53 protein-coding genes, 2 tRNA genes and 1 pseudogene (1 of these 56 cut by a window edge) are annotated in these 56,332 nt (G+C 65.5%); 34 read left to right on the forward strand and 22 right to left on the reverse strand.

All coding sequences use genetic code 11. The features are described 5' to 3' along the window. Positions 1-49: 49 nt before the first annotated feature. The 3 genes from LIX00_RS15020 (at position 50) to LIX00_RS15030 (ending at position 2,020) form a co-directional block, all read left to right on the forward strand. Positions 50-367 carry a DUF7116 family protein gene (locus LIX00_RS15020; RefSeq protein WP_227354002.1) on the forward strand — a complete coding sequence of 106 codons (318 nt, stop codon included), beginning with the start codon at positions 50-52 and terminating at the stop codon, positions 365-367. A 281-nt stretch (positions 368-648) separates the two neighbouring features. After that, entirely contained in the window at positions 649-1,137 is a 489-nt protein-coding gene (locus LIX00_RS15025; RefSeq protein WP_227354003.1) for a DUF309 domain-containing protein, read from the forward strand. Positions 1,138-1,213: 76 nt separating this feature from the next. Further along, on the forward strand, positions 1,214-2,020 hold the full coding sequence (locus LIX00_RS15030) for a M14 family metallopeptidase (protein WP_227354004.1): 807 nt from the start codon (positions 1,214-1,216) through the stop codon (positions 2,018-2,020). A gap of 9 nt (positions 2,021-2,029) precedes the next feature. On the opposite strand, the gene LIX00_RS15035 is transcribed toward LIX00_RS15030, so the two are convergent. Together LIX00_RS15035 and LIX00_RS15040 are read right to left on the reverse strand one after the other, a co-directional pair. Continuing rightward, complete coding sequence (locus LIX00_RS15035) at positions 2,030-2,479, reverse strand: UPF0179 family protein (RefSeq protein ID WP_227354005.1); 450 nt, start codon at positions 2,477-2,479, stop codon at positions 2,030-2,032. A 25-nt stretch (positions 2,480-2,504) separates the two neighbouring features. Next, positions 2,505-2,891 (reverse strand): DUF5820 family protein, encoded by a 387-nt coding sequence (locus tag LIX00_RS15040; RefSeq protein WP_227354006.1) that lies wholly within the window; start codon positions 2,889-2,891, stop codon positions 2,505-2,507. A 533-nt stretch (positions 2,892-3,424) separates the two neighbouring features. Here LIX00_RS15040 and LIX00_RS15045 point away from each other — a divergent pair. The 4 genes from LIX00_RS15045 to LIX00_RS15060 are packed head-to-tail and all read left to right on the forward strand — an operon-like array spanning position 3,425 to position 11,063. Beyond that, positions 3,425-5,497 (forward strand): PrkA family serine protein kinase, encoded by a 2,073-nt coding sequence (locus LIX00_RS15045; protein WP_227354007.1) that lies wholly within the window; start codon positions 3,425-3,427, stop codon positions 5,495-5,497. A 3-nt stretch (positions 5,498-5,500) separates the two neighbouring features. After that, positions 5,501-7,786 carry a PrkA family serine protein kinase gene (locus LIX00_RS15050; RefSeq protein WP_227354008.1) on the forward strand — a complete coding sequence of 762 codons (2,286 nt, stop codon included), beginning with the start codon at positions 5,501-5,503 and terminating at the stop codon, positions 7,784-7,786. Continuing rightward, positions 7,777-9,084, forward strand: a complete 1,308-nt coding sequence (locus LIX00_RS15055; RefSeq protein WP_227354009.1) for a YeaH/YhbH family protein — start codon at positions 7,777-7,779, stop codon at positions 9,082-9,084. Before LIX00_RS15050 ends, LIX00_RS15055 begins: the two co-directional genes overlap by 10 nt. Then, positions 9,081-11,063, forward strand: a complete 1,983-nt coding sequence (locus LIX00_RS15060) for a SpoVR family protein (RefSeq protein WP_227354010.1) — start codon at positions 9,081-9,083, stop codon at positions 11,061-11,063. Before LIX00_RS15055 ends, LIX00_RS15060 begins: the two co-directional genes overlap by 4 nt. Positions 11,064-11,072: 9 nt before the next feature. Here the strand turns inward: LIX00_RS15060 and LIX00_RS15065 are convergent, their stop codons facing one another. From LIX00_RS15065 to LIX00_RS15075, 4 genes and pseudogenes are all read right to left on the reverse strand, one after another. Continuing rightward, positions 11,073-11,447 carry a HalOD1 output domain-containing protein gene (locus LIX00_RS15065; protein WP_438267076.1) on the reverse strand — a complete coding sequence of 125 codons (375 nt, stop codon included), beginning with the start codon at positions 11,445-11,447 and terminating at the stop codon, positions 11,073-11,075. Between the two features lie 27 nt (positions 11,448-11,474). Continuing rightward, positions 11,475-11,537 (reverse strand): annotated as a pseudogene (locus LIX00_RS26295) (DUF7344 domain-containing protein); the annotation flags it as partial. Positions 11,538-12,373: 836 nt separating this feature from the next. Beyond that, positions 12,374-12,448: transfer RNA gene (locus LIX00_RS15070), tRNA-Glu, on the reverse strand. A 129-nt stretch (positions 12,449-12,577) separates the two neighbouring features. After that, positions 12,578-14,542: a 3-hydroxyacyl-CoA dehydrogenase/enoyl-CoA hydratase family protein gene (locus LIX00_RS15075; protein ID WP_227354012.1), complete on the reverse strand. Its 1,965-nt coding sequence runs from the start codon at positions 14,540-14,542 to the stop codon at positions 12,578-12,580. A gap of 115 nt (positions 14,543-14,657) precedes the next feature. Between LIX00_RS15075 and LIX00_RS15080 the strand changes: the two genes are divergently transcribed. Next, positions 14,658-15,812 (forward strand): acyl-CoA dehydrogenase family protein, encoded by a 1,155-nt coding sequence (locus LIX00_RS15080; protein WP_227354013.1) that lies wholly within the window; start codon positions 14,658-14,660, stop codon positions 15,810-15,812. Between the two features lie 87 nt (positions 15,813-15,899). Then, the gene (locus tag LIX00_RS15085) at positions 15,900-16,244 is read left to right on the forward strand and encodes a DUF7344 domain-containing protein (RefSeq protein WP_227354014.1); all 345 of its coding nucleotides are present in this window, start codon (positions 15,900-15,902) and stop codon (positions 16,242-16,244) included. A 25-nt stretch (positions 16,245-16,269) separates the two neighbouring features. Here LIX00_RS15085 and LIX00_RS15090 read toward each other — a convergent pair whose 3' ends face one another. The 3 genes from LIX00_RS15090 to LIX00_RS15100 all read right to left on the reverse strand — a co-directional run bounded on the left by LIX00_RS15090 (position 16,270) and on the right by LIX00_RS15100 (position 19,027). Continuing rightward, a complete protein-coding gene (locus LIX00_RS15090; RefSeq protein WP_227354015.1) occupies positions 16,270-16,965 on the reverse strand; it encodes a DUF4336 domain-containing protein in 696 nt (231 codons plus the stop codon). Positions 16,966-17,030: 65 nt separating this feature from the next. Next, entirely contained in the window at positions 17,031-17,627 is a 597-nt protein-coding gene (locus LIX00_RS15095) for a DNA-3-methyladenine glycosylase family protein (protein ID WP_227354016.1), read from the reverse strand. 41 nt (positions 17,628-17,668) lie between these two features. Next, entirely contained in the window at positions 17,669-19,027 is a 1,359-nt protein-coding gene (locus tag LIX00_RS15100; protein ID WP_227354017.1) for a RimK family alpha-L-glutamate ligase, read from the reverse strand. Positions 19,028-19,161: 134 nt separating this feature from the next. Here LIX00_RS15100 and LIX00_RS15105 point away from each other — a divergent pair, with 134 nt between their 5' ends. The 5 genes from LIX00_RS15105 to LIX00_RS15125 all read left to right on the forward strand — a co-directional run bounded on the left by LIX00_RS15105 (position 19,162) and on the right by LIX00_RS15125 (position 23,895). Then, the gene (locus LIX00_RS15105) at positions 19,162-20,238 is read left to right on the forward strand and encodes a succinylglutamate desuccinylase/aspartoacylase family protein (RefSeq protein ID WP_227354018.1); all 1,077 of its coding nucleotides are present in this window, start codon (positions 19,162-19,164) and stop codon (positions 20,236-20,238) included. Positions 20,239-20,413: 175 nt separating this feature from the next. Next, entirely contained in the window at positions 20,414-20,809 is a 396-nt protein-coding gene (gene sdhC / locus LIX00_RS15110; RefSeq protein ID WP_227354019.1) for a succinate dehydrogenase, cytochrome b556 subunit, read from the forward strand. Then, a complete protein-coding gene (locus LIX00_RS15115) occupies positions 20,809-21,177 on the forward strand; it encodes a succinate dehydrogenase hydrophobic membrane anchor subunit (RefSeq protein ID WP_227354020.1) in 369 nt (122 codons plus the stop codon). The genes sdhC and LIX00_RS15115 overlap by 1 nt, the downstream gene beginning before the upstream one ends. Beyond that, positions 21,174-22,040: a succinate dehydrogenase/fumarate reductase iron-sulfur subunit gene (locus LIX00_RS15120; RefSeq protein WP_227354021.1), complete on the forward strand. Its 867-nt coding sequence runs from the start codon at positions 21,174-21,176 to the stop codon at positions 22,038-22,040. Before LIX00_RS15115 ends, LIX00_RS15120 begins: the two co-directional genes overlap by 4 nt. A 16-nt stretch (positions 22,041-22,056) precedes the next feature. After that, positions 22,057-23,895 (forward strand): FAD-binding protein, encoded by a 1,839-nt coding sequence (locus tag LIX00_RS15125; RefSeq protein ID WP_227354022.1) that lies wholly within the window; start codon positions 22,057-22,059, stop codon positions 23,893-23,895. Positions 23,896-23,928: 33 nt separating this feature from the next. On the opposite strand, the gene LIX00_RS15130 is transcribed toward LIX00_RS15125, so the two are convergent. After that, on the reverse strand, positions 23,929-24,129 hold the full coding sequence (locus LIX00_RS15130) for a XapX domain-containing protein (protein WP_227354023.1): 201 nt from the start codon (positions 24,127-24,129) through the stop codon (positions 23,929-23,931). 43 nt (positions 24,130-24,172) lie between these two features. Next, the gene (locus LIX00_RS15135) at positions 24,173-24,358 is read right to left on the reverse strand and encodes a DUF7556 family protein (RefSeq protein WP_227355722.1); all 186 of its coding nucleotides are present in this window, start codon (positions 24,356-24,358) and stop codon (positions 24,173-24,175) included. Positions 24,359-24,640: 282 nt separating this feature from the next. On the opposite strand from LIX00_RS15135, the gene LIX00_RS15140 reads away from it, so the two are divergent. Further along, a complete protein-coding gene (locus LIX00_RS15140; protein WP_227354024.1) occupies positions 24,641-25,660 on the forward strand; it encodes a DUF1616 domain-containing protein in 1,020 nt (339 codons plus the stop codon). Further along, entirely contained in the window at positions 25,660-26,229 is a 570-nt protein-coding gene (locus tag LIX00_RS15145) for a metal-dependent hydrolase (RefSeq protein WP_227354025.1), read from the forward strand. Before LIX00_RS15140 ends, LIX00_RS15145 begins: the two co-directional genes overlap by 1 nt. Before the next feature lie 243 nt (positions 26,230-26,472). Here LIX00_RS15145 and LIX00_RS15150 read toward each other — a convergent pair whose 3' ends face one another. Further along, positions 26,473-27,489, reverse strand: coding sequence for a lipid II:glycine glycyltransferase FemX (locus tag LIX00_RS15150; RefSeq protein WP_227354026.1), 1,017 nt, complete (start codon positions 27,487-27,489; stop codon positions 26,473-26,475). Continuing rightward, positions 27,486-29,099 carry an alkaline phosphatase family protein gene (locus LIX00_RS15155; RefSeq protein WP_227354027.1) on the reverse strand — a complete coding sequence of 538 codons (1,614 nt, stop codon included), beginning with the start codon at positions 29,097-29,099 and terminating at the stop codon, positions 27,486-27,488. The genes LIX00_RS15150 and LIX00_RS15155 overlap by 4 nt, the downstream gene beginning before the upstream one ends. A gap of 301 nt (positions 29,100-29,400) precedes the next feature. Here LIX00_RS15155 and LIX00_RS15160 point away from each other — a divergent pair, with 301 nt between their 5' ends. The 3 genes from LIX00_RS15160 to LIX00_RS15170 all read left to right on the forward strand — a co-directional run bounded on the left by LIX00_RS15160 (position 29,401) and on the right by LIX00_RS15170 (position 31,426). Next, positions 29,401-29,595, forward strand: coding sequence for a hypothetical protein (locus LIX00_RS15160; RefSeq protein ID WP_227354028.1), 195 nt, complete (start codon positions 29,401-29,403; stop codon positions 29,593-29,595). A gap of 128 nt (positions 29,596-29,723) precedes the next feature. After that, a complete protein-coding gene (locus tag LIX00_RS15165) occupies positions 29,724-31,220 on the forward strand; it encodes a hypothetical protein (protein WP_227354029.1) in 1,497 nt (498 codons plus the stop codon). Further along, positions 31,217-31,426: a hypothetical protein gene (locus LIX00_RS15170; protein WP_227354030.1), complete on the forward strand. Its 210-nt coding sequence runs from the start codon at positions 31,217-31,219 to the stop codon at positions 31,424-31,426. Before LIX00_RS15165 ends, LIX00_RS15170 begins: the two co-directional genes overlap by 4 nt. Here the strand turns inward: LIX00_RS15170 and LIX00_RS15175 are convergent, their stop codons facing one another. Continuing rightward, positions 31,427-31,978 carry a DUF7344 domain-containing protein gene (locus LIX00_RS15175; protein WP_227354031.1) on the reverse strand — a complete coding sequence of 184 codons (552 nt, stop codon included), beginning with the start codon at positions 31,976-31,978 and terminating at the stop codon, positions 31,427-31,429. A gap of 416 nt (positions 31,979-32,394) precedes the next feature. On the opposite strand from LIX00_RS15175, the gene LIX00_RS15180 reads away from it, so the two are divergent. From LIX00_RS15180 to LIX00_RS15240, 13 genes are all read left to right on the forward strand, one after another. Beyond that, the gene (locus tag LIX00_RS15180) at positions 32,395-32,973 is read left to right on the forward strand and encodes an acyltransferase (protein WP_227354032.1); all 579 of its coding nucleotides are present in this window, start codon (positions 32,395-32,397) and stop codon (positions 32,971-32,973) included. Beyond that, entirely contained in the window at positions 32,970-34,058 is a 1,089-nt protein-coding gene (locus LIX00_RS15185; RefSeq protein WP_227354033.1) for a DegT/DnrJ/EryC1/StrS family aminotransferase, read from the forward strand. The genes LIX00_RS15180 and LIX00_RS15185 overlap by 4 nt, the downstream gene beginning before the upstream one ends. Continuing rightward, entirely contained in the window at positions 34,051-35,028 is a 978-nt protein-coding gene (locus LIX00_RS15190) for a Gfo/Idh/MocA family protein (RefSeq protein ID WP_227354034.1), read from the forward strand. The genes LIX00_RS15185 and LIX00_RS15190 overlap by 8 nt, the downstream gene beginning before the upstream one ends. Beyond that, positions 35,025-36,380, forward strand: coding sequence for a nucleotide sugar dehydrogenase (locus LIX00_RS15195; RefSeq protein ID WP_227354035.1), 1,356 nt, complete (start codon positions 35,025-35,027; stop codon positions 36,378-36,380). The genes LIX00_RS15190 and LIX00_RS15195 overlap by 4 nt, the downstream gene beginning before the upstream one ends. Continuing rightward, positions 36,381-37,349 carry a glycosyltransferase family 2 protein gene (locus LIX00_RS15200; protein WP_227354036.1) on the forward strand — a complete coding sequence of 323 codons (969 nt, stop codon included), beginning with the start codon at positions 36,381-36,383 and terminating at the stop codon, positions 37,347-37,349. Further along, positions 37,346-38,401 carry a non-hydrolyzing UDP-N-acetylglucosamine 2-epimerase gene (gene wecB / locus LIX00_RS15205; protein WP_227354037.1) on the forward strand — a complete coding sequence of 352 codons (1,056 nt, stop codon included), beginning with the start codon at positions 37,346-37,348 and terminating at the stop codon, positions 38,399-38,401. Before LIX00_RS15200 ends, wecB begins: the two co-directional genes overlap by 4 nt. Then, positions 38,391-39,284: a polysaccharide deacetylase family protein gene (locus LIX00_RS15210; RefSeq protein ID WP_227354038.1), complete on the forward strand. Its 894-nt coding sequence runs from the start codon at positions 38,391-38,393 to the stop codon at positions 39,282-39,284. Before wecB ends, LIX00_RS15210 begins: the two co-directional genes overlap by 11 nt. 92 nt (positions 39,285-39,376) lie before the next feature. After that, positions 39,377-40,450, forward strand: a complete 1,074-nt coding sequence (locus LIX00_RS15215; protein ID WP_227354039.1) for a lipid II:glycine glycyltransferase FemX — start codon at positions 39,377-39,379, stop codon at positions 40,448-40,450. After that, positions 40,447-41,520, forward strand: coding sequence for a hypothetical protein (locus LIX00_RS15220; RefSeq protein ID WP_227354040.1), 1,074 nt, complete (start codon positions 40,447-40,449; stop codon positions 41,518-41,520). The genes LIX00_RS15215 and LIX00_RS15220 overlap by 4 nt, the downstream gene beginning before the upstream one ends. 146 nt (positions 41,521-41,666) lie before the next feature. Beyond that, positions 41,667-42,590: a glycosyltransferase gene (locus LIX00_RS15225; RefSeq protein ID WP_368410751.1), complete on the forward strand. Its 924-nt coding sequence runs from the start codon at positions 41,667-41,669 to the stop codon at positions 42,588-42,590. Further along, positions 42,590-43,642, forward strand: coding sequence for a DUF354 domain-containing protein (locus LIX00_RS15230; RefSeq protein WP_227354042.1), 1,053 nt, complete (start codon positions 42,590-42,592; stop codon positions 43,640-43,642). The genes LIX00_RS15225 and LIX00_RS15230 overlap by 1 nt, the downstream gene beginning before the upstream one ends. Before the next feature lie 25 nt (positions 43,643-43,667). Next, the gene (locus LIX00_RS15235; RefSeq protein ID WP_227354043.1) at positions 43,668-45,473 is read left to right on the forward strand and encodes a hypothetical protein; all 1,806 of its coding nucleotides are present in this window, start codon (positions 43,668-43,670) and stop codon (positions 45,471-45,473) included. Between the two features lie 4 nt (positions 45,474-45,477). Further along, the gene (locus LIX00_RS15240) at positions 45,478-46,941 is read left to right on the forward strand and encodes a lipopolysaccharide biosynthesis protein (RefSeq protein ID WP_227354044.1); all 1,464 of its coding nucleotides are present in this window, start codon (positions 45,478-45,480) and stop codon (positions 46,939-46,941) included. A gap of 65 nt (positions 46,942-47,006) precedes the next feature. On the opposite strand, the gene LIX00_RS15245 is transcribed toward LIX00_RS15240, so the two are convergent. The 8 genes from LIX00_RS15245 to LIX00_RS15280 form a co-directional block, all read right to left on the reverse strand. Continuing rightward, positions 47,007-47,642, reverse strand: coding sequence for a PH domain-containing protein (locus tag LIX00_RS15245; protein ID WP_227354045.1), 636 nt, complete (start codon positions 47,640-47,642; stop codon positions 47,007-47,009). 1 nt (position 47,643) lies between these two features. Then, entirely contained in the window at positions 47,644-48,618 is a 975-nt protein-coding gene (locus LIX00_RS15250; RefSeq protein ID WP_227354046.1) for a hypothetical protein, read from the reverse strand. Between the two features lie 175 nt (positions 48,619-48,793). Further along, positions 48,794-48,878, reverse strand: a tRNA-OTHER gene (locus LIX00_RS15255). Positions 48,879-48,978: 100 nt separating this feature from the next. Next, the gene (locus LIX00_RS15260) at positions 48,979-49,935 is read right to left on the reverse strand and encodes an NAD-dependent epimerase/dehydratase family protein (protein WP_227354047.1); all 957 of its coding nucleotides are present in this window, start codon (positions 49,933-49,935) and stop codon (positions 48,979-48,981) included. Further along, positions 49,932-51,518 (reverse strand): alkaline phosphatase family protein, encoded by a 1,587-nt coding sequence (locus LIX00_RS15265; protein ID WP_227354048.1) that lies wholly within the window; start codon positions 51,516-51,518, stop codon positions 49,932-49,934. The genes LIX00_RS15260 and LIX00_RS15265 overlap by 4 nt, the downstream gene beginning before the upstream one ends. A 234-nt stretch (positions 51,519-51,752) precedes the next feature. Continuing rightward, a complete protein-coding gene (locus tag LIX00_RS15270; protein WP_227354049.1) occupies positions 51,753-52,712 on the reverse strand; it encodes a polysaccharide deacetylase family protein in 960 nt (319 codons plus the stop codon). An 86-nt stretch (positions 52,713-52,798) separates the two neighbouring features. Next, on the reverse strand, positions 52,799-54,619 hold the full coding sequence (gene glmS, locus LIX00_RS15275) for a glutamine--fructose-6-phosphate transaminase (isomerizing) (RefSeq protein WP_227354050.1): 1,821 nt from the start codon (positions 54,617-54,619) through the stop codon (positions 52,799-52,801). Positions 54,620-55,148: 529 nt separating this feature from the next. Next, entirely contained in the window at positions 55,149-55,559 is a 411-nt protein-coding gene (locus LIX00_RS15280; protein WP_227354051.1) for a chemotaxis protein CheW, read from the reverse strand. Positions 55,560-55,728: 169 nt separating this feature from the next. Between LIX00_RS15280 and LIX00_RS15285 the strand changes: the two genes are divergently transcribed. Next, the gene (locus LIX00_RS15285; protein WP_227354052.1) at positions 55,729-56,070 is read left to right on the forward strand and encodes an ArsR/SmtB family transcription factor; all 342 of its coding nucleotides are present in this window, start codon (positions 55,729-55,731) and stop codon (positions 56,068-56,070) included. Between the two features lies 1 nt (position 56,071). Next, positions 56,072-56,332, forward strand: the 5' portion of a protein-coding gene (locus LIX00_RS15290) for a DUF7521 family protein (protein WP_227354053.1). The gene runs 18 nt beyond the window's last position; the window shows 261 of its 279 coding nt (coding positions 1-261); its start codon is at positions 56,072-56,074; the stop codon falls past the right edge of the window.

Consider the following 56,332-nt stretch of genomic DNA (forward strand, 5'->3'; position numbering starts at 1 on the left):
CGAATCCTGCAAGAACACTTATTACGCGGAGTGTGGTACTCTCAAATGGATGGCCCCTGTTAGCACACCACCGGCCAAGGAGGCCAGATCGATTTTCGACAGTCTCGGCTACGAGGTGTTGGACGACGGCGACGAGTTCCGGGCGAGACGGAAGTGGCGCGAGGTACGAGTCACGGCACTCGCGGACACCGCGGACGCGCCGAAACGCGGCGAACTCCGCTGTTTCGTCACGTGGGAGGAGAACGCGTCGCGACTTCGACGGGAGTTGCGCGACTCCAATCCCGAGTACGAGTGGGCGGTCATCGCGGTTCGAGAGGGCGGAGACTACGAGGTGGCGCGTGCGCCACCTTGCCGCGTCGCGGTGTAGCCACGGTCGAGACCGCTCGGCCCTCTGAAGCGAATCGATTTTTCCGTTCGGATTCTGAACGCCGGTCGACGAGCAGCGCCGGTCGCGAACGTTCGGGGGCCGTTCTTACCGGGATTCCGGCGGAAAAACGAGAAGAGAACGTACATCGCGAACCCGGAAATTCGGTGACCGCGACCACCGTTCCCCGCTGCCTCCGCTGGTTACCGGGACGGCGAAACGCGACGTTCCGTTCGCCGAGTACGAAGACACAAACCGCGAGAGCGCGAATCGTCACGCGAACGATGGACGACCACACGCGCGACCCGACCGCCGACTCGCCGCCTCCCGACCGGACCCCGTCGGGGTGGCTCCCCGAGGAGGAATTGTGGGAGCACGGCACCCTCCGCCGGGCGACGGTACACGGCGTTCGCCTCTACAACTCCGGGGAGTTCCACGAGAGCCACGACTGTTTCGAGGACGAGTGGTACAACTACGGCAACGGAACGACGGAGAGCGCCTTCCTCCACGGGATGGTGCAGGTCGCGGCGGGGGCGTACAAGCACTTCGACTTCGAGGACGACGGCGGGATGCGCTCGCTGTTCGAGACGGCGCTCCAGTACCTCCACGGCGTCCCTCGGGACTTCTACGGCGTGGACGTGCTCGACGTGCGGACGAAGCTCACGAACGCGCGGGAGGACCCGACGGTTCTGCACGGGTGGCGGATATCGCTCGACGGCGCGGTTCCCGAGGCGAGAGAGGAAGATTTCGCCTACGCGGAGACGCTCGACTAGAACGAAAAATCATCCCGTTCTCCCGCTTGACTGCGAGTGTAAAGCGCTTTCAAGCTTCGCCACGTTTCCCCGATAAATGCGCATCGAGCAGCTAGGAGAGGGGACGCCGGAAGTCGCCGTCGTCGCCGGAATCCACGGCGACGAACCGTGCGGACAGCGAGCCGTGGAGCGCCTGCTGGCCGAAGGCCCGACCGTCGAGCGCCCGGTGAAGTTCGTTATCGCGAACGAACTCGCGCTGGAGCGGAAGGTTCGGTACGTGAACGAAGACCTGAACCGCGTGTTCCCGGGGGACCCAACCGCCGAGCACTACGAGCGCCGACTGGCCCACGAGTTGCTCGACGAACTCCGCGACTGCACGGTACTCTCGCTCCACTCCACGCAGTCGTACGCCCGCCCGTTCGCGCTCGTTGACCGAGTGAACGCCGTCGCTCGCTCCATCTGTCCGTACCTCCCCGTCTCGGAGCTGGTCGAGACCGACCGATTCACGAAGGGGAAACTCATCTCGCACCCGCACACGCTCGAGGTCGAGTGCGGGCTGCAGGGGTCGGAGGAGGCGGCGGAGAACGCCTACCACCTCATCCGCGGCTTCCTCGCCGGAACCGCCGCGCTCCCGCTTCCGGAGGGCGACAACCCGGTCGAGGCGGGCCGGCGCGACGAGGTGACGGTCTACCGGATGGAACAGCCTGTTCGGAAGAACGGCGGGACGGAGTTCGAGGTGCTGGTGGAGAACTTCCGCCGCGTCGAGGCGGGCGAAGCGTTCGCCACCGCGGACGGCGAGCCGCTGGTCGCGGCGGAGCCGTTCGTTCCGGTGCTGATGTCCGCCTACGGGTACGAGGACATCTTCGGGTACACGGCGGAGGAAGTGGGCGTGCTGGGGAACTGAAACGACCGATTACTCCTTTTCGGGGGCGAACTCGACCGTCGTCAGATCGCGGTCGAGCGAGCAGTAGTCGTGCGGCGGGTCGCCGACTATTTCGGCGATTCGATACTCCTCGTCGAACTCCGCCCCGGCGGGTTCGCAGAACTCGTGGCTCGGGCAGTCGACGTGGGGGCACGGTCCGTCGAGTTTCGCCTTGCTTCCGGCGTAGGCGTTCCTCGCCGGAACGTTGGCGCGGACGCTCGTCGGTTCGACCTCGACGGCGCTGACCCCGTCGTCGTGGACGCCGCAGGGGAGCGTCTGCGCGCCCTCGCGGACGTCCGTGACGCGGTATTTCACCCCCTCGGAGAGATTGAGACACTGGTTGCGGTACGGACAGCCCTCGCAGGCGCCGGCCTCGCCCTGATAGACGAACTCCTGACCGGCTTCGGCGAGGCGGGTTCCGACGAGCGTGATGGTGGACATGCTCGGGCGTAGGGCGGGTGGTCGGTTAAGCGTCTCGCCCCGTCAACTCGTCCAGTCGGTCGAGGTACGCCTCGCGGGGAACCTGGTAGCACGCCCGATAATCGACGTCGCCGCGCGCGAACTCCGCCGCGAGTTCGACGGCGGCGTCGAACGCTTCGTCGCGCGTCGGAAAGCGGGGCGTCTCGGAGAGGGTCACGTCCGGTTCGAGGTAGAACTTGAGATACCACGAGTCGGTCGCGCGGCGCTCCTGCGGCGGGCGGTTCGGCGTCCCCTGCGCGAGGTAGATGGTGGGAAGACACTCGGGCGGAAATTGTCGCGTGTCGAACACGTCCGGGCGGTACGCGAGGATGCATCGACCGTCCGGTTCGTCGTTCCAGACGACCCACGATTCGGGCAGTGCTTCTTCGGACATGGACGGGGATAGACGGCGCGTCGGGGTAAGGGTTGCCCGTTCGGACGGACGACCTAGTATATAAAGGCTGCACTATTGAAGTTTTCACTGCACACCCGATTCCACGTTTCTAGCCGCCAGCGGTCGTATGTTCGGAAACTCGGTGTTTTTAATCTAAATGAAAAAAGTCTTGTGGTCGGGCAACAGTTATATATCTCCTCATCCCATCTATTAAATAGTATCGGGTGGCAGTTGCCCACACGGTACACGGTCCCGGACCACGCTCCGGTCCCCAGCGCAACTCGTCGAAACGCGCCGACCCGGTCGACGGCCGGAGTGGTGGATGGCACGCACATGAACCCCCGACAGACACCGACGTCAACGCGGGCGCGACAGTCGTCGCCCGGACAGCCCTCTGCGAGAGTCGTCCCACCGATTCGACCGACAAACCTTAGTGGGTGTACCCCTACTACGTATTCCCGCCGGCCTCGGACCGCCCGGTTGGTCTCTGTCTCCAACGGTCCGTTCCACAGTCCCAAACAATACGTGATACAATGAAAGGTGACATTGAAACGCTGGAAGACCTCAGCCGAAGCTACCAGGAATCGATGCCTGAAGACCTCCGCGAGACGAAGTCGTTCGACTGGTACCTCCGAGAGGTGTACGACGACCCGAAGATCGCCCGGAACGCCCACCAGCGCGTCGCCGACATGTTCGATTACTACGGCACGGAGTACGACGAAGACTCCGGCGTCGTGGAGTACCAACTCGCGTCGGAAGATCCCCTGCACGACGGGGAGAACACGTTTTACGGGCGCGAAATTCACCGCGCGATGCACGAGTTCGTGAACAAGGTGAAAAGCGGCGCGCGCGGATTGGGTCCGGAAAAGCGTATCAAACTGTTACTCGGCCCCGTTGGGTCGGGGAAATCCGACTTCGACCGGCAGGTTCGCAAATACTTCGAAGATTACACGCTCAGCGACGACGGTCGGATGTACACGTTCCGGTGGACGAACCTCTGCGACGTGATAAAGGACCAGGACCCGGCGGACGACGTGGTGCGGTCGCCGATGAACCAGGACCCGCTCGTCTTGCTCCCGCTCGAACAGCGCCAGACCGTCATCGACGACATCAACGAGCGCCTGGACGCTCCCTACACCATCAAGAACGAGCAGGCGCTGGACCCCGCCAGCGAGTTCTACATGGACGCGCTGTTGGCGTACTACGACGACGACATCCAGCAGGTGCTCGAGAACCACATCGAGATAATCCGCCTCGTCGCCAACGAGAACAAGCGACAGGCCGTCGAGACGTTCGAGCCGAAGGACAAGAAGAACCAGGACGAGACCGAACTCACGGGCGACGTCAACTACTCCAAGATCGCCATCTACGGCGAGAGCGACCCCCGCGCGTTCGATTACTCCGGCGCGTTCTGTAACGCCAACCGCGGTATCTTCAGCGGCGAGGAACTGCTCAAACTCCAGCGGGAGTTCCTCTACGACTTCCTGCACGCCACGCAGGAACAGACCATCAAGCCGAAGAACAACCCCCGCATCGACATCGACCAGGTCATCGTCGGTCGAACTAACATGCCCGAGTACCGGGACAAGAAGGGCGACGAGAAGATGGAGGCGTTCAACGACCGGACGAAGCGCATCGACTTCCCGTACGTCCTCGAGTACGAGTCGGAAGCCGACATCTACCGGAAGATGCTCCGGAACGCCGACGTGCCGGACGTGCACATCGAACCGCACACCCTCGAGATGGCCGGGCTGTTCGGCGTCCTGACGCGCGTCGAGGAACCCGACACCGAGATGGTCGACTTCCTCCAGAAGGCGAAAGCCTACAACGGCGAAACCGAGGACGGCGACGACGTCGACGTGAAGAAGCTCCGCGAGGAAGCGGAGGACAAGGCCGACATCGGCGAGGGGATGGAGGGCGTCTCGGCCCGGTTCATCGGCGACGAAATAGCCGAGGCCATCATGAACTCCACCCACCGGAGTCGCGGCTTCCTCAGCCCGCTCTCGGTGTTCAACCACTTCGAGGAGAACCTCGAGAACCACGGCTCCATCCCCGAGGAGAACTTCGAGACCTACTACCGCTACCTCGAAACCGTCCGCGGCGAGTACCGCGAGCGCGCCATCGAGGACGTGCGCCACGCCCTCGCCTACGACATCGACGAGATTCAGCGGCAGGGCGAGAAGTACATGGACCACGTGATGGCGTACATCGACAACGCCACCGTCGAGGACGAACTGACGGGCCGCGAACAGGAGCCCGACGAAAGTTTCCTCCGCGCCGTCGAGGAGAAACTGGAAGTCCCGCGCGACCGCAAGGACGATTTCAGACAGGAAGTGTCGAACTGGGTGTCGCGGCGCGCCCGCGAGGGGTCGCCGTTCAACCCGCAGGACAACGACCGCCTGCGCCGCGCGTTGGAGCGCAAGCTCTGGGAGGACAAGAAGCACAACATCAACTTCTCGGCGTTGGTGTCGGCCAACGAGATGGACAACGACGAGCAGAACGCGTGGATAGACGCGCTGATGGAGCAGGGCTACTCGCGCGACGGTGCGAAGGAGGTGCTCGAATTCGCCGGGGCCGAGGTCGCCCGCGCCGAAATGGAGGAGTAACCAGTGTCCGAAGGCACCGACTACATCGCCGACGCCGACCACGAACTCCGGGAGACCTACGAGGAGCCGATGAGCCTCGGGGAGTACGTTGACGCCGCGTTCGAGAACCCGACCATCGCCTCGCACGCGAGCAAGTACCTCCTCGAAGCCATCGAGTCGATGGGAACCAGAACGGTCGTCGAGGAGGGCGAGGAGAAAGAGCGGTTCAAGTTCTTCGACGACCCGCACAACGGCGGCGAACACGCCATCCTCGGCAACACGGAGGTGTTGAACGCCTTCGTGGACGACCTGCGTTCCATCGCGTCCCGCCGGGGGAAAGAGGAGAAGATAATCTGGTTCGCCGGACCGACCGCGACCGGGAAGTCCGAACTCAAGCGCTGTCTCGTCAACGGTCTGCGCGAGTACTCGAAGACGCCCGAAGGACGACGCTACACCATCGAGTGGAACATCGCCACCGCGAGCGATCCGTCCGGGTTGACCTACGGCGACGAAGCGGTCGCGTCGAGCGAGGAGAACTGGTACGCCAGTCCGGTTCAGTCGCATCCGCTGCTCGTGTTTCCCCCGAAGGTGCGCCAAGAACTCCTCGAGGAGCTGAACGCCCGACTCGACGACCACGTCGACATCCACGTCAACGGAAAACTCGATCCCTTCAGCCGCGAGGCGTACGACTATCTGGAAGAACAGTACCGGCGCAACGGCGAGGAGGAGCTGTTCTCGGCCATCACCGACGCCGCGCACCTCCGGGTGAAAAACTACGTCGTCGACATCGGCGACGGCATCGGCGTCCTCCACTCGGAGGACAGCGGCCGCCCGAAACAGCGACTCGTCGGCAGTTGGATGCAGGGGATGCTGCAGGAACTCGACTCCCGCGGGAGGAAGAATCCGCAGGCGTTCAGCTACGACGGCGTGCTCTCGCAGGGGAACGGACTGCTGACTGTCGTGGAGGACGCGGCCCAGCACGCAGACCTCCTCCAGAAGCTGCTCAACGTCCCCGACGAGAAGTCGGTGAAACTCGATAAGGGCATCCAGATGGACATCGACACGCAGCTCCTCATCATCTCGAACCCCGACCTCGAAGCTCAGTTGAACCAGCACGCCGACGCGGGCGGAGCCGACCCCCTCCGCGCGCTCAAACGACGGCTCGACCGCCGGGAGTTCGGCTACCTGACGAACCTCAGCCTTGAAGCCGAACTCATCCGGCGCGAACTCACTAACGAGACGGAGGTCTGGCAGGCGGACGCGTACGACGAACTCGAAGCGCGCATCCGGGAACCCGTCTCGGTCACCGTCCGCGACGGCGACGCCGTCCGAGAGCGCGAAATCGCACCCCACGCCGTCGAAGCCGCGGCGCTCTACAGCGTCGTCTCGCGCCTCGACGGGAGCGACCTCCCGTCCGGACTGGACCTCGTGGACAAGGCCATCCTCTTCGACCGCGGCTACCTGCTGGACGGCGACGACCGCATCGAGAAGGACGACTTCGATTTCGACGACGACGCGGCGGACGGGTCGGGCGGCATCCCGGTCACGTACACCCGGGACACCATCGCCGGACTGTTGAACGACGTTCGCGACCGCCACCACCCGGAGTACGCGGTCGAGCAGGTCATCATGCCCCGCGACGTGCTGAACGAGATGGCCGACGGCATCGGGGACGCGCCGGTGTTCTCCGCGGCGGAGCGCACCGAGTACGAGAACCGACTCGTACCCGTGAAGAACTACGTCTTCCAGCAACAGGAGAGCGACGTGTTGGACGCCATCATGCGCGACCGGCGAGTGGACGAGGAGACGGTCGCGGAGTACATCGAGCACGTCTACGCGTGGGCGACCGGCGACCCGGTCGAAAACGACCGCGGCGAGCGCGTCGAACCCGACGCGCTGAAGATGAAGGTGTTCGAGACCGAACAGCTCGGTCGGTTCGGGCCGGACGCCTACGAGGTGAACCACGAACCGAGTCCGGCGGTGGCGGAGTTCCGCCGGAACAAGGTCATCACCGCGCTGAACCGCCACGCGTGGGAGAGTCGCAACGAGGAGTTCCAGGTCAGCGACATCGACCCGAAGGAGGTGCCGGTCATCAAGACCGTGCTGGCGAACAACGACTGGGACGACGTGCGGCGGGTGTACGAGGATTTCGACCCCGGCCAATGGGAGAACCCCCCGACGAACACCGAGACGGCCGAAGTTAAGGAGAAGACGATACGGAACTTACAGGAGCTGTTCGGCTACTCGCCCGCGTCGGCGGAGCTGACCAGCCAGCACGTCATGGATCAGGTGAGCTACAAATGGGACTGAGAGACGACCTCGAACGGTACCGCGAAGTCGGCGAAGAGCGCCGCGAAGACCTCGCGGAGTTCATCCAGTACGGCGACCTCGGGCAGAGTCTCCCCGACGAGATACACATCCCCATCAAGATAGTCGACCTGCCGGAGTTCCAGTACGACCGCCGCGACAGGGGCGGCGTCGGCCAAGGGAACCCCGACGTTGGCGACCCGGTCGGCCAGCCCCAACCGCAGCCCGGCGACGACGGCGAGGAGGGCGAACCCGGCGACGAGGCGGGCGAGCACGACTACTACGAGATGGACCCCGAGGAGTTCGCCGAGGAACTGGACGACGAACTGGGTCTGACCCTCGAACCGAAGGGTAAGAAGGTCGTCGAGGAGACCGAGGGCGACTTCACCGACGTGACGAAGACCGGTCCCGACAGCACCCTCGATTTCGAGCGCATGTTCAAGGAGGGGCTGAAGCGCAAGCTGGCGATGGACTTCGACCCTGAGTACATCCGCGAGGCGATGAAGATAGACGGCTGGGGGCCGGACGCGGTGTTCCGGTGGGCGCGGGAGAACAACTTCACCGTCTCGAAACACTGGGTCGAGGAGAACTACGACGCGCTGTCGCCGGACGAGCGCACGAAGTGGGCGAGCATCGAGGAGATGGAGCGCGAGGTGTCGGCGACGAGCACTGCCCAGAAGATACGCGAGGAGGGTATCCGACACGTCCCCTTCCGCCGCGAGGACGAGCGCTACCGCTACCCCGAGATAATCGAGGAGCGCGAGCGGAACGTGGTCGTCGTCAACATCCGCGACGTGTCCGGGTCGATGCGCGAGAAGAAGCGCGAACTGGTCGAGCGCACCTTCACGCCGCTCGATTGGTATCTCACCGGCAAGTACGACAACGCCGAGTTCGTCTACATCGCCCACGACGCGGAGGCGTGGCGGGTCGAGCGCGACGAGTTCTTCGGCATCCGGTCGGGCGGCGGGACGAAGATATCGTCGGCCTACGAACTCGCCCGGAACATCCTGGAGGAGGAGTACCCGTGGGCCGACTGGAACCGCTACGTGTTCGCGGCCGGCGACAGCGAGAACAGCCGGAACGACACGGAGGAGAACGTCATCCCGCTGATGGCGTCGATTCCGGCGAACCTCCACGCCTACGTGGAGACCCAACCCGAAGGGAAGGCCATCAACGCCACCCACGCGGAAGAGGTCGAGAAGAACTTCGCCGAATCGGACAACGTCGCGGTCAGCTACGTCAACGGACCGGAGGACGTGACGGACGCGATATACGAGATACTGAGCACGGAGGACGCATGAACGAACGCATCGAAACCAAGCGCGAGGCCGAACGAGTGCGCGAACCCGTCGTGGAAGCGCGGAAACTCGCGCGGAAACTCGGTCTCGATCCGTACCCCGTGAAGTACTGGATAATCGACTACGACGAGATGAACGAACTCATCGCCTACGACGGGTTCCAGGAGCGGTACCCGCACTGGCGGTGGGGGATGAAGTACGACCGGCAGCAAAAGCAAGGCCAGTACAGCGGCGGCAAGGCGTTCGAAATCGTCATCAACGACGACCCCGCCCACGCCTTCCTGCAGGAGACGAACAGCATCGCCGACCAGAAGGCGGTCATCACGCACGTCGAGGCCCACTCCGACTTCTTCGCCAACAACCGCTGGTACCGGATGTTCGCGGACGAACTCGACGCGGCGGCCCTGCTCTCCCGCCACGCCGGGCGGGTGCGGTCCATCATGGCCGACCCGGAGATAGACCGGGAAGCGGTCGAGAAGTGGATCGACAACGTGCTCTGCTTGCAGGACAACATCGACCAGCACCAGGCGTTCAAGCGACAGCACCGGAAGCGGGACGAGGAGACGGAGACGGACGAACTCGGCGACCGACTCGCGGAGATGAACCTGAGCGACGAGGTGCGCGAGGAGGTGTTCGACGACGAGTGGCTGGAAGCGCAGCAAGAGAAGCGCGCCGGTGCGCTCGAAGAACCCGAGAAGGACCTGCTCGCGTACCTCCTCGAACACGGACGAGCGTACGACCCGGAGGAGGGCAAAGCGGTCGAGATGGAAGATTGGCAGAAGGACGTGCTGGAGATGCTCCGCACGGAGTCGTACTACTTCGCGGCACAGAAGACGACGAAGGTGATGAACGAGGGCTGGGCGGCCTACTGGGAGTCGATGATGATGGGCGAGGAGTCCTTCGCGGGCGTGGACGAATTCATCGAGTACGCGGACCACCAGGCCCGCGTGCTCGGTTCGCCCGGTCTGAACCCGTACAAGCTCGGCAAACAGCTGTGGGAGTACATCGAGAACACCGAAAATCGCCGGGAAGTCGTGCGAAAGCTCCTGCGGGTGAAGGGCATCACGTGGCGTAACTTCCACGACGTGGTCGAGTTCGACCGCGTGATGGAACTGCTCGAACCCGACCCGGCGCTCGACGCGGTGAGCTCGGAGACGCTCTCAGACCTGGAATCTCTGGACCCCGAAAAGATAGACGAGGAGGGGTTGGAGCGCGCGAAAGCCGGGGACATCGACGCGGACGCGCACCCGTGGAAGGTGCTCTCCTACGAGGGACTGGCGGAGCGTCACTTCTCGCTCTGCAAACTCCAGAACCGCGGCTTCCTCGAAGCCATCTCGCAGTCCGACCTGGAACAGTACGCCCGCTACATGATGGACGACGAGCGCTACGGGAGCGCCGAGGAAGCCATCGCCGACGTGGACTACGCCGCCGGGTGGAACCGGATGTACGAAGTCCGGGCGAGCCACAACGACGTGACGTTCTTGGACGGTTTCCTGACGAAGGAGTTCGTCACCGACAACGACTACTTCACGTACGAGTTCAGCCAGACGACCGGCGACTACCGAGTGACGAGCACCCAGTACGAGGACGTGAAGAAGAAGCTGATGCTCCAGTTCACCAACTTCGGCAAGCCGACAATCGCGGTGTACGACGGCAACTACGAGAACCGCAACGAACTGCTGCTCGGCCACCACTACAACGGCGTCGTGCTCGACATTAATCAGGCCGCTCGGACGCTAGAGCGCATCTACGACCTCTGGGGTCGCCCCGTGAACCTGAAGACCATCGTGAAGGAGGTCGACGAACGCGACGCCGAGATAGCCCGGCGTCGCGACCGCGAGCCGGAGCCCACAGAGCAAGGGAAACTCCTGCGCTACGACGGCGACGAGTTCGAGATGGAAGACCTGCCGTGGAGCGAGGTCGAGGACATCGCGGCGACGGAGGTCGATTACAACACCAAACCCGAGGAGTGGTTGGCCTGACGGGAACGATCACTCCGACTCGTACAGCCTGATCTCGCCGCCGTCCACGACCACGTCGTACCCTTCGTACCGAAACTGCGCGTAGACGGAGACTTCCTCGCGCTGGGCCAGTCGCTGGAGCGCGTCCACGTCGATGACCTCGGCGAGGGTGGGTCGCAGTTCCGTCGGACGGACGTTCGAAACGGCTCCGAGCGCCCGAGCCAGCGTCACCACGACCGAGTCGCCGGCGGTGCCGTACACCGTCCAGTACGCTTCGTTCGAGTCGTCCAGCGACGCTTCCGTCGTTCGAAGGTTCCGCCCGTCCGAGACGGGCGGTTCCTCCTCGGGCGGCGCGTCGTCCGCTTCGGCGAGGCGGACGTACCGCTCCAACTCCGGCGCGTCCACCGTCGCCGTGACGCCGTCGCCGTCGCGTTCGACGACGCCCGCTTCGACCAACTTCGGCAGGTGAACGTGGTGGAGCGTGATGAGAACCCGCTCTCCGGCGTCTTCGCCCGTTCCACTTCAACTGGACGGAGACCTGCATCCAAACTGGTCCAGGTCATAGATGTGTACTTCCACCCGTTTGCTTGGTCCCAGTCGTCCGGTTTTACCTCCGGCTTTGGTTTTCCGAAACGCTGAGCCAAGTGTGCCTTCCAGCGGTCACGCTCCTCCGGTGAGAGGTTCCCATATGCTGGGATAGAACCGTACTCCAGTGCAGCTTCTCGAATCTGTTTTCGCTCCTCTATTGTAAGATAGTCTCGGGGGTTGCTTGTCCCCGAAGTAGAGAACGAATGTGACGGCTCCCATTCTTTCCCGCCACGTTCCTGGTGCTGCCATTTGAAGAAACGCTTGAGGGATTTCTGTGTATTGGACTTGTGAGTGTTGCTTTGGTCCCCATAAGCCAGCTCCTTCATGTAGGTGTTCGCGTGCGCGTGGTCGAGGCTCATTGTGTACCTCCCCTCGTTGTTCCACGCCCATCGGTTGAATTGGTCAGTTCGGTACGCGGTTCTTACGACAGTGGCACGGCTGTACCCTACGGCTGCTTCTGGGGTCTTGCCGAATGCCAGTAGCCACTGGAGAAAGTTCTCACGATGTTCTCGGTAATCCAGTAGCTGCTTTTCGTTGAGTCGGCTCTTTGCCTTTTCAGTGACCACTGGGATACCGTCGAGCTCCATTACTGGTACCCCTGATTAACTGATTCGGCTTTGATAGTTGACAATCGCTGTACGGCGGCGAGGTGGGTGTTCCTTTGAATCGTATCGGCGTATGGCATAGGTTTGGCTCCATGCTATGCCACGTATGAAAATTACAGGACGGCGAAGCCGTTGTAGTGCTCGGTAGGGGATTTGAACCCCTGTCCTCGGCTCGAAAGGCCAAGATGATTGGCCGGACTACACCAACCGAGCGTATCACGCTCGATGCGCATCAAATCGTTTCTGCGGGACTAGTTTAAACCTTCCGTTATCGGGCGACTGCGGCCGGATTCCGCGCCAACGAGTGCCAACCCCGACGGGGGTTGACCCCGAACGCTCGCCCTACTTTCCTTCGAACTCGGGGTCGCGGTTGCCCATGAAGGCGGTGACGCCCTCCATCAGGTCGTCGGTGCTCATCAGGTGGCCGAACGCCTGCGCTTCGATCTCCAGTCCGGCCTCCGTGTTCTCCCACCCCTTCAGCATCGCGCGCTTCGTCATCTTCTGGGCTATCGGCGGGCCGGCGGCGAGGTCGGCGGCGAGGTCGAACGCTCGGTCCTCGAACTCGTCGTTCGGGACGACCTCGTTGATGAAGCCGTAGTCGGCCATCGTCTCGGGGTCGAAGCGGTCGGCGGTGAAGATTATCTCCTTCGCGCGTCCCTCGCCGACGATGTGCTGGAGGCGCTGGGTGCCGCCCCAACCGGGCAGCAGACCGAGGTCGTGTTCGGGCTGGCCGAGTTCGGAGCGTTCGCTGGCGATGCGGAGGTCGGCGCAGGTCGCGAGTTCCATCCCGCCGCCGAGGCAGTAGCCGTCGATTCCGGCGACGACGGGCATCGGGCAGGATTCGAGTTTACCGAACGTCTCCTGTCCCTTGCGAGAGAGGTCGACCGCGTTGAGCGAGTCGGCCCCGCCCGCGGCCATGCTCTGCACGTCTGCACCCGCGGAGAACGCTTTGTCACCCTCGCCCGTGATGAGGATGGCGCGAACCTCGCTGTCCGCGACCGCCTCGTCGATGGCGTCCGAGAGTTCGTCCAGCAGTTGCCCGCTGATGGTGTTCATGCGGTGCGGGCGGTCGATGACTATCTGTCCGACCATCTCGCCGGGCTTCTCGATGCGGACGGTCTCGAACTCGACTCGCTCCTCGTCGTCCACCTCGTAGAACCCGACTTCGGCGCGCTCTTCGAGGTAGTCGGCGGGTTCGTAGCGCGCCGCGCCGGTCTCCTCGTGGAGGTCTTCGAGGGTTTCGAGCAGGGTGTCGAGACCCGCTTCGTCGGCCATCCGGGCCGGACCTTCGGGGAAGCCGGCCCCGAGCATGACCGCGTCGTCTATCTCGCTCGCGGGTGCGACGTCGTTTCCGACGAGTTTCGCCACTTCGTTCGCCATCACGGCTCGGAGGCGGTCGACGATGGCCTCGTTTCCGGCGTCGGTCGGAACGTCCGCGCCGCCGTCCTCGTAGTCGTAGAACCCCCGTCCGGTCTTCTTTCCGAGGTTCTCCTCCTCGACCTTCTCCTTGAGCAGCGGGCACGGTTCGTAGGCGTCGCCGAGTTCCTCGTGCATGTATTCGAGCACGTGGTAGCCCACGTCGATACCCACCTGGTCCGCGAGTTCGAAACTCCCCATCGGGAGGCCGATGTCGAACTTCGTGGCGCTGTCGACCTCCTCGACGGTCGCGTCGCCGGACTCGACCATCCACGCCGCCTCGTTCATCAGGGGTACGAGCACGCGGTTGACGATGAATCCCGGGCTGTCCTTCCGCACGCGCACCGGCGTCTTGCCCATCTCCTCCGCCAGTTGCTCGGTCAGGTCGAGGACGTTCTCGTTCGTGTACGCCCCGGTGATGACCTCGACGAGCTGCATCCGAACGGGGGGGTTGAAAAAGTGCATCCCGCAGAACTTCTCGGGGCGGTTCGTGACCTCCGAGAGTTCGGTTATCGAGAGGCTGGAGGTGTTCGTGGCGAAGACCGCGCGGTCGGGCGCGTACTCCTCCAGTTCCCCGTACACGTCCTTCTTGATGTCCATCTTCTCCGGCACGGCCTCGATGACGAAGTCGGCGTCGGAGACGGCCTCCTCGAAGTCGACGAGGGGGGTGACGCGCTCCAGCGCCGCGTCGGCCTCCGCCTCGGAGAGCTGGTCCTTCTCGGCGAGTTTGCCGAGACTCCACTCGATCTGGTCGTAGCCGTTCCGGACGAACTCCTCTTTGATGTCGCGCAGATTTACATCGTACCCCGCGAGGGCGGCGACCTCCGCGATGCCGTGACCCATGTTCCCTGCGCCGAGAACTGCAATGGTGTTGATGTCTTCTAGCTCCATGCTCGAATGCTCAACACGAGGCCGTTTCAAGGTTTCTCTATTCGAGATAATAAACATCCTACGAGTTTATAGGCGGTTACAAAACGATTTATCCATCGACCTGTAATCGTGTCTTATGGACTTCGAGTTGACAGAGGAACAGCAGGCCGTTCGCGACGAGGTGCGACGATTCGCGGAGAACGAGATCGAACCGATCGCGAAGGAGTACGACCAGGAGGAGAAGTACCCGTGGGAAATCATCGACAAAGCCGCTGAAATGGGGCTGACCGGCGCGAACATCCCCATCGACTACGGCGGCGCGGGCTACTCGGCCCTCGAAGTCGCCATCATCATCGAGGAACTGTTCGCCGTCGACGCCGGCATCGGTCTCTGCGTGACGAGCACCGCGTTCGGCGCGGACGCCATCCGCGAGTTCGGCACGGAAGACCAGAAGGAGGAGTACCTCTCCCCGGTCGCGGCGGGCGACGCCATCATGGGCACCGCCATCAGCGAACCCGACACCGGTTCCGACGTCTCCTCGGTCTCCACCACCGCCGAGAAGGACGGCGACGAGTGGGTCATCAACGGGAACAAGATGTGGATCACGAACGGGTCGGTCGGCGACTTCTTCGTCGTGATGTGCCAGACCGACCCCGAGGCCGACGACCGCTACTCCGGATTCTCTCAGATAATCGTGGAGGCCGACCGCGACGGCTTCGAGAGCGACAAGATAACCGGAAAGCTCGGCATCCGCGCCTCCGACACCGCGGAACTCATCTTCGACGACGTGCGCGTCCCCGAGGAGAACCTCGTCGGCACGCGCGGCATGGGCTTTCTCCAACTCATGCAGTTCTTCGACGAGACGCGCACCGCGGTCGCCGCACAGGGCGTCGGCATCGCCAAGGGCGCTTGCGAACGCGCGCTGGAGTACGCCCAACAGCGCGAGCAGTTCGGCCGCTCCATCAGCGAGTTCCAAGCCATCCAGCACAAACTGGCCGACATGCACACGCAGACGGAGGCCGCGCGCAACCTCACCTACAAGTCGGCGTGGAGCGTGGCGAACACCGACGACCAGTTGACCCAACTCGCGTCGATGGCGAAGGAGTACGCCTCCCGCGTGGCCGTCGAAGTGGCCGACGAGGCCGTCCAGATTCACGGCGGATCGGGATACGTCAACGATTTCGACGTGGAACGCTTCTACCGCGACGCGAAGATAACTCAAATCTACGAGGGGACGACCGAAATTCAGAAGAACATCATCGCCCGCGAACTGCTCGGGAAAGGATTCTGACCTCGAACCGACCACCTAACTGCTTAGGCGTCGTTCTTTTCCTCGTGTCTGGCTATTGTGAAGTCGATGGGGTCCGACTCGCCTGGGATGTCGAACATCGACGCGAAAGCGAACGGTGACGGAGAGAGCGAACTCGACGCGATGCTGGAGTTGTTAGCGGATCGACGTCGTCGGTACGCGCTGTACTATCTCAGAGAGCAAGAGCGAGCCGTTGGAGTGGACGAACTGACCCGTCGAATCGCCGAACGGGACGAACGCACGCGGGCGAGAGACCGCGATCGCGTTCGAATCGAACTTCTTCACAAACACCTTCCGAAGATGGAGGCTTCGGGCGTCATCGAGCGGGACGGCGACGCGATACGGTTAGGCCGTTCCGCGGATTCGTTAGACCCGTACCTCCACATCGCCGCGGAGTTGGAACGACCGCCGTAATCGTCACCCTTCGTCCGGTTTCGGTCTACTCCTCGGTCGTTCGGAGAAGCCAGTCGAACCCGTCCAGCACCGCCTCCCTCCCGCCCGATTCGAGCACGCTCCCGTGCCCCGGAATCACCCGGTCGAAGTCCCACGCCAGAACCTCCCGAATTGACCGCCGAAGCGCCGCTTCGTTCGACACCGTGAGCCGAAAATCGACGGGCGCCCCGACTCGCTCGTACACGCCCGCGGCGCGTCCGAGGAGGCGGAGCGAGAGCGGGGACTCCGGCGTGACGTGGTAGCCGACGTCGCCGAGGACGAGCGTCCGACTCGGGCGATGGAAGAACGCGATTTCGGTGAGCCAGCGATGGCCCGCGATCACCGTCTGGTCGACGTCGGCGCTCCACCGGGGGTCGGGGACGCTCCCGAGATACGAATCGAAGACGAGGTCGGAGCGACGGGACGCGAGACCCGGCGCGGCGAGCAGTTTGGCGTCCGGATAGGCGTCCCGGTACTGTTCCATGTACAGGTGTCCGTGGAGTTTACTCGCGGGCGCGACGAACCGGACGCCGCCGAGATCGTCGAGTTCCCGCTTCAACTCCGGCGTGAGTCGGGCCGGCGACTGGACGAACAGTCCGCCGCTCGACAGGCGAACGACGGTCGTGATGCGACCGATTTCGAACCCGAAGAATCGCAGCGGCTCCTCGCAAATCCACAGGTTCGTATCGAGGTGGGTGAGCATGTCGGTCTCTCGGCGTCGCCGAGGGATAATTTCTGTTGCGGTCGCGGGCGGTCGCCGACGGAGTCTCAGTCCGACTCGTACTCCGCCCAGATGTACCGCGTCGCGACCGAGCGGTAGGGACGCCACGCCTCGGCGACTTCGCGCATCTCGTCGCGCGTTAGCTCCTCGCCGTCGCCGTACAGTCGCTCGATTCCGCGTCGCACCGCGAGGTCGCCCAGTGGGAAAATATCCGCCCGTTCGAGCACGAACAGGAGGTACATCCGGGCGGTCCACTCGCCGACGCCCTTTATCTCGGTCAGCAGTTCGACCACCTCGTCGTCGGTGTACTCGGCCAGCGCCTCCCTCGTGTAGTCGTTCCGTTGGAAGGCGCGCGCCGCGTTCTTCAGGTACTGGACTTTCGTGCGCGATAGACCGGCGTTCCGCAGTTCGGCTTCGTCCGCGGCCAGTACGGTCTCCGGCGTCACGTCGCCGAGCAGGTCGAACACCCGGTTTTTGACGGCGAGTGCGCTCGCCGTCGAGAGCTGTTGGTTGATGATGCTGATGCAGAGCCGCTCGTACTCCGACCAGTCAGTCTCGGAGTACGGTTCGTGCTCGTCGAGCAGGGTCGCCATGACGGGGTCGTTTCGGAGGACGGACTCCGCGTCGTCGTTCGTGGTTCGCATACTGTCGTTCGAGGGTGGTAGGAACCCGACGAGAAAAGGCGTTACCCTTCGGTCTCTTCCTCCTCTTCTTCCCGTTCCGCCTCGTCGTCGTCCACCCGGCGTCGAACGTCCACCTGATAGTTCGAGAGGATGTCGCGCCCGAGCAGGACGGGGTAGTCCATGTGGCCCCTGTCCTCGATGCTCGCGGTGACGGTGTGGCGGTTGCCGCCGACGCCGATGACCACGTCGACCACGGGGCGGGATTTGCTCGCCTTCCGACTGCCGGATTTCACGCGGGTCATGCTCTTTATCGGCCCCGCGCCGATCTGCGCCGCGAGCTTGGTGTCGATGCTCGACCGGGTCGCCCCCGTGTCGGATTTGGCGACGACCGTCTCGGAGCCGCTCGTTCCGCTCACGAGCACTTCCTCGGTGTAGCCGATGACGACCGGTTCGGTCGGCGGGGGGCTGGTGCTGGTCGGCTTGCAGTCCGGCGTCGAATCGTCGAGCGTCGCGGTGAGTTCGTCGACCCGGTCGCGGTTGACTTCGCCGCCCGCCCGTTCGATGGCGACTTGCGCGATGTAGGGGGCGGCGCTCCGCCCCGTCGCCTTGTAGAGCCCCTTGAATCCGGCCGTCGGGTTCACTTCGAGGACGTGCCAGCCGTCGTGACCCTCGATGAGGTCGACGCCGGCGTAGTCGAGACCGACGATCTCGGTCGCCCGGCGAGCGATTTCCGCGGCCTCGTCGGGTAGTTCGTCGGTCATGTCCTCGACGTCGCCGCCGAGCGCGACGTTGGTTCGCCAGTCGTTTTCGGGCGCGTACCGGTTCATCGCGCCGACGATTCTGTCGCCGACGACGTAGACGCGGAGGTCGCAGTGGCGTTTTTCGTCCCGCTCGATGAGTTCCTGTAGGAACGCCTGTCGCTCGCCGACGCGCGGATTGACCATCTCGTCCGCGCCGACCTTCCACGTCCCGCCGCCGTGGGTTCCGATGGCGGTCTTGTAGACGGCTTCGTCGCCGAACTGCGCGCGCCCGTCGTTCAGGCGGTTGTTGTCGAGCGCGAGGAGCGCGTCCGGAACCGGGATGCCGGCATCGGCGAGGCTCGTCGCCGTGGAGAACTTGTGAATCGCGGTCATCACGGAGTCGGGTCGATTGAGAACCGGGACGAGGGAGTCGTAGATGTTGGCGAGACCGAGCGCCTCCGAGGGCTGTTCCGTGTTCGAGAGGAGGAGGCGGTTGGCGACGATGTCTATCTCGGGTTCGAGCGTCACCTCGCCGTCTCGAATCTCGACCGCCGTGTTCTCCTGACGGAGCCACTCCGGCCGGTGACCGAGGTCCTGAATCGCATTGCAGATCGCTTTGGTCTCCTTGCTGTTGTGTAGACTGAGTACCCCGACGCGAACAGGTGAGCCATCAGCAGCCATGTACGCTACCTTTCGGCTGTTCCATCTTAAAACGTTTCCAGTGGCCCAGAACAGGAATGGGAGTCCGCCGATTGATTTCGACGGTGGATATGTGTAGTCACAGGTTTTTATAGGGCGACCTCCGAGTGGTGGACATGACCGGGGAAGCGTCGGACGCGTTCACGTACAACGGCGGCATCGTCGAGCCGGGTGAGACGCAGAACATCAGGTACGGAATCAGCGAGACGTATCTTGGCGACCCGGTACGCATTCCCGTCACGATAATCAACGGCGAGTACCCCGGCCCCACGATATTCCTTTCGGCGGCGGCCCACGGCGACGAACTTAACGGTATCGAAGTCGTCCGCGAGGTGGCCCACGAGTGGAACCACGACGACCTCCACGGAACCATCGTCTGTCTCCCCGTGCTGAACGTCCCCGGCTTCCTCGCCCAGCAGCGCTACCTCCCCATCTACGACCGCGACCTGAACCGCTCGTTCCCCGGCCGCGAGGACTCGACGAGCGCGAAGCGGATGGCGGCCCAGATATACCGCAACTTCATCGAGCCGTGCGACCTCGGCATCGACTTTCACACGTCCACGCGCGGTCGAACGAACATGCTCCACGTCAGAGCCGACATGGAGCATCCGGAGGTGGCTCGGCTGGCCCGCGCGTTCGGGTCGAACGTCCTCATCTCCTCCGAAGGACCGTCCGGAACGCTCCGCCGGGAGGCGACCGAGGGCGGCGCGCCGACCATCACCATCGAGATGGGCGAGGCACACCGGTTCCAGCGCCACTTCATCGACCAGGCGCTGGAAGGCGTGATGAGCGTCTTCGCGGAGTACAACGTCCACCCGGACGACCCGGTGAAGTGGCCCGGTTGGCGGACGATCATCGACGACGAGAAGGAGAAGACGTGGCTCCGCGCCGACGCGGGCGGACTGGTGGAGATGCACTACGACCGCGGCTCGCTCGTTTACGAGGGGACGCCCATCTGCACCATCACGAACCCGTTCAAAACCGAGAGCGAGTCGGTCACGGCACCGTTCACCGGACTGCTCGTGGGCGTCTTAGAGAACCCGGTAGTGTATCCGGGCAACCCCATCTGCCACATCGTCGAACTGAACGCCGACACGCGCCGGGCGCTGAAGCACGACCGGGCGCGGGCGGAGTCCGAAGGGGACGTACAACCGCCGGGCTACGTCGGCACACCGGAACCGGCGGAGCAGTGAACCGGCGAACAGCGCTTCGGCGAGTTCGCTCGCGGACGACCGGCGCGCGGCGGACGGCGGTTCGACCGCGATAACGTCCGGCGGTTCCACCGCTCAACGCCGTCCGCGGTTTTTGCGGCAGACCAAAGGCAGGTAGTAACTTCTATTTGTCCCCGGTTCCGACCATCGAACTGGTATGAGTCAATCGTACAACCGAGGCCTCATCGAGGACTTCGGCCGGTGGCGCGAGTTCACGGCCGGGATGTGGGCCTGGATATTCCACAAATTCACGGGGTGGGTGCTCATCGGCTACCTGTTCACGCACATCGCCGTGCTGAGCACCGCCACCGCCGGTGATACGGTCTACACCGATACACTTCAGGGCCTCGAAGGTCTCCTCATCGTTCGGGTCATGGAGGTCGGCCTGCTCGCCGTCGCCGTCTTCCACATCATCAACGGCGTCAGACTGCTCTTCGTCGACCTCGGCGTGGGCCTCGAATCGCAGGACAAAAGCTTCTACGTCTCGCTCGTTGTGACCGCCGTCATCGTGTTGGCGAGCGTTCCGACGTTCATGCAGGGGGCGTTCGGCTGATGGCGGAGCGCTACTCCTCGTTTCGGAGCGGGAGCCTTCCGTGGCTCCTCCAGCGCGTCACGGCGGCGTTCCTCGTCGTGGTGCTGGCGTTCCACTTCTTCCTGCTCCACTTCGTCCACCACCCCGCGAACATCGAGTTCGCGGGCACGCAGGCCCGGATGTCCCAGTGGGGCTACTTCCTCACCATGACGCTCTTCCTCATCACCGCGACGTTCCACGGTGTGAACGGCGTCTACGCCGCCCTGCTGAATCAGGGCCTCACGGGCGGTCAGAAGACCGCCGTCAAGTGGGTGCTCGTCGTCGCCGGCGTGCTGCTCGCCGCGCAGGGAACCTACGTCGCACTCGTCATGAACGGAATGATATCATGAGCACGCAACTACCCGAAGAATCGGAGTCCGAGACGGAAGCAGAGCGCACCGAGACCCCCGGCGACCGCAGACGGGCCGAGAAGCGATCCCGTCAGCGGCAGTCCTCCGGGGCGCAGGAGTCCGCCGAGGCGGACGAGGAGACCATCCACCTCAAGGTGTTCCGCTACGACCCGGAAATCGAGGGGAAGATGGAACCTCGGTTCGACGACTTCCACGTCCCCTTCACGAAGGGGATGACCGTCCTCGACGCGCTGATGTACGCCCGCGACCGCTTCGACACGACGCTGACCTTCCGACACTCGTGTCGACAGGCCATCTGCGGGAGCGACGCGCTGTTCATCAACGGCCGACAGCGACTCGGCTGCAAGACCCAGATTTCGGAGATGGACGAGCCGGTTCGCGTCGAACCGCTCCCGCACGCCGAGGTCGTCAAGGACCTCGTCGTGGACATGGAGCACTTCTACGACCAGATGCACTCGGTCGAGCCGTACTTCCAGACGGACGAGGAACCGAGCGACGAACTGGAAGAGCAGCGCCAGTCGCGCGCGAACCGCGAGAAGATCAAGATGTCCACGCGCTGCATCTGGTGCGGCGCGTGCATGTCCTCGTGCAACATCGCGGCGGAGGACAACCAGTACCTCGGCCCGGCGGCGCTGAACAAGGCGTACCGGTTCGCCATGGACGAGCGAGAGGGCGAGCGGTCGCGCGAGCACCGGTTCGAGATTCTCGACCAGGAACACGGCGTCTGGCGGTGCCAGACCCAGTTCTCCTGCACGAACGTCTGTCCGAAGGACATCCCGCTGACCGAGCACATCCAGGAGCTCAAGCGCGAAGCGGTGAAGAACAACCTCAAGTTCTGGTAAGGCAAACTCAGAGACAATGTACGAACACGACGTAATCGTCGTCGGTGCTGGCGGTGCCGGGCTCCGTGCGGCCATCGCGGCCCACGAGGAGGGGGCGGACGTCGCCCTCGTTTCGAAGCTCCACCCCGTGCGAAGCCACACCGGCGCGGCGGAAGGCGGTATCAACGCGGCGCTTCGGCAGGGCGACTCGTGGGAAGACCACGCCTACGACACGATGAAGGGGTCGGACTACCTCGGCGACGCCCCGGCCATCGAGACGCTCTGTCAGGACAGCCCGGAGGAGACGATTCAGCTCGAACACTGGGGGATGGCGTTCTCGCGCGAGGAGGACGGCCGGGTCTCCCAGCGACCGTTCGGCGGCCTCTCGTTCCCGCGGACGACCTACGCGGGGGCGGAGACCGGCCACCACCTGCTCCACACGATGTACCAGCAGGTGGTCAAGCGCGGCATTCAGGTGTACGACGAGTGGTACGTCAGCCGACTCGCCGTCACGAACCACGACGACACCGAGGAGCGCGAGTGCCACGGCGTCGTCGCCTACGACATCAAGTCGGGCAACGTGGAGGGATTCGTCGCCCGGAACGGCGTCATCCTGACCACGGGCGGTCTCGGACAGGTGTACGACCACACGACGAACGCGGTGGCGAACACGGGCGACGGGGCCGCGATGGCCTACCGGGCGGGCGTTCCGCTGGAGGACATGGAGTTCATCCAGTTCCACCCGACGACGCTCCCCTCGACCGGCGTGCTCATCTCCGAGGGCGTGCGCGGGGAGGGCGGTATCCTCTACAACAATGAGGGCGAGCGGTTCATGTTCGAACACGGCTACGCCAACAACGTCGGCGAACTCGCGTCCCGCGACGTGGTCGCCCGCGCGGAACTGACCGAGGTGAACGAGGGGCGCGGTATCGAAGACGAGTACGTCCACCTCGACATGCGCCACCTCGGCGAGGAGCGCATCATCGACCGCCTCGAAAACATCCTCCACCTCGCGGAGGACTTCGAGGGCGTCAACGCGCTCGAGGAGCCCATGCCCGTCAAACCCGGCCAACACTACGCGATGGGCGGCGTCGAGACGGACGAGAACGGCGAGACGTGCATCTCGGGGCTGTACGCCGCGGGCGAGTGCGCCTGCGTCTCGGTGCACGGCGCGAACCGTCTCGGCGGGAACGCCCTGCCGGAACTCATCGTCTTCGGCGCTCGCGCCGGTCGGCACGCCGCGGGCGCGGACTTCGGCCCGGCGAAGATAACGACCGGGAAGACCGCCGACACCGAACTCGGCGAGGTCGAAACGCCGGTCGAACCGGGGGCCGTCGACGCCGGGGACGGCGACGCGGTGGCGGACGGCAGCGGAACCGCGCTCGTCGACCCGACGCAGACCGTCGAGTCGGCGCTGGAGGCGGAGCGCGCCCGCGTCGAACACCTGCTCGAGAAGGATGAGGGCGTTCAGCAGGCCGAACTTCGCGCGAAACTCCAGCGGTCGATGACGCAGAACGTCAACGTCTTCCGGAACGAGGAGGGTCTCGAACAGGCCCTCCGCGACATCCGCGAGGTGCGCGAGGAGTACCAGGACGTGTACGTCAACGACCCCTCGCGGACGTACAACACCGACCTCATCCAGACCATCGAGATGCGGAACCTTCTCGACCTCGCGGAGGCCATCACGCTCGGCGCGCTCGCTCGCGACGAGTTCCGCGGTGCCCACTGGCGCGAGGCCCACCAGGAGCGCAAGGACGAGCAGTGGCTCAAGCACACGCTCCTCTCGTGGAACGACGGGACGCCTGAACTCTGGTTCAAGCCCGTCATCCTCGAAGGCGAAGAGAAGGAGTACGAACCGAAGATTCGAAGCTACTAGAGCCGACGTTTCGTCCGCTGCTTTTCCCTGACGCTATCCCGCGAGCCCGAGCGCCGAGAGCAGGTCGACGCTCCACCCCATCGCGTCGACGACCTTGTAGCCGAGGTAGATGCCGACGATACCCATCACGCCGGGGAGTTCCGGCGGGGCGGGAATCGGCACGCCGAGAAACTTGAAGAACGCGCCGGTGAGCAGTCCGGTCAGCAGTGCGAAGGCTGTTAGAGCGAGGTTCATCGGTAACCCCACTGCGCACAGAACCGTGAAAAGTCGTTCGAAGTCAGCGGTGTTGCGACAGCGTTCGCGCCGCCGAGAGCGGCATCGAGATCCACGCGTCGTCTCGCGTCACGTCCGCGATGACGGCCAGTTCGTCGCCGTTGTCGTCCTCGTCGACGGCGAACATGACGTCGTCTGCGAGCTGTGCCTCGGTGTCGTCGATTGCGCGTGTCCAGTTCAGGGTAATCACCGTGATTCGACTCGGTCCTCTCCGGGGGACTCGTCCGAGTCTGGAACGCAAACCCCCTTTGTTATGTAGCGCCATCTGACCCGGTAGCCGGGGCTTACCGCCGCTCTTTCTCGCGTTCAGCGGTTCAACGACCGATATCGGTCGCGCCGTCGTCCGCCGACGAGTACGCGCTGGATAACAAAGTACCGTTCCGGATTACGTCGTTCACGGACTGATTTCGATGTCGTTCGGAGAACAGAAGACGAGACAGCACCGCACGAAAACGAATCGTTCGAGGCGCGTATGAGCCACGGAACGACCGAATCCTGGCTGAGCCGAATCACCCGACCGGTGTTCGAACTCCCCGCCGACCTCGTGGGAGTCGTCGTCGCGGTCGCGGCGGTCGCGTTCACGCTCGCGCAGTCGGGCGTGCGCGGGACGCCGGTCGCCGTCGCGCTGGGGCTTCCGTTCGTCCTCTTCGCGCCCGGATACGCCCTCGTCTCCCTCCTGTTTCCGGGGACGGGACCGTCTCGTCGCTCGGGGTGGACGAGTCCGGCGAGGGTGCGACGCGAGGGAATCACGCCGGGCGAGCGCGCGGCGCTCTCGTTCGGCGGGAGTCTCGCGCTCGTCCCGGTGCTCGCGCTCTCCCTCTCGCTCGCCAGCGTTCCGTTCGAACCGCTTCCCGTCCTCGTCGCCGTCTTCGGTCTCACGCTCACCCTCTCGGTGTTCGCGGCGCTTCGTCGCGGCAACGTCCCCGCCGAGGACCGATTCGGCGTTTCGTTTCGGACCGGCGCTTCTCGACTTCGCGCCGCGCTCTTCGGCGCGGAGTCGAGTGCCGACGTCGCGCTGAACGTCGTGCTCGCGCTGTCGGTGGTGGTCGCGCTGTCCGCGGTCGGGTTCGCCTTCGCCGCGCCGCAGGACGGCGAGCGGTTCTCGCGGTTGTCGCTGCTCGAGCGGGAGGGCGGGAAGTTCGTCACCGCCAAGAATCCGGAACCGTTCGAGGTTGGCGAGACGAAACCGGTGCACGTCGCCGTCGATAATCGCGAGGGGAAGTCGGTCGAGTACACCGTCGTCGTCCAACTCCAGCGCGTCGAACAGCGGCCGGACGGGAGCGCCCGCGTCGTCGACCGGGTGGAGTTGGACCGACTCAGCCACCGCGTGGCGGCCGGCGAGTCGTGGCGAACCCGCTACGCTATCAGCCCGACGATGGCCGGGGAGAACCTTCGACTGCAGTTCCTGCTCTACAAGGGCGATCCGCCCGCAAACCCGACGACGAGCAACGCCGACGAACACGCCCACCTCTGGATCGACGTGGCAACATAATGTGGCCGTGGGAACATCTCGCGTTCGGCTATCTCCTCTACTCGGCGTACAGCCACGTCGTCGCCGGTCGGTCGCCGCGGAGCGACGCCGTCGTCGTCCTCGGGTTCGCCACCCAGCTCCCCGACCTCGTGGACAAACCGCTCGCGTGGTCGCTCGCGGTGCTGCCGAGCGGTCACTCGCTGGCGCACTCGCTCGTCTCCGCGCTTCCGCTCTCGGCGTTGGCGCTCGCGCTCGCGCACCGCGCGCGCCGAACCGACATCGGCGTCGCGTTCGCGGTCGGCTACCTCTCGCACCTCGCGGGCGACGTGATATATCCAGTCGCGGTCGGCAAAGAGCCGTCGCTCGAATTTCTGCTGTGGCCGCTCGTTCGCGTCCCGGCCGACCGGACGGGCGCGGGCTTTCTGGCCCGATTTCGGGACTACTTCGGGGACTACCTCACCTACCTCGACGACCCTGCCCTGACGGGCTACCTCGCGCTCGAACTCGGACTCTTTCTCGCCGTCTTCGCCCTCTGGCTGTTCGACGGGATGCCGGGCGTCCCGAGAAAGGTCGCCGTCACGCGCCGGTAATCGGAACCGGCGTCGATTTCGAAGGAGAGTCGATTCTGGGAACCAGGTCGGAGTAGCGGCGGGACTCCCGTGCGGTCGGTTCCCGCGCCGCGCTCGGAGCGGTCGAGTCCGGGCGTCGACGCTTCCGTCTGTTCCGGTCAGGTCTATTCCGACGAGCGTCGGGCGGACCGCGAAAATACCGAGGGCACCGCCGGCGGACGGCGTTCCCGCCGCGGTTCGGGTGTCGGGGATCGTACCCGACCGTCACCTGAATCGCTTGTACACGTCCGTCAGCAGGTTCATCATCCGCGTGCCGCGCTCCAAACTGTAGTAGCGCACGAGTCCGGGGTTGAACTTCGCCTTGTAGCCGCAGAGTCGGCGCTCGTTCGCGCCCACGAGGTCGTAGCGCGGGATGCCTTCGGCCATCGCGTCGCGCATGATCGCCCAGTCGACGAGGTCGTTGACGGGCACGTCGCGGGTGTGTTTCGCGCCGCCCTGCCACCGGTAGACCCGCGAATCGTCCGCCAGCGCTATCATCCCGCCCGCGAACTCGCCGTCCACGTCGCAGACGTACGGTCGAACCGCCCCGTCCGGAAGTTCTCGGTAGAGGTCGACGGCGAACTCGGGCGAGAGGCGGTACGGTTCGCCCTGCTCGTCGTGGCGGGCCGCCACCTGCCGAATAATCCGACGGATCGCCTGCGGCCCGCCGAGGCGGATGTCGTAGCGATCCTCGTCGGTTCGGGTGTTGCTCCGGGCGTCGCCGCTGAAACTGGACAGGACGCTCTCCTCCCCGGGCGTCAGGTCGACCTCGTAGGTGTGGCGCGGCAGCACGTCGAAGTCGTTCCACTCGAACGGGCGGATGTCCTCGTACCGTCCGCCCGTCCTGACGTGGACGTACTTCGGACCGAACTCGCGGTCCAGCCAGTCGAGACAGCCGTCGACGAATCGCCGATGCCTGCGCTCCGCCTTCCGCCGCTTCAGCTTCTCCATGTTCAACAGCAGCGGGCCGAGGTGGGGAAGCCAGAGGTTCGGCGGCGGCGAGAAGGCGGCCGTAACGCCCCCCTTCGAGATGGTGAAGGCGGGGAACAGACCGACCGGTTCCTGTCCTTTGAAGCCGACGAGGGGGTGGAACGTCGCTCCGGCGTGCTCGGCCTGCACTTCGAGGGCCGCCAGCCGGTGGAACACGTCGCCCTGCGGCGAGCGATCCACGTAGTCGTTCCAGCGTTCGAGGTCGTCCGCCCGTTCCACTCTGATGCCGTTGTTCTCTATCGTAATGCTCATTCGAGATATCCGAGATCCGCGAGTCGCGCTTCCACGCGCTCGTCGTCGGTTTCGACCGTCTCGCCCGCGTCGTACGCGGGGTAGCTCTGCTCGCCCGCCGGCTCGACGACCGGGAGGACGCGTCCGTCCATCCGGTCGCTCGCGGGGACGTCGAACGTCGCCAGGATCGTCGGAGCCACGTCGAAGAGGTGGGCGCCCGCGCAGGTCGCGTCCGAGTCGATTTCCGCGCCCGCCACCGCGAAGATTCCGTTCAGCTTGTGGTTCCACGGCTCCCGCGGGGGACCGAACCGGCGACCCCGCAGTTGCGCGGAGAGGAACTGGTCGAACTCGGCGGGAACGCACACCACGTCCACCGCGTTCTCGCTATACGGACCGTCGAAGAACGCTTCGCGCGGGGCCACCGTCTCGAAGACGGGACGGCCGTCCGGCGTGCGAACGCTCCCTAGCTTCTCGACCAGTTCCGCGCGCACCTCCTCGTACCGCTCGGGTGGGACGACGCCATCGGGTTCGCGCCCTTCGAGGTTGATGCGGACGCCGCACTCGATTCGGTCGCGCATGTAGGCGACCGAGTTAGAGAAATCGACCTGCTCCGTTGCGGCGCGGATGAAATCCTCCGGAACGTGCTTGACGACGAACTCGTCCAACCCGGCGCGTTCGAGGACGGCCCCGATTCGCTGGCTGGTGATTCCGACGCGCGCGGCGGTCGCCAGCCCGCGCTCCGCCCAGCCTCGTTCGCGGGGGGAACTCTCCTTCCCGCGCTGCAACTGATTGCTCGCGATGGTCGACCACGAGGGCATCCCCTCGCCGCCGCGAACCGTCTCGACGTACCCTTCCTCGCGCAGGAAGTCGTTGACGCGGAACTCGTAGCCCGCGTACTCGCCGATACCGTGGTCGCTGGCGACCACGACCGTGTCGGGGTCGCAGGCGTCGAGAATCTCGCCGACCTGTTCGTCGACCGCCTCGTAGACGGCTCGCGCCACACCGTCCTCGCCGGGGTGTTCGTGAAACACCGTGTCGGTGCTCTGGAACTGGACGAACCCGAAGTCCGGGTCGAATCGGTCGGCGAGGTAGCGAAACGCCTCGCCGCGCATCGTCACGAGGCGACGGTACCACTCGACGGACTCGTCGAGCGGGAGGTTCCGCGGCGGGTAGACGCGGTAGTCGCCGATCTCGTTCCGTACTTCTTCCAGCAGTCCTTCGGGGTAGCAGGTCGGATTCTCGGGGGCGGTGTACCCCGGCAGAATCGCACCGTCGAACGCTCGGGGCGGATGGGTTACGGGCGCGTTGACGACGACGCTCGAGTGGCCGTGTCGGTCGAGGAGCTCCCAAAGGGTGTGTTCGCGAACGCGAGTCGCGTTCACCACGTCCCAGTCGTACCCGTCGAAGTCGAGAAATCCGAAGACGCCGTGTTTGCCGGGATTCGTCCCGGTGTACATCGAAGGCCACGCGCTGGGCGTCCACGGCGGAATTTGCGATTCCAGCGGCCCGGACGACCCCTCGGCGAATATCGACCGCAGATGCGGGAGCGCCCCGTCCTCGAACAGCGGATCGAGGACGGACCGGCACCCGGCGTCGATGCCGACGAGAAGTGTCTTTATCTGACAGTCCATGCTGTAACGGAAAACCCTACCCGAAGCCTTTGTTATGCGCTCGTTTCCGGCGTCGTAGCTCGGTCGTACCCCGGATATCGCCGCCGAACGGAAGTTCGGTTGGAACGGTCTGCAACGGTGAGCCACGGTGAATTTCTCGCTCGCTTTCGGTTCGAGTGAACGGTACGGATCGGTTATTGCGGCGTAAGCGCCGCTTGTCCCCCGCCCCGGCGCTCGCGCCGAACTCGCCCGCCGTCGCGGCGGGCGGTGACGAAGGGGAACCGTAATTTACTTAAATAAGTATGATAGCATTGAATTCGCAGTGGCACGCGACGGCGGCGCGCGGGTGACCGAAACGACGGTTGTCGGTTCGGCGAACGTCGGGCAGCGAGACGATTTCCGCGACGAACGCGGTTCGAGGTGCGACACCGCGGAGACGCCCGGGAACGAAGACGCGTTTTGCGGCCGATTTCGAAACCGCGGAACCGAGTGGAACCGTGAGCAACGGAGGCGGTAAGGAACCGTTGCCGAGCGAAAGCGGTCCTTTCTTCTGCCGGTCTGACGACAGCATTGGGTCTTAAATCTCGTCCTTTGCATTGAGACTGAATCGAAATCTACTTAAATCGGTAATGTGGCATTGAATCCATGGCACGCGACGAGACGGCACGCGATTCACCAGAAATGGGTCTCTTGAACCGACGTTCGTACCTCCGCTTCGCGGGCGCGACCGCGGCGGCGTTCGCTGCCGGGGCGACGGGCGCTGCGAGCGCGGCGGAGTACCGAACCATCACCGTTTCGGCGGGCGAAACGCGAAACATCGACGTCGGCGACGGCGAGACGTTCGAGAACGTCCTCATCGACATGACCGCGGACGGCGCGTCGGCGCTCATTACCACCAGCGGCTCCGGCTGGACGATTCGGAACGTCGGCTTCAAGGGGATCCACCCGGGCGGGCACTACCTTCTGAACCCCGGCGTCTCCGACCCAGAGGGAACCGCGCTCGTGGAGAACCTCTACATGGGCGACGGACAGGTCGCCGGTTCCGACAGCGGCGGTATCTGGCTCAACGCGAACCTGCCCCACCGCGGCACCATCACCTTCCGCAACGTCCACGTCGCGGGGATGATCGACAACGGGCTGTACGGTTCCGGTCCGGGCGCGCAGGGGTACGGCGGCAACCTCCACGTCGAGTCGTCGTACTTCAAGGCGAACACCATCTCGAATGTCCGCCTCAACGCGAAGGACCGACCCTGCCGGGTCGTCGACACGGTCGTCGATTCGCGGGGGAACAAACCCTGCCGAACCGGCTGTTCGGCCCCCGGTTCGACCAACACCCGCGCGGTCTGGTCGTGGTACGGCGAGACCCACCTCCGCAACTGCGACATCCTCGGCGACATCACCTCGGTCAAGGGCGGGTCGGTCACGCAGACGAACACCCGAACCGGCGACGCGGCCGACCTGACGCCGCCGAAGGCCGTTCCGATGTCCGCGGAGCAGGCCGCGAGCGGCGCGGGCGGTTCCGGCGGCGGTTCGGGTGGCCGTTCGAACGGCGGTTCGAACGGGAGTTCGAGCGCCGAGTCGGGCAACCGCACGCAGCGCGTCCAGCAGAAGAAGGCGAAAGCGCGAGGGTTCCCGAACGTCCTGAGCATCTCAAGTTCCGACGCCTCGACGGAGACGACCTACGAGTTCGGCGTCTCCGGCGAGGTCGAAAAGTCCACCGACCGCGGAGCGTCGAAGGACGACGAGGACTCGGTCGGCGGCACCGTCACGGGGGCGGTCGCCGGCGGCACCGACAGCTATCGATTCTCCGGGACGCTCGCGACGTTCAGTCTCGACGGGAAGGCGACCGTCTTCCTCAACGGCGAGCGAATCGCGCCGGGGAACCGCGGCCTCCCGGAGACCATCGTCGTCGACGGCAGCGCCGACCCCACCGACTCCAGCACCTACTCCTTCGACGTGAGCGGCGCGGTGAAGAAGGACGGGGACCTCGGCTCGGTGAACTCGTTCGACACGGTTTCCGGCACGCGAGTGAAAGGGCGGGTCATCGACGGCAAGGACGGGTATCGCTTCTCCGGCGACCTGAACCGCCTCGAAGTCGACGGAAAGGTGCTCGTCCAGATCGGCAAAGAGGGTGGAAAATGAATCGACTTCGGTGGGAACGCGTCGCGTCCGACCCGGACCTCGAAGGCGACCTCGGCTACGAACTCGACGAGTGGGAGGTGATCCGAGCGCGGAAGCACGGAACTGGTCACCTCATGTTCCTCCCGAAGGACGAGGAGATGCTCCGCGACGACGCGTTCATCCTCGCGGACGCCGATTCGGTCTGTAACGTCGAACACCGGCAGTAATTACTGCCCTTCGGCGCGCCGTAGCTCCGGCGGCGTTCCCTGCACGGTTCGCCGCCGGTAGTAGAGGTACTGGCCGATGGCCGAGAGCGCGTACGCGACGAGAATTATCACCGCGACCGCCAGCCCGGAGAGAAGCGAGAGCGGATATATCTCGAACCAGACGCCGACGACGAGCGCGATGCTTCCGAACGAGAGCGCGAGGTAGTAGCGGTCCCACGGAATCTCCGGTTGCGACACGTCGCCGAGATACGAATCGAGTTCGCGGGCGCGCCGCGAGAGGTGCACGTTGCCCGCCTCGCGTTCGTACTCGACGATTCCGGCGTCGTCGAGTTTCGGGAGATGCGTCTGGTAGAGCGAGATGTAGACGCGCTTTCGTTGCTCGCTCGTCAACCCGCTCGGCGTGGTGTCGTTCTCCCACGCCGCGACCTGGTCGGTCAGGTCGGACAGTTCGACGGTTCCCCCCTCCCGCCGAAGGAAGTAGAGCGCGTATCGCCGTCGAGGGCTCTTCAGCACCTCGAACACCTGATCCTGCGAGAGTTCGGAACTAGCCATCGTGGGGAGACGGAGCTTGTCGCTCACTCATCGAAACCAATACACCCCCGTTCGAGTACGTGACCACCCTGTAGTCACGGATGCCACCACCGCATACACCGGCTATCGCCCCTTCTCCACTTTGTTACCCCGGTACTGTTTCCCGGTAGCGTCGCCATACACGCCCCGGACGGAAGCGTACGCCGATATTTCGCCCGCGTAACGTTCGTTACGGCGATTCGAACGACGGTGAAGGGACTAGCCGCGAACTACCACCCGCCAAGGAGCGTATAACAAAGAGGACTGGTAGGCATGGAAGGGATAACGCCTGTCCGCCGCGTTCGCGGCGGAATCGGGCTGTTCACAACCCAACCTATGAACTCACTACCAACCACTGACACGCCCTGCGACCCGTGTCCCCGAAGGGGTGGTCGTCGGTGACCGAACCGAAGAGTCGAGACCGGAACGTCCACCCGGACGCAACGGTTGGCTACGCGTACGCCGACGACTCGACACCGCCGGTCATCGGTGACGACGCGACCATCCGGTCGGGGACGGTTATCTACGACGACGTGACCATCGGCGACGGTTTTGCGACCGGTCACGGCGCGCTCGTTCGAGAAGAGACGGTCATCGGCGACGACGTGATCGTCGGAACGAACGCGGTCGTCGACGGGCGGACGACTATCGGTTCGCGCGTGAGCATGCAGACGAACGTTTACGTGCCGACGAACACCACCATCGGCGACCGCGTGTTCGTCGGTCCCTCCGCCACCTTCACCAACGACCCCTACCCGATTCGGCGGGACGAGGAACTCGAGGGGCCGACGCTCGAAGACGACGTATCGGTCGGCGCGAACGCCACCCTCCTGCCCGGCATCACGATCGGCGAGGGAGCGTTCGTCGCCGCCGGTGCCGTCGTGACGGACGACGTTCCGCCCGGCACGCTCGCCGTCGGCGCGCCCGCCGAGCACCGCCCGCTTCCGGAGCGACTGCGAGGAGGGAACGAGATTTGATTCCCATCGCCGACCCGGAGTTGGGCGACGAGGAGATCGAGGCGACCGTCGCGTGCATCGAGGACGGTCAGCTCGCGGACGGCCCGGAGGTTCGAGCGTTCGAGGAGGAGTTCGCTGCCTTCTGCGACGCCGATTTCGGCGTCGCCGCGAGCAACGGGACGACCGCCCTCCACGCCGCCTTCGCGGCGCTCGACATCGGCTCCGGCGACCGCGTCGTCACCTCGCCGTTCTCGTTCGTCGCCAGCGCGAACGCGATTCGACTCGCCGGGGCGGAACCGGTCTTCGCCGACGTCGACCCGGAGACGTTCAACCTCGACCCCTACGCCGCGGAGGAGGCGGTTCGAGAGCACGACGCGGACGCCATCCTCGCGGTGCACCTCTACGGCCTCCCGGCGGAGATGGATCACCTCGGGGATATCGCGGAGACCCACGACCTCGCGCTGGTCGAGGACGCCGCGCAGGCGCACGGCGCCGAGTACGACGGGCGCAAAGTGGGTTCGTTCGGCGACGCGGCGTGTTTCTCGTTCTACCCGACGAAGAACATGACCACCGGGGAAGGGGGGGTGGTGACGACCGACCGGTCGGACGTGGCGGATCGAGCGGCGAGTTTCGTCAACCACGGCCGACCGATGGGCGAGGGCGGGTGCAGCTCGTACGACCACGTCCGCCTCGGCCACAACTTCCGGATGACGAGCGTGGCGGCGGCCATCGGCCGCGTCCAACTGTCGCGCCTGCCGAGGTACAACGAGGCGCGGCGAACCAACGCGGGCTACCTCACCGACAGGCTCCGAGACTCGTCGGTCCGGACGCCGTTCGAACCGGACGACCGTCGGCACGTCTACCACCAGTACACCGTCCGAACGGACGACCGCGAGGGGCTTCGGAGCCACCTCGAGGAGGAGGGAGTCGGAACCGGCGTCTACTACCCGACGCCCATCCACGAACAGCCAGCCTACCAGCACGTCGACCACGACGCCCCGGTCGCGGAGCGCGCTTCGAGGGAGGTACTCTCCCTCCCGGTGCATCCCGGCCTGTCGGGCGACGACGTGCGAACCATCGTTTCAGCTATCACGAGCTATGAGTGAACCAGTCAACGCGGCGGTCGTCGGCGTCGGAAGCATGGGTCGACACCACGCTCGCGTCTACAGCGAACTACCGAACGTACGGCTCGTCGGCATCCACGACGTGGACGAGGAGCGGGCGGCGGAAGCGGCCCGCGACCACGGAACACGAGCGGTCTCCATGGAGACCGCGGTCGACGAGGCGGACGTCATCTCCATCGCCGTCCCGACGCCGTACCACTACGAGATGGCTCGAAAGTGCATCGAGGGCGGGGTTCACGTCCTCGTCGAGAAACCCTTCGTGGCCGACGTGGACGACGGGCGCGACCTGCTGACGCGCGCCGAGGAGGCGGGCGTGACGGTGCAGGTCGGTCACATCGAGCGGTTCAACCCGGCGATTCGGACGCTCTCCGAAATCGTCTCCGACTTGGACATCATCGCCATCGACGCCCAGCGACTCGGTCCACCCCCGGCGGGTCGGGCGGTGGACGTGAGCGCGGTGATGGATCTGATGATACACGACCTCGACGTGCTCCTGTCCGTCGTGGACGACGACATCAGCTCCGTCGCCGCGGTCGGGACGCGGGACAACCGCTACGCCAGCGCGAGCATCCAGTTCGACGGGGGCGTCGTCGCCGGTCTCACCGCGAGTCGGGTGACCCAGGAGAAGGTGCGAAAGCTCTCCATCACGGCGGAGAACTGCCGGGTGAACGTCGATTACACCGATCAGTCGGTCGAGATCCACCGCCACTCCCTGCCGGAGTACATCGAGGACAACGGAGACCTGCGCTACCGTCACGAGAGCATCGTCGAGCGCCCGACCGTCGAGAACGGCGAACCGCTGAAGAACGAACTCCGGTCGTTCGTGCGGAGCGCGACCACGGGCGCGACGCCCGTGGTCACCGGCGAAGACGGTCTCCGCGTGCTGGAACTCGCCCGGAAGATAGACGGCTTGGCGTCCGACATGCGGGAGACGGAGGTGCGTCTCGGGTGAGCCTGCGGGAGCTACAGACGCTCTACGCGAGCGACGCGAGCGCCGCCGACCAGCGCGAGGCGTTCCGAACCGGCGAGATTCCGGTCGCCGTGTACGGACTCGGCAAGATGGGCCTCCCGCTCGCGGCGGTGTACGCCGAGACGTGCGACAACGTCGTGGGTGCGGACGTCGATTCGGACGTGGTGGAGACCGTCAACCGGGGCGACTGCCACGTCAAGCGCGAACCGGGACTCGCCGAACTGATCGCCGAGACGGTCGAATCGGGGGCGCTTCGCGCGGTCGATTCGCCGACCGAGGCGGCGAGCGCGGCGTCCGTCCACGTCGTCATCGTCCCGACGCCCATCACCGACGAGCGCGACCCCGACCTGGACATCCTCCGATCGGTCGCCGGCGACATCGCGGACGGTCTCGACCCCGGCGACCTCGTCGTGGTCGAGTGCACGGTGCCGCCGAGGACGACCCGCGACGAACTGCTCCCGCTGTTGGAGGCGGAGAGCGGCCTCTCGCGGGGGGAGTTCGGCGTGGCGGTGTGTCCGGAGCGAACTTCCAGCGGTCGCGCCCTGCGGGACATCCGCGGCGCGTACCCGAAGGTCGTCGGTGGAGTGGACGACGAGAGCACCCGGGTCGCCGAGCTCATTTACGGCGAACTCACCGACAACGAGGTCATCTCGGTGCCCAACGCGACCACCGCGGAGGCGGTGAAGGTGTTCGAGGGCGTCTACCGCGACGTGAACATCGCGCTGGCGAACGAACTCGCCGCGATCGCCGACGACGCGGGCGTCGACGTGAACGGGGCCATCGAGAAGGCGAACACCCAGCCCTTCTGCGACATCCACGAACCGGGGCCAGGCGTCGGGGGGCACTGCATCCCGTACTACCCCTACTTCCTCATCGAGCGGTTCGACGCCGACTTCCCGCTGCTTCGAACCGCCCGCGAGGTGAACGACTCGATGCCGGCCTTCACGGTCGAGAAGGTCGCCGAACTGCTGGCCGACGAAGGGAAGTCGGTCGCCGACGCGCGCGTCCTGGTGCTCGGGCTGACCTACCGGCCCGGCGTCGAGGAGACGCGGGCGACCCCGGCGCGACCCATCTGCGCCAACCTGACCGAGCGCGGCGCGTCGGTGTTCGCGGTCGACCCCGTGCTGGACGACGCGGAGGGGTTCGACGCCGAGAAACTCCCGCTCGAATCGCTGACGGACCGCGAGTTCGACGCCGCGGTGCTCGTGACCGACCACGAGGAGTTCGCGGGTATCGACTGGTCCGCCTTCGACCCGATGGTCGTCGTGGACGGGCGGAACACCCTCGACCTCTCGCGGTCTTCTCACCGCGTCTACACCATCGGAGGTGACTGAATGTACGAGGGCAACACCGTCGCCGTGGTCGTTCCGGCGTACAACGAGGAGGGATTCGTCGGGCGCGTCATCGACACCGTTCCGAACTTCGTCGACCGCGTGTACGCCGTGGACGACTGCTCGACCGACGGGACGTGGGAGGAGATTCGCGAACACGCCGAGCAGGCCGCCCCGGTCGCGGACGGCGGCGCGGTTGCCACCGAGGCGTTCGACCGGCGGGTCGTTCCGATTCGCCACTCGGAGAACCGCGGCGTCGGCGCTGCCATCAAGACCGGCTACCGCCGCGCCTGCGAGGACGGCATCGACGTGACCGCGGTGATGGCCGGCGACGGCCAGATGGACCCCGAGATGCTGTCGCGCATCATCCAGCCCGTCGTCGACGGGCGGGCCGACTACGCGAAGGGTAATCGGCTCTCGACGCCCGGATTCCGGGAGGGGATGTCGCCGTGGCGGAGCTTCGGCAACTGGCTCCTGACCTTCCTCACGAAGGTGGCCAGCGGCTACTGGACCATGGTCGACCCGCAGAACGGCTACACCGCCATCTCGGGGCGGGCGCTGTCGGCGCTCGACATCGAGGACGTGTACGACGACTACGGCTTCGCCAACGCCCTGCTGATACGGCTGAACGTCCACGAGATGCGCATCGCCGACGTGACGATGCCCGCGGTGTACGGCAACGAACATAGCACCATCAGGTACTCCACGTTCGTCCCGAAGCTCTCGGCGCTGCTCCTGTGGGGGTTCCTCTGGCGGCTGAAGGCGAAGTACCTCGTCAGGGACTTCCACCCCCTCACGTTCCTCTACGGCCTCGGGACGGTCGGGGTCGGCGCGGGGGCGCTCTCCCTGCTTCGGCGGCGACGAGAGGGGAGCGACGGGGTGACCGCGGCGCTGCTCGGCGGCGCGTGTCTCGCGCTGGCGATGGTGTTCGACCGGGCGGAGAACGAGCACTTGGAGGTACGCGACGAATGAAGGTGCTCACCGTGGTCGGCGCGCGCCCACAGTTCGTGAAAGCCGCCGCCGTCTCGCGAGAACTCCGGCGCGACCACGATGAACTGCTCGTCCACACCGGTCAACACTACGACGACGAACTCTCGGCGGTGTTCTTCGACGAACTCGACATCCCGCGACCCGACGCCAACCTCGGCGTCGGGTCGGACTCGCACGGGAGACAGACCGCCGCGATGCTCTCGGGGCTCGAAGCGAAAATCGAGGCCGAGAAGCCGGACGCGGTGCTCGTCTACGGCGACACCAACTCGACGCTCGCGGCGGCCATCGCGGCGTCGAAGATGGAACCGCCCCTCGCGCACGTCGAAGCCGGGATGCGGAGCGGGAGCGACATCCCGGAGGAGACCAACCGCGTGCTCACCGACCACGCCGCCGACCTCCTGCTCGCTCCCTCGCCGGACGCCCTCGAAAACCTCGCCGACGAGGGGCTCTCGGAGGGCGTCCACTTCACGGGCGACGTCGGCTACGACGCCCTGCTGTGGGCGCGGGAGCGCGCCGACCGAAGCGTCCTCTCCGATTTCGGCGTCGCGGACGAGGAGTTCGTCCTCGCCACCGTCCACCGGGACACGAACGCCGACGACCCGGAACGCCTCGAAGCCATCGTGGGTGCGCTGGCGGACGACCCGCGTCCGGTCGTCCTCCCGGCGCACCCCCGGACGGTCGCGCGACTCGAGGAGTTCGGCCTGTACGAGACGGCGGAGCGCGACCTGACGCTGACCGAACCGGTCGGCTACCGCCAGTTCGTCGCCCTGCTCGACGCTGCGAGCGTCGCGGCGACCGACTCGGGCGGCGTCCAGAAGGAGGCGTTCTTCCTCGACACGCCCTGCGTCACGCTCCGCGAGGAGACCGAGTGGGTCGAGACGGTCGAGAGCGGGTGGAACGCGCTGGTCGGCGCCGACGCGGCGGCGATTCGGGAGGCGCTCGCGGACGCGACGACCCCCGACGAGAAGCCCGCGCCGTACGGCGACGGGAACGCGGCGAAGCGGATCGTGGAGGTGCTCTCCGATGTTGCCTGATTACGAGTTCGAACTCTGTCTCACGCACGACGTCGACCGACCGTACAAGGGATTGCAGGCCCCGTACTACGCGCTGGCGGATAGGGATCCGAAACACCTCTCCTCGCTCCTCCCGGGCGTCAACCCGTGGTGGCAGTTCGAGGAGATAATGGAACTCGAGGAGTCGCTCGGCGTGCGCTCCGCCTTCTACTTCCTGCAGGAGGAGTCCATCTTCCGGAAATCGCCGGCGAAGTGGCTCGCGCCGCGCTACTGGGTCGAGCACCTCGGTCGGTACGACCTCTTCGACACCGACATCCTCGACGTGCTCCACGACCTGGACGACGGCGGTTGGGAGGTCGGTCTCCACGGTTCCTACGACTCCTACGACGATCCCGAGGCGCTCCGCGAACAGAAGGCGGCGCTGGAGGCCGCGTTGGGCCACCGGATTCGCGGCGGCCGCCAACACCACCTTAACCGCGCCGACTCGACGTGGAAGCACCACGCCGACATCGGTCTCGAGTACGACGCGTCGCTCGGGTCGAGCACCGACTGCGGGTTTCAGCACGGCTACGAGGTGAAACGACCGTTCGACGACGATTTCCTCGTCTTCCCGCTCACCGCGATGGACATCGCGGTGCCCGACCCCGGCACCGAGTTCGACCGGGCGTGGGAGACGTGCGAGAACCTGCTGGCGGAGGCGGCGGCGAACGACGCGGTCATGACCGTCCTCTGGCACCCGCGGATGTTCGCCGAGGAGTTCCCCGGCCACCGACGCCTCTATCGCCGCCTCATCGAGGCGGCGATTTCGATGGGCGCGTGGGTCGGACCGCCGGCCGACCTCGCCGACCGCATCGCGCCCCCGAATCGGAGACCCGCCGGCGCGGCGGGTCTCCGCCGAACGTAGCCCCCGCCTGAACCGACATCGACCGCTCTTTCTCCCCGACAGGCGGAGGATAACAAAGTGACAACCGACGTTATCGACTGGCGAGACGACGAATGAGAGTCGAACGTCTAGACCTTACAGAATGGGACGACGCACTTCCCTCGGACGGGTACGAGGTGTTCCACCGGCCGGAGGCGCTGGCCGCCGTCGAGCGCCACGCGGCCGGTGAACTCCGCCTGTTCGGGGGCTTCAAGGGACAGCAGCCTATCGCGCTGCTCCCGGTCGTCGTTCGGAATGGGCCGCTGGGAACCGCCGCCCTCTCGCCGCCGCCGGGGATGGCGATACCGCGACTGGGACCGATACTGATGCCGACGAGTCCGAAGCGGCGAAAGCAGGAGAAAGTTAACCGCGAGTTTACCCGCGAAGTGCTCGACAGGGTGCGAACCGACTACGCGGAACGGTTCGCGGAGGTGGGATTCGACTCGCCGGTCGCCCGGCGGGTCGGCGAGCAGATGGAGTCCGGGCTGACCCTGTTTCGGATGCTCTGCGGCACGGAGTACGGCGACCCCCGGCCCTACGTCTGGGGCGACCTGAGCGTCGAACCGTACTTCACCTACCACCTCGACCTCGAATCGACGACGCCGGACGCGGTCATGAAATCGTTCAGCAAGAGCCTCCGCCGGGAGATTCGGGACGCGAAGGACTTGGACGTGACCGTCACCCGCGAGGGGATCGACGGGGCGCGCGAGGTATACGAGGACACGGTCGCCCGGTACGACGAGCAGGGCGAGACGCTCGGCCTCTCGTGGGAGTACGTCCGCGACCTGTGGGAGGGACTCGACGAGCGCGCCCAGACCTACGTCGCCCGGGACTCGTCCGGGGAGTACCTGAGCGGCATCACCGCCCTCTACTCGAACGACGCGGCGTACTTCTGGCAGGGCGGCGCTCGCGCCGTCTACGAGGGAACGAGCGTGAACAGCCTCGTCCACTGGCGCATCATCGAGGACATCGTGGAGGGGTCGCCGGTCGAATCCGTGACGACCTACGATCTGATGGGCGCGAACACGGAGCGCCTCTGTCGGTACAAGGCGAAGTTCGGCGCCGACCTCGTCCCCTACTACCTCGTCGAATCGAGCGGAAAAACGATGGACGCCGCGAAACGAGCCTACCAATTCGTCCGGGGATGAAGTTCCTGTTTTTCACCAACACGCCGGCGCACGTCCACCTCTACCGACACGCGGTGGAGCGACTCCGAGAGCGCGGCCACGACGTGCTCGTCCTCGGGCGCGACTACGGCTGTACCCGCGCCCTGCTCTCGTACTACGACCTACCGCACGAGATATACGGGACGTGCGACACGACGAAGTTCTCGCTGTTCCGCGAGCTACCGGAACACTACGTCGAGATCTTCCGCCGAACCCGGCGGTACGACCCCGACCTCGTCTTCGGCGTCGGCTCCTACGCGGCCCACGCCGGGGCCATCTCGCGCACGCCGGTCGTCGTCGTCGCCGACTCGGAGCCGACGACCATCGACCACCTCGCGGCCCGCCCGTTCGTCGACACGTTCCTCACGCCGCACACGTTCGGCAAGGACCTCGGGGCGAACCACTTCGAGTTTCGCGGCTTCAAGGAACTCGCCTACCTCCACCCGGACGTGTACGAACCGGACTCGACCATCCGGGAGCGACTGGGCGTCAGTCCGGACGAGGAGTTCGCCATCGTCCGGTTCAACGCCTTCGGGTCGCACCACGACGTGGGCCACTCGGGCTTCTCGCCGGAGAAACGGCGACGACTCGTCGCCGCGCTCGCGGAGGAGGCGACGGTGTTCGTCTCGGACGAGGGTGGAAACCCCGCGCCCGGAGACGCCCGCGATTTCGACCTCCACCCGGCCCTGCTCCACGACGCGCTGGCGGAGGCGTCCCTGCTGGTCGCGGACACGCAGACGATGGTGACGGAGGCGGCGCTGCTCGGCACGCCCGCCATCCGCTCGAACTCCTTCGTCGGCGAGTCCGACATGGGGAACTTCCTCGAACTAGAACGGGAGGGTCTCATCCACAACCTGCGCTCGTTCGAGGACGTGCTCGCGCGGTCGCTCGCCCTCCTCGACGACGACTCGGCGAAAGCGGATCTCCGGGAACGCCGAGACGCCTACCTCGCGGACAAGGTCAACCTCACGGAGATACTCGTGAACATCGCCACGAACGCCGCGCCCGCGGACGAACCGATGGAGACGGTCGCCGCGGTGTCGAGACGATGATGGGTCGTTCCCCGGTACGGCGGTACGACTTCCCTGTCGCCTGCCGCGACCGGATAAAGCGGCGGATAACAAAGGCTATCTCGGGAGAGTCTTCCGTCACCGTGTCGAGAGGAACCATCCAATCGAGCGCCAGCCCGACGGACACGATACGGGTGTTGAACCTCGTGACGAACACCGACGCCCGCTTCTTTCGGGAGCAGCTGCGGGTGCTCCGCCGACGGGGCGTCGTGGAAGAGACGCTGTCGCCGCCGGGGAGACACCGAGTGCAGGACGCCGCCCGGCGGTCGCCGACCGACTACCTGCGCTTTTTCCCGACCGTCTTCCGGAACGCCCTCGGCGAGCACGACCTGATTCACGCGAACTACGGTCTCACCGCGCCGATGGCGCTGGCCCAACACCGACTGCCGGTCGTCCTCTCGCTGTGGGGTTCCGACCTCCTCGGCGAGTACGGCTGGCTGAGCAAGCGGTGCGCCCGACGCTGCGACGCCGTCATCGTGATGTCCGAGGAGATGGCGTCCGAACTCGACGTCCCGTGCCACGTCATCCCGCACGGCGTCAACCACTCGCGGTTCGAACCGCGACCGAAGCGGGAGGCGCGCGACGAGGTCGGCTGGGAGCGCGACGCGAAACACGTCCTCTTTCCGTACCCGCCGTCCCGGGACGTGAAGGACTACCCGCGAGCGGAGCGCGTGGTCGCCGCCGCCGCGGAGCGCGTGTCCGGCCGGGTCCAACTCCAGAGCGTCTACGGGGTTCCGCACGCCGAGATGGCGACCTACTACAACGCCGCGGACGTCCTCTTGCTCCCGTCGAAGAGCGAGGGGTCGCCGAACTCCGTCAAGGAGGCGATGGCCTGCAACCTGCCGGTCGTGACGACCGACGTGGGCGACGTGCGCGACCGCCTGTCGGGGGTGTCGCCCTCGCACGTCTGCGATTCCGACCGCGAACTCGTGGCAGGGTTGGTGGACGTGCTCTCCGAGCCCAGACGGTCGAACGGGCGGGAGAAGACCCGCGACGTGAGCCTCGAACGCATGGGAGAACGAATCCGAGCGGTGTACGAATCCGTCCTCTAATGCACGTCATCGTCACCATTCAGCATCCGGCGCACGTCCACTTCTACCGGCACGTCATCGCCGAACTGGAGGCGCGCGGACACGACGTTCGCGTCTTCGCCCGCGACAAGGACATCGCGCTCGACCTGCTCGACCGGTACGGCATCGAGCACACCGTCCTCGCTGGGAAGGCGGATTCGCTCGCCGGACTGGCGCGGGTGCAAGCCACCTACGAGGCGCGCCTGCTCCGCGAAGCCCTCCGCATCCGTCCGGACGTGATGACCGCCATCGGGGGCGTCGCGGTCTCGCACGTCGCGCCGCTGGTCGATGCGCGGAGCGTGGTCTGGATAGACAACGAGGGCGCGCAGTCGCACCGAATCACGACGCCGCTGGCGCACGTCATCTGCACTCCCCGGCGGTTCCGCGACGATTACGGCCCGAACCACGTCCGCTACGACGGCTATCACGAACTCGCGTACCTCCACCCCGACCGCTTCATTCCCGACCCCGCCGGACTCCGCGAGCACGGCGTGCGACCCGACGAGCGATACTTCCTCGTGCGGTTCCGGCAGTGGTCCGCCCTGCACGACGTCGGGCAAAACGGCTTCTCGCGCGACGCGAAACGCGAACTGGTCTCGTTCTTGGACGACCACGGCGATGTCTACGTCACGAGCGAGTCGCCGCTCCCCGACGAGTTCGAGGAGTATCGGCTTCCTGTGCCGCCCCACCTCGTCCACGACCTGCTCGCGCACGCCGACCTCTACGTCGGCGACTCGGCGACGATGGCGACCGAGGCCGCCGTTCTCGGGACGCCGGCGGTGCGCGCCCAGTCGTTCGCCGGGAGGGACGACATGACCAACTTCCTCGAACTCGCGGAGTACGGGCTGCTCCACTCGACGGCGGACGACTGCGAGGCCGTTCGCAGGGCGAAGTCGCTCGTCCACTCCGCCGACCCGGAGACGTACCAACGCCGGAGGGAGCGACTCCTCGACGACAAGATAGACGTCGCGGGCTACGCCACCGAACTACTGATACGCGCCGGACGAAATCAGGCGGTCCATAACAAAGGGTGAATCGAGCGACGCCGGAGACGAGCAAATGGCACGGACGTACGCACACCGGCTGGAGAAAGGCGCGCTCGTCGTTGGATTCTGCTCGCTCGCCGTGGCCGTCCTCGCTGCGCACCAGTCGCCGGCGCACGGGTACGAACTGTCGATCTACCGGGCGACACCGACGCTCTTCTGGGCCGGTGCCGCCGTCGCGCTCCTCGCCGGCATCGCCGTCGCGGTGTCGGCGCCCGACTGGTATCGCTCGCTCGGCCTCGTCCTCGGCGGAGCGACGACGCTCTCCATCGCGTCGCTACCGATCCTCCGAAGCTACCACTTCTACGGACCGGGCGACTCGCTGACGCACCTCGGTTGGACGAAGGACATCGTCGCGGGGGAGATGGCCGCTTACGACCTGCTCTACCCCGGAACCCACACCGTCGCAATCGTCATCAGGGAGGTGACCGGGCTGTCGCTCCGTCGGTCGCTGTTGCTGATGGTCGCCGCGTTCGTTCTCGTCTACCTGCTGTTCGTCCCGTTCGCGGTGCGGGTCGTGGTGGACGACGACCGGGCGGTGACGTTCGCGGCGATTTCGGCCTACCTGTTGCTCCCCATCAACGCAATCAGCGTCTTCGTCATGCCGCACCCGACCTCGCAGGCCATCATGTTCCTCCCGCTGGTCATCTACCTCGTGGCGAAGTACGTCACGGCGAGCGACCGGCGGCGGTTACCGCTGCTCGGCACCGCGTCGGGGGCGCTGCTCGCGCTGGCGTCCGTGTCGATGGTGCTCGTCCACCCGCAGCAGGCCGCAAACGTCATCCTGCTGTTCGGCGGTATCGTCGTCGTCCAGTTCGTCTACCGGCTGTTCCGCGACGGTCACGCCATCGCCCGCCACCGGGCGATGTACGCGCAGACGATGTTCCTCATGGCGATCTTCCTGCTGTGGACGCCCTTCCACGAGCGGTCGGGCGGCGCGGTGAGCGCGCTGGTCACGAGCCTGCTCAGCGACCCGGCCGCCGCGGCCGACGCGACCCACGCCGCCGCGAGCCTCTCGCAACTCGGCGGGAGCATCCGACTGCTGTTCGCTAAACTCTTCCTGGTGAGCCTGCTCTTCAGCGTCGTCGCCGGACTGTTCATGCTCGGCGGGCTGTTCGACCGCGTTCGGGGGACCGACACCAGCGCCTTCGCGAAGTACGTCGCCGTCGGAATGATACCGCTGTTCGGCCTCTTCTGTCTCTTCCTCGTCGCGAGCTTCGGCCAATTTCACTTCCGCGTGCTCGGATTCATGATGGTCCCGGTGACGATGCTCGGCGGAATCGCGCTCGCGAGAGGATTCGACGCCGTCGGGCGTCGACTCCCGAACGCCGACCCCGTTCCGGGGTTCGCCGCGGGCGTCCTCGTTCTGCTGCTCGTGCTCTCGGTGCCGACCCTGTTTCACTCGCCGTACATGTACCAGCCGTCCGGGCACGTCGCCGAGAGCCAGATGGCGGGGTACGAGACGGCGTTCGACCACCGCGGCGACGCCCTGTTCACCGGACTTCGGTCGCCCGGTGAGCGATACGCCGACGCGATTCTGGGCTACGAGGACAGCAGGCGAAGCGATTTCCGAGGGGCGCCGATTTACGGTAGCGAGTACAACGCGACCGGCAAGAACTTCACCGCGTCCCGGCTCACCTCCGCCTTCGACGGACCCCGTTACCTGCCGATAACGGAGGCCGGGGTGCAACGCGAGACCGAGGTTTACAACGGTCTGCGATTCCCGGAGCGCGGATTCCGAACGCTCGAGAGTCACCCCGGCGTCGCGCGAGTGCAGTCGGGCGGCGGCTTTCGACTCTACTACGTGAACTCGACCGCGTAGAACGATGGACTCGAAAACCTTCTCACAGGGATTCAAGGCGACGATGAGCGCGCGAGTGCTCCACGTCGTTTCGAGCGGGCTGCTCGTCGTCCTGCTCACGCGATACCTGCTCACGCCGACGGAGTACGGCCGCCTCGGAAGCGCCCTCGCGGTGCTCGGCGTCGCCGGCCTGTTCGCCGACCTCGGCACGGCGAAGTCGGCGGCCCGGTACGTCACCGAGTACCGAGAGCGCGACTCGGGGCAGGTTCCGCACGTCCTGCGGGTCGCGCTCGGCTCTCGAGTCGCCGCCACCGTCGTCGTCGCCGGCGCGTTCGCGCTCTTCGCTGGCGAGATAGGGCGACTCATCAACCAGCCCGAACTCGCGCCGCTGCTGGCGTTCGGCGGGGCCTACATCGCCGTCCACTCGCTCTCGACGTTCGCCGTGGTCGTCTTCCAGGGGTTCAATCGCGTGACGTGGAGCGCGGTGACGCGGGCGACGGGGAGCGCGAGTCTGCTCGTCTTCGTCGCGGTCGGGGCGTTCGTCGTCGGCGGTGCTGTCGGGGCGCTCGCCGGTTACGTCGCGAGCTACGCACTGGCGACCGCGGTCGGGTTGGGCGTGCTCTACCGAAAGTTCTACTCGACCCACGAGCCGGGCGACCGCGAGGCCGGGCTCCCCGGGCGCGTGCTCCGGTACAGCGTTCCGCTCGCGGCGACCAAGGGCGCGAACGTCGTCGACAAGAAGATAGACACCATCCTCGTCGGCGCGCTCGTCGGACCGCTCGCGGTGAGCTACTACTTCCTCGCCAAGAGCATCTCGACGTTCGTGCAGGCGCCGGCGGCCTCGCTCGGGTTCACCGTCTCGCCGACCTACGGGGAGCGGAAGGCGGGCGACGAGCGGGAGTCGGCGGCCCGCCTTTACGAGACGACGCTCCGCCACACGCTCCTGCTCTACGTCCCCGCGGGGGCCGGACTGGTGCTCGTGGCCGACCCCGCCGTGACGCAGGTGTTCGGCGCGAAGTACGCCGGGGCGGTTCCCGTGGTGCAAGTGTTCGCGGGGTACATCGTCCTGCAGGCGGTGATGTTCATCACGAGCGACGCGCTGGACTACCTCGGGTGCGCGCGCGAGCGCGCGTGGGCCAAGGGCGCGACCTCCGCGGCGAACTTCCTGCTCAACCTCCTGCTCATCCCGACCTTCGGCGCGGTCGGCGCGGCGTGGGCCACGGTCGCCACGTTCTCGGTCTACTCGCTGGTCAACCTCGCCGTGGTGCACCACGAACTGCCGCTGTCGCTCCCGCGCACGCTCCGCCACGTGGCGTTCGTCTGCGCCATCACGCTGGTCATGTCGAGCGTCGTGTTCGTCGCGCTCTCGTTCGTCTCCGGCCTGCTCTCGCTGGTCGCGGTCGTGGTGCTCGGCGTCGCCGTCTGGGGCGGACTGGCGAGCGCGAGCGGACTGCTCGACGTGCGGCGGGTGATGCGGGTGCTGGCCTAGCCGACGAGCACGAAGGGGGTCATCCTCAATCGGAAACGTCGATTCGCGTCGTGAGCGTCGGACGCTCAGAGCAGATCCCTGAGTTGGTTGGCGAACTCGTTCGAGTTATCCATGTTCTGCATAACGATCTCCAGCGACCGACCGCCGCCGGTCGCGACTCGAACGTTTCCGAGACCGACGAGCGCCTCCGTTATCGACTTGCGCTCTTCGACGCCGCGAACCTTGTTCAGCGGAACTTCCCGTCGAACGCGGGAGACGAACTGATACTCCTTGAGAATACGGTCGGACGTGATGAAATACGTCGTGAGCGAGTTCGTCCAGTAGGTGTGGACGCCGGTAGAGAACAGGTACAGTCCAATCACGAGCGCGACCGTCGGGTAAACGTAGGGGAGAAACGTGAAAAAGAGGAGGTACATGGTTGCAAACAGGCAAGGGTAGCTGAGCGCGATTTTCACCGCGGCAACTCGCTGCGTCGGGTGGCGGTAGTCGACGAGCTCCTCGCCGTCGCGGAGATGTGGCCGATTCGGGCTCGACTGCCACTGGACGTACGCACCGGTGCCGATAACGAACAGACCGAAGAGGACGAACGGAAGGCCGAAAGTCGTCGGTAGCCGGGTCGTATCCAACAGCAGCAGTCCGCCGGCGAGGACGAAGGGGAGGCCGAGCATCGAACTCCAGACGATAGTTTTTCCGCGCGCCATCTCACTTCCCCCTCACGAGTTGATGGAGGATCCCCCCAACCGAAAGCGCGAAGCCGCCGACGGTCAGAAAGTACGGGTCTTCGAGGACCCCCGCCGACGCGTCACCGTTCCCGTTCGAAAAGAATCCTCGTCGGCGGTTTCGCGTCGAGTTCGGCGCTGTCGCGGTGGGACCCGATTTTCGGACGGTCGTGGCGGCCGTTCCACCGGTCGTACTTCTCGAAGTCGTCGGCGTTTCGGCCGATGCGGTCGTTCCCGGTTCTTTCGTCGTCGCGGGAGATGTCGATTCGGTCGTAGTGGTCGACGCCTCGCGGAACCCTTTCCCCGCCTGTACCGCGAGGTCGGTCGGCTCGGTGACGTTGAACGACTTCTCGTACTTCGCACCGGTCTCCGCGAACTCGGCGCTCAGGAGAACCGCCCCACCGAGTTCCACACCGGTGTAATCGGTATCGGTGAGCTTCAGATAGCCGTCGCGGGTCACGCGGACTTTCGACGGGCCCGCGCCGAACCAGTGGCCGCCGCTCTTCGCCGCGATGTCGGGTTCCGCGCTCGGTGCCGGTTCGCCGTCGGCGTGAAGCACTCGGAGCGTCACGCGGTGCGTCTCCGGGAGCCTGAGCGTGCCGAGGTTCGCGTCACTCTTTCCGACCGACCGTTCGCCGAAGTCGTACACGAACGGGACTCCGTCTCGCTTCGGCGGACTCCCGTCGGTTTTGTACTCGTACATCCCCAGATAGAAGCCGGCGTCCGCGGGGACGTCGAGCGAGAAGTAACCGTCACCGTCGGTCGTCGTTCTGGGGTGCGAGTTCGTGTTCGCCTCCATCGTTACGTCACCGGCCGGTTCCCCGTCGGCGCACACGACTCGTCCCGAGACCGACACGGTCGTCGAAGCGCGCGCCGACCCCACGAGTCCGGCCGCGGTGGCGACCGCGAGTCCTCGGGTCGCCGATCGTAGAAACGTCCGTCTGTAGCGTCCTCTCATTACATCTCGAATTCCGCTCGGATATAATAAAGGTCACTTTTTCGATAGTAGCTGCTGCCTCGTTCCTCGTCGCGCGGTCGACCACGCCGACGAACTCCACTCCGAGTGGACGAACGGAGGTCGGGAAAATCGACGTCGTTTCGTCGCACCGACGAACGGACGCGAGGAGCGAAAACGGAAGGGGCGGGATTCGAACCACGCGAAGCCTGTGAGGCTCCCACCGACGAAGCGGTGGTGCTCTACCACTGAGCCACCCTTCCTCGTTTCCACGGATGGCGGGGAGTACCTTTGTTATGGACTCCCTGAAGCGTCGTCATCGGTCACTTCGTGGGACTCCGTGTCAACCGTAATCGTTCGATTTTAGGCCGTGATTTCGCCGACGAGCGAAGCGAGTCCCTCGGACAGCGAGACGGCGGGTTCGTAGCCCAGCGCCTCCCGCGCCCGGCTCACGTCCGCCCTACTGTGGTCGATGTCGCCGGGGCGGGGGTCGGTGTGGACGATGTCGGAGTCGGAGTCGGTCACCTCGCGCACCGTCTCCGCCAGTTCGCGGATCGTGACGCTCTCGCCGGTGCCGACGTTGAACGCCTCCCCGGTCCGGTCGGTCGTCGCGGCGCGGAGGTTCGCCCGCACCACGTCCGAGACGTGGACGAAATCCCGCGTCTGCGTCCCGTCCCCTTCGACCGTGATGGGGTCGCCCTGTCGGGCCTGGTCGAGAAACACCCGGACGACGGCGCTGTACTCGGGGTTCTGGCGCGGCCCGTAGACGTTGAAGTATCGGAGGACGACCGTCTCCAGCCCGTAGAGGTCGCAGAATCGCCGGGCGTAGAGGTCCGCGGTTAGTTTATCGATACCGTAGGGGGAGGTCGGCCGCTTGCGCTCCGACTCCGAGACAGGCACGGAATCGGGGTGACCGTACACCGCGGCGCTGGACGCGAGGACGACCCGGGCGTCCTCCCGTCGCGCGCGGTCGAGCACGACGAGCGACCCGTCGCCCGTGACGGCGTGACTCCGAAGCGGACGTTCGACCGAGCGCTCGACGCTGACCATGGCGGCCTCGTGGAAGACGACGTCGACCCCGTCCATCGCCTCCCGGACCGCCTCGGGGTCGCGAATGTCGCCCTCCACGAGCGTCGTCGCCTCCGGAACGTTTCCCCGCTTTCCGGACGAGAGGTCGTCGAGGACGCGAACGTCGTTCTCCTCGGCAAGCGCCTCGGCGAGGTGGCTTCCGACGAACCCCGCGCCGCCGGTCACGAGCACGGTCTCGCCGGTCGGCCCGAAGGTCGTTCCGGCGCTCCGCACGCTGGTCGCCGGGGTCATTCCATGTACCCCAGTCCGCGGAGTCGGTCTTCCACGTCGTCGAAGTCGGCCTCGACCGACGCGCCGCTCCCCGACTCGCCGTACTCGCGCTGGGAGACGGCCCGTCGCCCCGGTCTCGACCCGTCGTGGAATATCTCCTTCAACACCCGTCCGTCGGCGTCGGACGGTACGGCCTCGTCCAGCGCGTGGAGAACCGTCGGGGTCACGTCGGCGACGCTCGCGTCGGTCGGCACCGTCTCGGCCTCGATGCTCGGTCCCCACGCGAGGAAGATGCCCTCGGGGCGGTGACTGGCGACCTTGCTCCCGCTGTCGGCGAACACGTTCCGCGTCAGTGCGTTCGCCGTCTCGTACTCGCCGCGACCCTTGACGACGAGGTCGGGTGACCGAGGGTCGGTCGGGAACAGTTCGTCGCCGTCGTACACGTGGAGGGCGCGGTCTCCGGTGTCGGGGTCGGTCACTCCCTCGAACAGCGACCGGAGGTCGCTCTTGAGCGCGGGCACGTCTTCGGGCGCGACGACGCCGGGGTCGAACCGCAGCGTGTCGTTCACGTAGACGCTCCCCTCGCCGTGGACGAACGCCACCGTCTCCTCGAAATCCACGTCGTAGAGGCTGTGGTCGCCGGGAACCTGAGCGGCGACGGAGTCGACGACGGAGCGAGGGAGGTGTTCGACGAGGGACTGCTCGCTCACGCCGAACCGGGAGAGGGCGGCCTGAATGCGATCCTTCGTCAGTCCGAACCGAGCGAGCGCGCCTCGCGCGCCGTCCCCCCGCTTTCGGTGCAGGAGTCCCTCGCGTTCGAGCAAACTGTTGACGAAGACGAACGTCGAGATGGGGCCGAAGCCGTGGTCGGAGACGACGAAAAGGGTGGCGTCGCGGGACTCGACGTACTCCAACACCTCGCCGAGCATGTCGTCCAGTTCGCGGTAGTGGTCGAGGAGCGCGTCGTCCTCCCAGATGAGGTGTTGGAGGCGGTCGGGGGCGGTGTAGACGAAGAAGAAGAGCCGCCAGTCCTCGGCCATCAGACGGCGCATCAGTTTCCGGCGGCTCGCGAGCAGGGAGGACAGTTCCTCGCGGAACTCGTCGGGTCTGTCCCGGAACTCGTCCCACGACAGACCGATTCGATAGTCGGGGATCTCCTCGGCTATCTCCGCGGCGAACTCGGGCGGGTGGGTGAAGTGGTCGTTCGTCTCCGGCGTCATCATCCCGGTGACGAGCGTCCCGTCGATGTCGTCGGCGGGGTAGGTCATCGGAACGTTGCCGACCACGGCGGGCGAGACGATGTCCCAGAGTTCGGGTCTGCGAACGTCGGCGCTGGTGTTCATCCGGTGAGTGTAGCCGGATTCGAGGTGCTGGAAGCCGTACAGTCCGTGCTTGTCGGGCCAGACTCCCGTAGCTATCGTCGGCCACGCCAGCGGCGTGGCGTCCGGGGTAGTGCTCGAAAGCGGCCCGGCGGCCCCCTCTTCGACCAACCGAGCGAAGTTCGGCAACTGTTCCTCCCCCGTCCACCGTCGGATCAAATTCCACGGAACGCCGTCCAATCCGAGGACGAACGCCCGCTCCGGACTCGAAGTTTCCATCGACATAGTTAGCTCGCCTGGGCAGGCCGCCTGCCCGTGGCTCTGTCCCGTCCCACCACCGGGATTCGCTTTGTTATGGGCTGATTGCGAGGCGTTTGGCTGGAGTTACCGTTCGTAGCCCGAGGCTGGCGCAGCGACGCACGTCGTTCGACTCGCTCGCGTCCGAAACGGCGGAAAAACGGGAGAATCCCTCCTTCGCCGTCGCTGGCCACTCGCGGGCTTCTGGGCGAAAACGTTCGCTTATCTCGGTCCGATGGGCGTTCGTTTCGTCGCGGGATCTGTCCCCTTGATTTCGGCGGCCACCGAACCCATCGTTCGAACCTGTAATCGGGCTTCGTCCCGTCGTTTGGCGATGTGTTCGAGCACGGCCCGAAGTCGCTCGAAGTCGCGTTCCTCGGTGAAGTTGTTCGGGTGCATCCAGAGGTGGAAGATGCCGTCGTCGGCGTCGGCGGCGCGGTCGATGCCGCGCTTCGCCGCCCGGATGAGGGGGTCGTCCCAGACGCTCTCGGTTATCGTCCGCACCCGACCTTCGTAGCCGAACAGGAACATGGAAGCCGGGACGTTCACCAGTCCGTACTCGTCCACCTCGGGTTCGACCAGCGGCGGCCCCGTCTTGCTCACGGTCAGGTCGACGACCTTCGCCAGCGACTCGAACCGTCCCCCGTCGTACCAGAGTTCCGGGCGCGTTCCGCGGTAACAGGTGAAGCCGTAGGCGGCGAGCACGTCACGGTGGCCGACGTTGTTCCGCGGGAAGACAAACGATTCGAGGGAGTACCCGGCGTCGTCCGCGATTTCGAGGCTGGCGCGGGTCTCGTCCACCGCCACTTCGCGGCTCGTCCGCTCGTCCCCGAACTCGACGTGCGAGAAGGTGTGACAGCCGATCTCGTGGTTCGCCTTCGCGTCGGCGATGGCGTCGACTATCCCGTCGCTGAACCAGAGCGGCGAGCGCTCCGCGACGCCGCCGGGGTCGCGGGAGAACCAGTCCTCGGCCGGGGTCGCGTGACCCGCGTGTTCACCGTCGCACGAGTCCAAGAGGAGGTGGCCGACGACGGCCCACGTGGCTGGAATGTTGTACTCGTCGAAGAGCGCGAGCAGCCGTGACCACGAGGTGCGGGCGCTCTCCACGTGGTCGGGCACCGTCGGTAGGTCGTGGTACCCCCAAGCGAGCTCGGCGTCCAGCGAGAGTACGACGGCGTTCATCTATCGGAACTGGTAGCGGAGTGCGATTAAACCGCGCCGACCGTTCAGGCCGATTCGGGTGGGTAATCGTGGCTTACCCACCCGGTTCATTCGACGGTCACGCTCTTCGCCAAGTTTCGCGGCTTGTCGATGGGTCGGTCGAGCAGTTCCGCGGCGTGGTACGAGAGTAACTGGAGTTGGACGTTGGCAAGGACGCCCGCGGCGTCGGGGTGGGTGTCCGGAATCGTCAGGACGTCGTCGGCGTACTGGGCGGCCGCTTCGTTCTCGTCGCTCGCCACCGCGACGACCGGCGCACCGCGGGCCTCCACTTCCTTGACGTTGCTCAACGTCTTCTCGTCGTTGCGACCGTCGAACACGGCGAACACCGGGGTCGCGGGGGTTACCAGCGCCAGCGGACCGTGTTTCAGCTCGCCCGCCGCGAAGCCCTCGGCGTGCTCGTAGGATATCTCCTTGAACTTGAGCGCGCCCTCCAGCGCGACCGGGAAGGCCGAGCCGCGACCGATGAAGAAGTACGCTTCGCTGTCGCCGTAGCGTTTGGCGATTCGGTGGGCCTTCGTGTAGTCCAGTATCTGCTGGACGTGATCCGGAAGGTCGGAGAGGGCGGCCAGCACCGACTCGGCGTCGTCGCTCCTGCGGTCGGTCGCGTCCCGGACGACTCGCTCGCCGAGCAGGGAGAGCGAGACGACCTGCGAGGAGAACGTCTTGGTGGCGGCGACGCCGATTTCGGGCCCGGCCCGGATGAACAGCGCGTCGTCGCACTCCCTCGCCGCGGTCGAACCGACGACGTTCGTCACCGCGAGCGTCCGCGCTCCGGCGGCGTTCGCCCGTCTGAGGGCAGAGAGCGTGTCCGCCGTCTCGCCGCTCTGCGTGACGCCGACGACGAGCGTGCCGTCGTCGACCGGCGGCGGCGACACCGCGTACTCGCTCGCGAGGAACGTCTGCGCGGGAACGCCGCGGCTCCCGAGGAACTGATTTCCGACGAGTCCGGCGTGGTACGACGTTCCGCAGGCGACGAGTTGCACGCGGCGGACGTCGTCGAACGTCCCCGCCGGGAAATCTTCGAGGGTGATGTCGCCCGTCACCGGGTCCGCGCGACCGCGAAGCGTCTGGCGGAGGGCGGTCGGCTGTTCGTGGATCTCCTTCAACATGTAGTGGTCGTAGCCCCCCTTCCCCGCGTCCTCCGGGTTCCAATCGACCGTCTCCGTCTGGCGCTCGACCGTCCGACCGTCGAGTTTCGTTATCTCGTGTCCCTCCGGTCTGACGACGACCACGTCGCCGTCGTCGAGATAGATGACCTCGTCGGTGAAATCCAAGAAGGCGGGCACGTCGCTGGCGAGGAAGTACTTGCCGTCTCGAACGCCGACGACGAGCGGCGACCCGGAACGCGTCGCGTAAATGGCGTCGCTCTCGTCGACCAGCATCGCCACGGCGTAGCTCCCCGAGAGGCGACGAACCGTCAGGCGGAAGGCTTCCTCCGGCGTCGCGCCGCCGGAGAGGTGCTCTTCCACCAGGTGCGGGATGACCTCGGTGTCGGTGTCGCTCTCGAACTCGTGTCCGCGCTGGCGAAGCTCCGTCCGGAGCGATTCGTAGTTCTCGATGATACCGTTGTGAACGACTGCGACTCGCTCCGAACAGTCCGTGTGCGGGTGGGCGTTCTCGTCGGTCGGCGGCCCGTGCGTGCTCCAACGGGTGTGCCCGATTCCGAGCTCCCCGGCGGGAACTTCGTCCGCGAGCATATCTTTGAGGCGCGAAATCTGTCCTTCGCGCTTGAACACCGCCGGGCCGCTTCCGTTCTTCACCGCGAGTCCGGCCGAATCGTAACCGCGGTACTCGAGGTTCTCGAGCCCGACGAGCAGCTCTTCGACGGCGTCGTCCGTCTCACCGACTCGGGCGATGATGCCACACATTAGCCGGATACCTCCGAGATGATGTTGGCATTCATTGCCACGAGAGGGATAGATGGCGTTCGTTCTGATGCGCGTTGCAACCACCGTCGACTGTTCGCCTAGCGTTCGGTAATCTCATAGGTAACTCGCCTCCACCGTGTCCTGAGCACCTCGACCGGTCGTTATCGAGGGCTGAACTGTATCTACGAATCCCCCGATTCCCTCTTTGTTATACACTCGCTGAACGAGGCGAAAGGCTATCCTAGGGCCGGCTATGGATTACATACCCGTCCCCTACCGCGAAAAGCCCGTTTCACCCGCTCAGCCGCCGCGTTTCGTCAATCTCCGTTAGTCGACTCGTACGAAGCGGTTACTTTCGAATCGAGGAGTCGGAAAGAGAACAAGCGTCCGTCTCGGCGTCGTATCGTCGATTATACCCGTCCTTCGTCTCGCGTTTCTGCGCCGCGACTGCGACGGCGCGATGGGGCGGTCGCGGCGAGTCGCTCGCCGGCGTTCTCGAGTCCGCCGTCCGCGTCGCGCCGGCGCGACGTCAGACGTTGATGGCCGACGGCTTGACCCAGATGACGAACTCGTCGTCCTGTCGAACGACGCCGTGAACCGACTCGCTCTCGACGGACTCGTCCACGTCGGTTTCGTCCAGGGCGACGACCTGGTTCACTTCGTCGATGAGCCAACCGATGCTCCGTCGGTCTTCCGTCTCGAAGACGATGACGCGGTTGCCAGTCTCCGAATCGTCCAACCCGAGCACCGTCTTCGGGTTGACGATGGTCGTCGTCGTCCCGCGGAGGTCCATCACGCCTTCGACGTGCGGTTTCGAGTCGGGCAGTTTCGTCAGTTCGCCGCGGTCGACGATCTCGTCGATGTGCGCGATATCGACGCAGTACCGTTTGCTCTCGAGTCGGAAGACCAGCACCTGCAGTTCCGAAACGCTTTTTGACATTATCCCCTCTCTCCCGGGAATCCACTTTACTGTTCCGCCGGGCGCTCTACTGCCTTCGCCGCTCGCTCCCCCTTCGGGTCTTCTCTATGATTCTAATTTTTCCGCCGTAAGTTCTGCGGGGCGCGGGTACGATATCTTTTTATGGTCGTGTTATCAAAGTCGATAACCGATGGGGTCCGTGGAACTGCTCCGGGTGCTTGGGAACAAGTACAACGCCGAGATACTCGACGCGACGCACGAGCCGAAGTCCGCCCAAGAGCTGAGCGACGAACTCGGCATCCCGATAGCGACCAGCTATCGGAGGATAGAGGAACTGACGGAGGCGAATCTGCTCGAACTGACCGGCCGCGAGTTCTCCAACGAGGGGCGCCGAACCAAAGTGTACCGACGCGACATCGACGGCGTCGCGATAACGTTCCGGAACGACGGTCTGGAGGTGTCGCTCGAAGAGCGCCCCGAAGCCGAGAACTCGCTGGTCGACGTTTGGCGCGACCTGAAGGATACGCGGTGACATGCGGCCGACGGAACTTCTTTACGTCGTGTTCAGTCTCTCCCTTACGGTGGCCGGGCTTTCGATGGTGGCGTTCGCCGTGCGCGCCTATCGTCGAACCGCCCGCTCGGCCCTCTTTCATCTCTCGGTCGGATTCACGCTCGTCGTCGCGGCGTCGCTCGGGACGACCGTCAGCGCCTTCTTGCTCGATTTCGAGGGCATTCGATTCTTGCTCTCCGTCAACTATCTGCTCTCGACGATCGGCTATCTGTTCGTGATCTAC

Source organism: Haladaptatus salinisoli, from assembly GCF_020614375.1.
GTDB classification, from domain to species: domain Archaea; phylum Halobacteriota; class Halobacteria; order Halobacteriales; family Haladaptataceae; genus Haladaptatus; species Haladaptatus salinisoli.

Excerpts from the sequence above, each read along its gene's own strand:
- LIX00_RS15235 (WP_227354043.1), top strand. The coding sequence starts at position 43,668 with ATGGCACGGACGTACGCACACCGGCTGGAGAAAGGCGCGCTCGTCGTT.
- LIX00_RS15115 (WP_227354020.1), top strand. The coding sequence starts at position 20,809 with ATGGCGGAGCGCTACTCCTCGTTTCGGAGCGGGAGCCTTCCGTGGCTC.
- LIX00_RS15055 (WP_227354009.1), top strand. The coding sequence starts at position 7,777 with ATGGGACTGAGAGACGACCTCGAACGGTACCGCGAAGTCGGCGAAGAG.
- LIX00_RS15220 (WP_227354040.1), top strand. The coding sequence starts at position 40,447 with ATGAAGTTCCTGTTTTTCACCAACACGCCGGCGCACGTCCACCTCTAC.
- LIX00_RS15075 (WP_227354012.1), bottom strand. The coding sequence starts at position 14,542 with ATGGAGCTAGAAGACATCAACACCATTGCAGTTCTCGGCGCAGGGAAC.
- LIX00_RS15035 (WP_227354005.1), bottom strand. The coding sequence starts at position 2,479 with ATGTCCACCATCACGCTCGTCGGAACCCGCCTCGCCGAAGCCGGTCAG.
- LIX00_RS15285 (WP_227354052.1), top strand. The coding sequence starts at position 55,729 with ATGGGGTCCGTGGAACTGCTCCGGGTGCTTGGGAACAAGTACAACGCC.
- LIX00_RS15210 (WP_227354038.1), top strand. The coding sequence starts at position 38,391 with ATGTTGCCTGATTACGAGTTCGAACTCTGTCTCACGCACGACGTCGAC.
- LIX00_RS15230 (WP_227354042.1), top strand. The coding sequence starts at position 42,590 with ATGCACGTCATCGTCACCATTCAGCATCCGGCGCACGTCCACTTCTAC.
- LIX00_RS15165 (WP_227354029.1), top strand. The coding sequence starts at position 29,724 with ATGGCACGCGACGAGACGGCACGCGATTCACCAGAAATGGGTCTCTTG.
- LIX00_RS15030 (WP_227354004.1), top strand. The coding sequence starts at position 1,214 with ATGCGCATCGAGCAGCTAGGAGAGGGGACGCCGGAAGTCGCCGTCGTC.
- LIX00_RS15090 (WP_227354015.1), bottom strand. The coding sequence starts at position 16,965 with ATGCTCACCCACCTCGATACGAACCTGTGGATTTGCGAGGAGCCGCTG.
- LIX00_RS15125 (WP_227354022.1), top strand. The coding sequence starts at position 22,057 with ATGTACGAACACGACGTAATCGTCGTCGGTGCTGGCGGTGCCGGGCTC.
- LIX00_RS15265 (WP_227354048.1), bottom strand. The coding sequence starts at position 51,518 with ATGTCGATGGAAACTTCGAGTCCGGAGCGGGCGTTCGTCCTCGGATTG.
- LIX00_RS15240 (WP_227354044.1), top strand. The coding sequence starts at position 45,478 with ATGGACTCGAAAACCTTCTCACAGGGATTCAAGGCGACGATGAGCGCG.
- LIX00_RS15100 (WP_227354017.1), bottom strand. The coding sequence starts at position 19,027 with ATGGCTGCTGATGGCTCACCTGTTCGCGTCGGGGTACTCAGTCTACAC.
- LIX00_RS15280 (WP_227354051.1), bottom strand. The coding sequence starts at position 55,559 with ATGTCAAAAAGCGTTTCGGAACTGCAGGTGCTGGTCTTCCGACTCGAG.
- LIX00_RS15120 (WP_227354021.1), top strand. The coding sequence starts at position 21,174 with ATGAGCACGCAACTACCCGAAGAATCGGAGTCCGAGACGGAAGCAGAG.
- LIX00_RS15105 (WP_227354018.1), top strand. The coding sequence starts at position 19,162 with ATGACCGGGGAAGCGTCGGACGCGTTCACGTACAACGGCGGCATCGTC.
- LIX00_RS15245 (WP_227354045.1), bottom strand. The coding sequence starts at position 47,642 with ATGGCGCGCGGAAAAACTATCGTCTGGAGTTCGATGCTCGGCCTCCCC.
- LIX00_RS15095 (WP_227354016.1), bottom strand. The coding sequence starts at position 17,627 with ATGCGAACCACGAACGACGACGCGGAGTCCGTCCTCCGAAACGACCCC.
- LIX00_RS15190 (WP_227354034.1), top strand. The coding sequence starts at position 34,051 with ATGAGTGAACCAGTCAACGCGGCGGTCGTCGGCGTCGGAAGCATGGGT.
- LIX00_RS15215 (WP_227354039.1), top strand. The coding sequence starts at position 39,377 with ATGAGAGTCGAACGTCTAGACCTTACAGAATGGGACGACGCACTTCCC.
- wecB (WP_227354037.1), top strand. The coding sequence starts at position 37,346 with ATGAAGGTGCTCACCGTGGTCGGCGCGCGCCCACAGTTCGTGAAAGCC.
- sdhC (WP_227354019.1), top strand. The coding sequence starts at position 20,414 with ATGAGTCAATCGTACAACCGAGGCCTCATCGAGGACTTCGGCCGGTGG.
- LIX00_RS15145 (WP_227354025.1), top strand. The coding sequence starts at position 25,660 with ATGTGGCCGTGGGAACATCTCGCGTTCGGCTATCTCCTCTACTCGGCG.
- LIX00_RS15175 (WP_227354031.1), bottom strand. The coding sequence starts at position 31,978 with ATGGCTAGTTCCGAACTCTCGCAGGATCAGGTGTTCGAGGTGCTGAAG.
- LIX00_RS15025 (WP_227354003.1), top strand. The coding sequence starts at position 649 with ATGGACGACCACACGCGCGACCCGACCGCCGACTCGCCGCCTCCCGAC.
- LIX00_RS15020 (WP_227354002.1), top strand. The coding sequence starts at position 50 with ATGGCCCCTGTTAGCACACCACCGGCCAAGGAGGCCAGATCGATTTTC.
- LIX00_RS15045 (WP_227354007.1), top strand. The coding sequence starts at position 3,425 with ATGAAAGGTGACATTGAAACGCTGGAAGACCTCAGCCGAAGCTACCAG.
- LIX00_RS15040 (WP_227354006.1), bottom strand. The coding sequence starts at position 2,891 with ATGTCCGAAGAAGCACTGCCCGAATCGTGGGTCGTCTGGAACGACGAA.
- LIX00_RS15150 (WP_227354026.1), bottom strand. The coding sequence starts at position 27,489 with ATGAGCATTACGATAGAGAACAACGGCATCAGAGTGGAACGGGCGGAC.
- LIX00_RS15170 (WP_227354030.1), top strand. The coding sequence starts at position 31,217 with ATGAATCGACTTCGGTGGGAACGCGTCGCGTCCGACCCGGACCTCGAA.
- LIX00_RS15140 (WP_227354024.1), top strand. The coding sequence starts at position 24,641 with ATGAGCCACGGAACGACCGAATCCTGGCTGAGCCGAATCACCCGACCG.
- LIX00_RS15060 (WP_227354010.1), top strand. The coding sequence starts at position 9,081 with ATGAACGAACGCATCGAAACCAAGCGCGAGGCCGAACGAGTGCGCGAA.
- LIX00_RS15200 (WP_227354036.1), top strand. The coding sequence starts at position 36,381 with ATGTACGAGGGCAACACCGTCGCCGTGGTCGTTCCGGCGTACAACGAG.
- LIX00_RS15085 (WP_227354014.1), top strand. The coding sequence starts at position 15,900 with ATGTCGAACATCGACGCGAAAGCGAACGGTGACGGAGAGAGCGAACTC.
- glmS (WP_227354050.1), bottom strand. The coding sequence starts at position 54,619 with ATGTGTGGCATCATCGCCCGAGTCGGTGAGACGGACGACGCCGTCGAA.
- LIX00_RS15250 (WP_227354046.1), bottom strand. The coding sequence starts at position 48,618 with ATGAGAGGACGCTACAGACGGACGTTTCTACGATCGGCGACCCGAGGA.
- LIX00_RS15130 (WP_227354023.1), bottom strand. The coding sequence starts at position 24,129 with ATGAACCTCGCTCTAACAGCCTTCGCACTGCTGACCGGACTGCTCACC.
- LIX00_RS15260 (WP_227354047.1), bottom strand. The coding sequence starts at position 49,935 with ATGACCCCGGCGACCAGCGTGCGGAGCGCCGGAACGACCTTCGGGCCG.
- LIX00_RS15155 (WP_227354027.1), bottom strand. The coding sequence starts at position 29,099 with ATGGACTGTCAGATAAAGACACTTCTCGTCGGCATCGACGCCGGGTGC.
- LIX00_RS15270 (WP_227354049.1), bottom strand. The coding sequence starts at position 52,712 with ATGAACGCCGTCGTACTCTCGCTGGACGCCGAGCTCGCTTGGGGGTAC.
- LIX00_RS15080 (WP_227354013.1), top strand. The coding sequence starts at position 14,658 with ATGGACTTCGAGTTGACAGAGGAACAGCAGGCCGTTCGCGACGAGGTG.